Source organism: Pigmentiphaga sp. MLSB6-MA01 (genome assembly GCF_058793475.1).
This window is the reverse complement of record NZ_JBXAFV010000006.1, coordinates 1-55,596: the sequence shown is the minus strand read 5'-3', so window position 1 is coordinate 55,596 and position 55,596 is coordinate 1. Positions and strand designations below refer to the sequence as shown.

Annotated in this window: 51 protein-coding genes (1 of these 51 only partly in view); 17 read left to right on the top strand and 34 right to left on the bottom strand. The window is 67.4% G+C overall.

All coding sequences use genetic code 11. The features are described from left to right. On the bottom strand, positions 1 to 7 hold the 5' end (the start) of the coding sequence (locus tag AC1Q6E_RS11890; protein ID WP_492572795.1) for a hypothetical protein. 182 nt of this gene lie to the left of the window's left edge; 7 of the gene's 189 nt are visible here — the first part of the coding sequence; the start codon lies at positions 5 to 7; its stop codon lies off the left edge, out of view. Between the two features lie 75 nt (positions 8 to 82). On the opposite strand from AC1Q6E_RS11890, the gene AC1Q6E_RS11885 reads away from it, so the two are divergent. Both AC1Q6E_RS11885 and AC1Q6E_RS11880 read left to right on the top strand, forming a co-directional pair. After that, the gene (locus AC1Q6E_RS11885; RefSeq protein WP_492572794.1) at positions 83 to 337 is read left to right on the top strand and encodes a type II toxin-antitoxin system RelE family toxin; all 255 of its coding nucleotides are present in this window, start codon (positions 83 to 85) and stop codon (positions 335 to 337) included. Next, positions 321 to 647, top strand: a complete 327-nt coding sequence (locus tag AC1Q6E_RS11880; protein WP_152796068.1) for a helix-turn-helix domain-containing protein — start codon at positions 321 to 323, stop codon at positions 645 to 647. Before AC1Q6E_RS11885 ends, AC1Q6E_RS11880 begins: the two co-directional genes overlap by 17 nt. A gap of 6 nt (positions 648 to 653) precedes the next feature. On the opposite strand, the gene AC1Q6E_RS11875 is transcribed toward AC1Q6E_RS11880, so the two are convergent. Together AC1Q6E_RS11875 and AC1Q6E_RS11870 are read right to left on the bottom strand one after the other, a co-directional pair. Then, complete coding sequence (locus AC1Q6E_RS11875) at positions 654 to 1,055, bottom strand: ester cyclase (RefSeq protein ID WP_492572891.1); 402 nt, start codon at positions 1,053 to 1,055, stop codon at positions 654 to 656. Beyond that, positions 1,048 to 2,037, bottom strand: a complete 990-nt coding sequence (locus AC1Q6E_RS11870) for an alpha/beta fold hydrolase (protein ID WP_492572793.1) — start codon at positions 2,035 to 2,037, stop codon at positions 1,048 to 1,050. The genes AC1Q6E_RS11875 and AC1Q6E_RS11870 overlap by 8 nt, the downstream gene beginning before the upstream one ends. Positions 2,038 to 2,113: 76 nt before the next feature. On the opposite strand from AC1Q6E_RS11870, the gene AC1Q6E_RS11865 reads away from it, so the two are divergent. Further along, complete coding sequence (locus AC1Q6E_RS11865; RefSeq protein ID WP_152796072.1) at positions 2,114 to 2,563, top strand: RrF2 family transcriptional regulator; 450 nt, start codon at positions 2,114 to 2,116, stop codon at positions 2,561 to 2,563. Positions 2,564 to 2,695: 132 nt separating this feature from the next. Here AC1Q6E_RS11865 and AC1Q6E_RS11860 read toward each other — a convergent pair whose 3' ends face one another. After that, positions 2,696 to 3,556 carry a fumarylacetoacetate hydrolase family protein gene (locus AC1Q6E_RS11860; protein ID WP_492572792.1) on the bottom strand — a complete coding sequence of 287 codons (861 nt, stop codon included), beginning with the start codon at positions 3,554 to 3,556 and terminating at the stop codon, positions 2,696 to 2,698. 229 nt (positions 3,557 to 3,785) lie between these two features. On the opposite strand from AC1Q6E_RS11860, the gene AC1Q6E_RS11855 reads away from it, so the two are divergent. From AC1Q6E_RS11855 to mnmA, 3 genes are read left to right on the top strand one after another with little or no spacing between them, the layout of a single operon-like run. After that, positions 3,786 to 4,493 carry a GntR family transcriptional regulator gene (locus AC1Q6E_RS11855; RefSeq protein WP_296558126.1) on the top strand — a complete coding sequence of 236 codons (708 nt, stop codon included), beginning with the start codon at positions 3,786 to 3,788 and terminating at the stop codon, positions 4,491 to 4,493. Positions 4,494 to 4,553: 60 nt separating this feature from the next. Further along, entirely contained in the window at positions 4,554 to 5,048 is a 495-nt protein-coding gene (locus tag AC1Q6E_RS11850) for an NUDIX hydrolase (protein ID WP_152796047.1), read from the top strand. Then, positions 5,035 to 6,159, top strand: coding sequence for a tRNA 2-thiouridine(34) synthase MnmA (gene mnmA / locus AC1Q6E_RS11845; protein WP_492572791.1), 1,125 nt, complete (start codon positions 5,035 to 5,037; stop codon positions 6,157 to 6,159). The genes AC1Q6E_RS11850 and mnmA overlap by 14 nt, the downstream gene beginning before the upstream one ends. 188 nt (positions 6,160 to 6,347) lie before the next feature. Here the strand turns inward: mnmA and AC1Q6E_RS11840 are convergent, their stop codons facing one another. Beyond that, the gene (locus tag AC1Q6E_RS11840) at positions 6,348 to 7,271 is read right to left on the bottom strand and encodes a dihydrodipicolinate synthase family protein (RefSeq protein ID WP_152795985.1); all 924 of its coding nucleotides are present in this window, start codon (positions 7,269 to 7,271) and stop codon (positions 6,348 to 6,350) included. Positions 7,272 to 7,433: 162 nt separating this feature from the next. Beyond that, positions 7,434 to 8,138, bottom strand: a complete 705-nt coding sequence (locus tag AC1Q6E_RS11835; protein WP_492572790.1) for a FadR/GntR family transcriptional regulator — start codon at positions 8,136 to 8,138, stop codon at positions 7,434 to 7,436. Positions 8,139 to 8,359: 221 nt separating this feature from the next. Here AC1Q6E_RS11835 and AC1Q6E_RS11830 point away from each other — a divergent pair, with 221 nt between their 5' ends. Genes AC1Q6E_RS11830 through AC1Q6E_RS11820 form a run of 3 tightly spaced genes read left to right on the top strand, consistent with a single transcriptional unit; the run spans position 8,360 to position 11,246 of the window. Continuing rightward, positions 8,360 to 9,484, top strand: coding sequence for a Re/Si-specific NAD(P)(+) transhydrogenase subunit alpha (locus AC1Q6E_RS11830; protein ID WP_152795989.1), 1,125 nt, complete (start codon positions 8,360 to 8,362; stop codon positions 9,482 to 9,484). Beyond that, entirely contained in the window at positions 9,484 to 9,813 is a 330-nt protein-coding gene (locus AC1Q6E_RS11825; protein WP_152795991.1) for an NAD(P) transhydrogenase subunit alpha part 2, read from the top strand. Before AC1Q6E_RS11830 ends, AC1Q6E_RS11825 begins: the two co-directional genes overlap by 1 nt. Next, positions 9,813 to 11,246, top strand: coding sequence for an NAD(P)(+) transhydrogenase (Re/Si-specific) subunit beta (locus AC1Q6E_RS11820; protein ID WP_152795993.1), 1,434 nt, complete (start codon positions 9,813 to 9,815; stop codon positions 11,244 to 11,246). The genes AC1Q6E_RS11825 and AC1Q6E_RS11820 overlap by 1 nt, the downstream gene beginning before the upstream one ends. Before the next feature lie 42 nt (positions 11,247 to 11,288). On the opposite strand, the gene AC1Q6E_RS11815 is transcribed toward AC1Q6E_RS11820, so the two are convergent. From AC1Q6E_RS11815 to AC1Q6E_RS11805, 3 genes are read right to left on the bottom strand one after another with little or no spacing between them, the layout of a single operon-like run. Continuing rightward, on the bottom strand, positions 11,289 to 12,404 hold the full coding sequence (locus AC1Q6E_RS11815) for a mandelate racemase/muconate lactonizing enzyme family protein (RefSeq protein WP_152795995.1): 1,116 nt from the start codon (positions 12,402 to 12,404) through the stop codon (positions 11,289 to 11,291). Further along, on the bottom strand, positions 12,401 to 13,261 hold the full coding sequence (locus tag AC1Q6E_RS11810; RefSeq protein ID WP_296558114.1) for a TauD/TfdA dioxygenase family protein: 861 nt from the start codon (positions 13,259 to 13,261) through the stop codon (positions 12,401 to 12,403). Before AC1Q6E_RS11810 ends, AC1Q6E_RS11815 begins: the two co-directional genes overlap by 4 nt. A gap of 20 nt (positions 13,262 to 13,281) precedes the next feature. After that, entirely contained in the window at positions 13,282 to 14,238 is a 957-nt protein-coding gene (locus tag AC1Q6E_RS11805; RefSeq protein ID WP_492572789.1) for a Bug family tripartite tricarboxylate transporter substrate binding protein, read from the bottom strand. Between the two features lie 105 nt (positions 14,239 to 14,343). Here AC1Q6E_RS11805 and gcvA point away from each other — a divergent pair, with 105 nt between their 5' ends. Further along, complete coding sequence (gene gcvA, locus AC1Q6E_RS11800; protein ID WP_492572788.1) at positions 14,344 to 15,249, top strand: transcriptional regulator GcvA; 906 nt, start codon at positions 14,344 to 14,346, stop codon at positions 15,247 to 15,249. On the opposite strand, the gene AC1Q6E_RS11795 is transcribed toward gcvA, so the two are convergent. Then, the gene (locus AC1Q6E_RS11795; RefSeq protein ID WP_492572787.1) at positions 15,228 to 16,118 is read right to left on the bottom strand and encodes an alpha/beta fold hydrolase; all 891 of its coding nucleotides are present in this window, start codon (positions 16,116 to 16,118) and stop codon (positions 15,228 to 15,230) included. The two genes, gcvA and AC1Q6E_RS11795, sit on opposite strands and share 22 nt — an antisense overlap. A 2-nt stretch (positions 16,119 to 16,120) precedes the next feature. Further along, entirely contained in the window at positions 16,121 to 16,876 is a 756-nt protein-coding gene (locus tag AC1Q6E_RS11790) for an enoyl-CoA hydratase/isomerase family protein (protein ID WP_152796003.1), read from the bottom strand. Between the two features lie 112 nt (positions 16,877 to 16,988). Here AC1Q6E_RS11790 and AC1Q6E_RS11785 point away from each other — a divergent pair, with 112 nt between their 5' ends. Next, positions 16,989 to 18,518: a class I adenylate-forming enzyme family protein gene (locus tag AC1Q6E_RS11785; RefSeq protein ID WP_492572786.1), complete on the top strand. Its 1,530-nt coding sequence runs from the start codon at positions 16,989 to 16,991 to the stop codon at positions 18,516 to 18,518. 80 nt (positions 18,519 to 18,598) lie between these two features. Continuing rightward, the gene (locus AC1Q6E_RS11780) at positions 18,599 to 19,324 is read left to right on the top strand and encodes an IclR family transcriptional regulator (protein ID WP_296558097.1); all 726 of its coding nucleotides are present in this window, start codon (positions 18,599 to 18,601) and stop codon (positions 19,322 to 19,324) included. A 7-nt stretch (positions 19,325 to 19,331) separates the two neighbouring features. Here the strand turns inward: AC1Q6E_RS11780 and AC1Q6E_RS11775 are convergent, their stop codons facing one another. Continuing rightward, positions 19,332 to 20,051 (bottom strand): aspartate/glutamate racemase family protein, encoded by a 720-nt coding sequence (locus AC1Q6E_RS11775; protein ID WP_152796009.1) that lies wholly within the window; start codon positions 20,049 to 20,051, stop codon positions 19,332 to 19,334. 23 nt (positions 20,052 to 20,074) lie between these two features. After that, a complete protein-coding gene (locus AC1Q6E_RS11770) occupies positions 20,075 to 21,043 on the bottom strand; it encodes a Bug family tripartite tricarboxylate transporter substrate binding protein (protein ID WP_492572785.1) in 969 nt (322 codons plus the stop codon). Between the two features lie 290 nt (positions 21,044 to 21,333). On the opposite strand from AC1Q6E_RS11770, the gene ssuE reads away from it, so the two are divergent. Then, positions 21,334 to 21,912 carry an NADPH-dependent FMN reductase gene (ssuE, locus tag AC1Q6E_RS11765; protein WP_152796013.1) on the top strand — a complete coding sequence of 193 codons (579 nt, stop codon included), beginning with the start codon at positions 21,334 to 21,336 and terminating at the stop codon, positions 21,910 to 21,912. A 19-nt stretch (positions 21,913 to 21,931) separates the two neighbouring features. On the opposite strand, the gene AC1Q6E_RS11760 is transcribed toward ssuE, so the two are convergent. The 10 genes from AC1Q6E_RS11760 to mdlC all read right to left on the bottom strand — a co-directional run bounded on the left by AC1Q6E_RS11760 (position 21,932) and on the right by mdlC (position 36,739). Next, entirely contained in the window at positions 21,932 to 22,912 is a 981-nt protein-coding gene (locus AC1Q6E_RS11760; RefSeq protein ID WP_492572784.1) for a DUF6607 family protein, read from the bottom strand. A 34-nt stretch (positions 22,913 to 22,946) separates the two neighbouring features. Continuing rightward, positions 22,947 to 24,407 (bottom strand): surface lipoprotein assembly modifier, encoded by a 1,461-nt coding sequence (locus AC1Q6E_RS11755; RefSeq protein ID WP_492572783.1) that lies wholly within the window; start codon positions 24,405 to 24,407, stop codon positions 22,947 to 22,949. A gap of 120 nt (positions 24,408 to 24,527) precedes the next feature. Further along, positions 24,528 to 25,367 (bottom strand): HupA family protein, encoded by an 840-nt coding sequence (locus AC1Q6E_RS11750; protein WP_492572782.1) that lies wholly within the window; start codon positions 25,365 to 25,367, stop codon positions 24,528 to 24,530. A gap of 180 nt (positions 25,368 to 25,547) precedes the next feature. Then, positions 25,548 to 28,052 carry a PKD domain-containing protein gene (locus AC1Q6E_RS11745; RefSeq protein ID WP_492572781.1) on the bottom strand — a complete coding sequence of 835 codons (2,505 nt, stop codon included), beginning with the start codon at positions 28,050 to 28,052 and terminating at the stop codon, positions 25,548 to 25,550. Positions 28,053 to 28,094: 42 nt separating this feature from the next. Further along, positions 28,095 to 30,866 (bottom strand): TonB-dependent receptor, encoded by a 2,772-nt coding sequence (locus AC1Q6E_RS11740; RefSeq protein ID WP_492572780.1) that lies wholly within the window; start codon positions 30,864 to 30,866, stop codon positions 28,095 to 28,097. A 97-nt stretch (positions 30,867 to 30,963) separates the two neighbouring features. After that, a complete protein-coding gene (locus AC1Q6E_RS11735) occupies positions 30,964 to 31,935 on the bottom strand; it encodes a FecR domain-containing protein (RefSeq protein WP_492572779.1) in 972 nt (323 codons plus the stop codon). Continuing rightward, on the bottom strand, positions 31,932 to 32,471 hold the full coding sequence (locus AC1Q6E_RS11730; RefSeq protein ID WP_492572778.1) for a sigma-70 family RNA polymerase sigma factor: 540 nt from the start codon (positions 32,469 to 32,471) through the stop codon (positions 31,932 to 31,934). The genes AC1Q6E_RS11735 and AC1Q6E_RS11730 overlap by 4 nt, the downstream gene beginning before the upstream one ends. Before the next feature lie 134 nt (positions 32,472 to 32,605). After that, positions 32,606 to 33,592, bottom strand: coding sequence for a Bug family tripartite tricarboxylate transporter substrate binding protein (locus AC1Q6E_RS11725; protein WP_492572777.1), 987 nt, complete (start codon positions 33,590 to 33,592; stop codon positions 32,606 to 32,608). 84 nt (positions 33,593 to 33,676) lie between these two features. After that, positions 33,677 to 35,128, bottom strand: a complete 1,452-nt coding sequence (locus AC1Q6E_RS11720; protein WP_296558078.1) for an aldehyde dehydrogenase — start codon at positions 35,126 to 35,128, stop codon at positions 33,677 to 33,679. Between the two features lie 42 nt (positions 35,129 to 35,170). Continuing rightward, positions 35,171 to 36,739, bottom strand: a complete 1,569-nt coding sequence (gene mdlC, locus AC1Q6E_RS11715) for a benzoylformate decarboxylase (protein WP_492572776.1) — start codon at positions 36,737 to 36,739, stop codon at positions 35,171 to 35,173. Positions 36,740 to 36,852: 113 nt separating this feature from the next. On the opposite strand from mdlC, the gene AC1Q6E_RS11710 reads away from it, so the two are divergent. Further along, entirely contained in the window at positions 36,853 to 37,767 is a 915-nt protein-coding gene (locus AC1Q6E_RS11710; protein ID WP_296558074.1) for a LysR family transcriptional regulator, read from the top strand. Here the strand turns inward: AC1Q6E_RS11710 and glcF are convergent. The 6 genes from glcF to AC1Q6E_RS11680 are packed head-to-tail and all read right to left on the bottom strand — an operon-like array spanning position 37,757 to position 46,492. Further along, positions 37,757 to 39,022 carry a glycolate oxidase subunit GlcF gene (glcF, locus tag AC1Q6E_RS11705; RefSeq protein ID WP_492572775.1) on the bottom strand — a complete coding sequence of 422 codons (1,266 nt, stop codon included), beginning with the start codon at positions 39,020 to 39,022 and terminating at the stop codon, positions 37,757 to 37,759. The two genes, AC1Q6E_RS11710 and glcF, sit on opposite strands and share 11 nt — an antisense overlap. 18 nt (positions 39,023 to 39,040) lie before the next feature. Continuing rightward, positions 39,041 to 40,126 carry a glycolate oxidase subunit GlcE gene (gene glcE, locus AC1Q6E_RS11700; protein ID WP_152796033.1) on the bottom strand — a complete coding sequence of 362 codons (1,086 nt, stop codon included), beginning with the start codon at positions 40,124 to 40,126 and terminating at the stop codon, positions 39,041 to 39,043. An 8-nt stretch (positions 40,127 to 40,134) separates the two neighbouring features. Continuing rightward, the gene (locus tag AC1Q6E_RS11695) at positions 40,135 to 41,631 is read right to left on the bottom strand and encodes an FAD-linked oxidase C-terminal domain-containing protein (RefSeq protein ID WP_296558069.1); all 1,497 of its coding nucleotides are present in this window, start codon (positions 41,629 to 41,631) and stop codon (positions 40,135 to 40,137) included. Positions 41,632 to 41,687: 56 nt separating this feature from the next. After that, positions 41,688 to 43,115 carry an FAD-binding oxidoreductase gene (locus tag AC1Q6E_RS11690; RefSeq protein WP_492572774.1) on the bottom strand — a complete coding sequence of 476 codons (1,428 nt, stop codon included), beginning with the start codon at positions 43,113 to 43,115 and terminating at the stop codon, positions 41,688 to 41,690. Between the two features lie 54 nt (positions 43,116 to 43,169). After that, positions 43,170 to 45,473: a molybdopterin-dependent oxidoreductase gene (locus tag AC1Q6E_RS11685; RefSeq protein WP_492572773.1), complete on the bottom strand. Its 2,304-nt coding sequence runs from the start codon at positions 45,471 to 45,473 to the stop codon at positions 43,170 to 43,172. Between the two features lie 35 nt (positions 45,474 to 45,508). Beyond that, on the bottom strand, positions 45,509 to 46,492 hold the full coding sequence (locus AC1Q6E_RS11680; protein WP_492572772.1) for a Bug family tripartite tricarboxylate transporter substrate binding protein: 984 nt from the start codon (positions 46,490 to 46,492) through the stop codon (positions 45,509 to 45,511). Positions 46,493 to 46,582: 90 nt separating this feature from the next. Between AC1Q6E_RS11680 and AC1Q6E_RS11675 the strand changes: the two genes are divergently transcribed. Together AC1Q6E_RS11675 and AC1Q6E_RS11670 are read left to right on the top strand one after the other, a co-directional pair. Then, positions 46,583 to 47,359, top strand: coding sequence for an AraC family transcriptional regulator (locus tag AC1Q6E_RS11675; protein WP_152796043.1), 777 nt, complete (start codon positions 46,583 to 46,585; stop codon positions 47,357 to 47,359). A gap of 63 nt (positions 47,360 to 47,422) precedes the next feature. Then, positions 47,423 to 47,980 (top strand): cob(I)yrinic acid a,c-diamide adenosyltransferase, encoded by a 558-nt coding sequence (locus tag AC1Q6E_RS11670; RefSeq protein WP_492572771.1) that lies wholly within the window; start codon positions 47,423 to 47,425, stop codon positions 47,978 to 47,980. A 15-nt stretch (positions 47,981 to 47,995) separates the two neighbouring features. Here AC1Q6E_RS11670 and aroG read toward each other — a convergent pair whose 3' ends face one another. The 5 genes from aroG to aptA form a co-directional block, all read right to left on the bottom strand. Further along, the gene (gene aroG / locus AC1Q6E_RS11665; protein WP_296558058.1) at positions 47,996 to 49,069 is read right to left on the bottom strand and encodes a 3-deoxy-7-phosphoheptulonate synthase AroG; all 1,074 of its coding nucleotides are present in this window, start codon (positions 49,067 to 49,069) and stop codon (positions 47,996 to 47,998) included. Positions 49,070 to 49,326: 257 nt separating this feature from the next. Then, positions 49,327 to 50,307 (bottom strand): Bug family tripartite tricarboxylate transporter substrate binding protein, encoded by a 981-nt coding sequence (locus AC1Q6E_RS11660; RefSeq protein WP_296558056.1) that lies wholly within the window; start codon positions 50,305 to 50,307, stop codon positions 49,327 to 49,329. A gap of 43 nt (positions 50,308 to 50,350) precedes the next feature. Next, positions 50,351 to 51,310, bottom strand: coding sequence for a CobW family GTP-binding protein (locus tag AC1Q6E_RS11655; RefSeq protein ID WP_152794338.1), 960 nt, complete (start codon positions 51,308 to 51,310; stop codon positions 50,351 to 50,353). A gap of 18 nt (positions 51,311 to 51,328) precedes the next feature. Continuing rightward, positions 51,329 to 52,993, bottom strand: a complete 1,665-nt coding sequence (locus AC1Q6E_RS11650; RefSeq protein WP_492572770.1) for an amidohydrolase — start codon at positions 52,991 to 52,993, stop codon at positions 51,329 to 51,331. 76 nt (positions 52,994 to 53,069) lie between these two features. Further along, positions 53,070 to 54,476, bottom strand: coding sequence for an omega-aminotransferase AptA (gene aptA / locus AC1Q6E_RS11645; protein ID WP_492572769.1), 1,407 nt, complete (start codon positions 54,474 to 54,476; stop codon positions 53,070 to 53,072). A gap of 71 nt (positions 54,477 to 54,547) precedes the next feature. On the opposite strand from aptA, the gene AC1Q6E_RS11640 reads away from it, so the two are divergent. Further along, positions 54,548 to 55,495, top strand: a complete 948-nt coding sequence (locus AC1Q6E_RS11640; protein WP_152794344.1) for a LysR family transcriptional regulator — start codon at positions 54,548 to 54,550, stop codon at positions 55,493 to 55,495. Positions 55,496 to 55,596 lie beyond the last annotated feature (101 nt).

Sequence of the window (55,596 nt, the reverse complement as noted above, 5' to 3'; positions counted from 1 at the left end):
CGGACATACCAAAGCGGAAAAGCACCTCTCAGACAGACCATAATGGAGCAAGCCAAAAACTTATAATCAGCTTATAATTTTCATGAACTCGATTCTGTGGACACTGAAGGCAGCCAGGCAACTGCGCAAGCTTGATCGGCAGCATCAGATGGCCATACGAGATGGCGTTTCCTCCCTGGTCACAATGCCTGATTGCCTGCACGTCAAGGCTCTCGCCAATCATCAATACGAATACCGGCCACGGGTCGCCAACTACCGGGTTTTCTTCGATTGGAACGGAAAGATCAGAGTCGTCGAAATTCAAGAGGTGAAAAAGCGCGATGAACGCACGTACTAACATTCAGATCATCAACGGGCCGGATGGCGAGCCCGCCTTCGTGGTGATCCCGTATGGCGAGTACATGGCGCAACGCAATGTAGACAGCGAGCTGATCCCACACGGCGTGGTCGATCGGACCGTAGACGGGGCGACACCCGTTCGAGCCTGGCGCGAACATCTGGGCCTGACCCAGGCCGCCGTCGCCGGACGCCTGGGAGTCAGCCAGTCCGCCTATGCCCAGCAGGAGGGCAGCGGCCGGCTGCGCAAGGCTTCCAGGGAGAAGATTGCCGCGGCGTTGGGCATCAGCCCGGAACAACTCGATTTTTGATGGGAGTCATGCTCCGGCGTTCTGAAGCTGCGCCTCGATGCCTGCCTTGTCGATGACCGACCACACTTCGCGAATCCGCCCGCCACGACAATCATAGAAGACGTTCTCGCAGAACCTCACCCGCTGGCCGTTCACCGGCAGTCCGAGAAAACCGGCCTTCGGCGTCACGTCGAATTGAAGCCGGCTGGCGATACGCGGCGGATCCGCGATCAGCAACTGGATCTCGAAATGCAGGTCGGGAATCCGCATGTAATCGCTTTCAAGCATGGCGCGATAACCCGCGATGCCCAGCAGCCTGCCGTTGTGATGCACCTCGTCGTGGACGAACCGTTCAAGCTCATCCCAATTCTGTGCGTTGAGACAGGCGATGTAGTCGTGATAGAACGATTCAAGCCCGGCTTTATTCATCATCTTGGAGACTATGCAGGAACTGGATGAGCGCTGCGTTGACGGCTCCTGGCGCCTCCTGTTGCAGCCAGTGCCCCGCGCCGGGAATGACCGTGAAGGAACGCAGTTGAGGCACCAGTCCGGGCATCGCCTCGATGATCTGCTCCATACCCGGGATCGCAAGACCCGTATCCCGCTCTCCGACAAGAAACAGCGCCGGGACGTCGACTCGCTTGCCGGCAAAAGCGCCCTGCAACATCCAATTCCTATCCAGGTTCCGATAGTAGTTGAGCCCGCCTCGAAAGCCGCTTTTCCGGAAGCTCTCCACGAAGATATCCAGGTCGGCTTGTTCGAGCCAGGGTGGCAGTGCTTCAGGATCTGGAAGCGCGTCGAGCAGCCCCTGCCCGCGAGCCACCATCCCGAACGGATTGGGGGTGCTTGGATCGGCGCGCGACCCGGCGCTTCCGGAGGCGGCGAAGTAGATCTTCCGGAGGGTTGAAGCGACGTCCCGCTCGAACTCCTGTTCCGCCACGTCCGGCTGGTCGAAGTAGTGCGTGTAGAAGACGGCCTCCGCGGTTTGCGGAAACATCCGGCTGGGTGCAACCGGGGCACGTCCCATCATCGGCACGCCCAACGCCGCCACCGCACGGAATCGATCGGGCCTCGCCTGCGCGGCCTGCCAGGCTATTGTGGCGCCCCAATCGCCGCCCACGATCACCGCGTCACGCGCCCCTTCGGCATCGACCAGGGCAACCAGGTCGCCCACCACATCCAGGGTCGTAAAGTCCGCGGCGGCGGCCGGGCTGTCGCTGTTGCCGTAGCCTCGCAGATCGGGCGCCACCGCATGAAAACCCACTTCGGCAAGCGCGGACAACTGATGCCGCCAGGCGTGGGCCGTCTCGGGGAAACCGTGGCAAAGAAGCACCAGAGGGCCTTCGCCTTCCTCCGTAACGTGAAGCCTGAGCCCGTTGGCTTCCACATGGCGCTGGTTACGATTGCCCATCGATGCTTCTCGCCCATGGTTTTGGATAAAACATGCTACCGTAACTATGAATGTTACGCAAAACCTTGAGCTTCCCATGGCATACGACACCCGGCTTGCCCGTCTACTTCATGTGCTGATCCACATGCATTTGCGTGGAGGTACCACGACCTCCGAAAACCTCGCCAGGATGCTGCACACCAACGCTGTCGTCGTACGCCGGATCATGGCTGCCCTGCGCGATGCGGGTCTCGTCGCGTCGACGGGAGGACGCAACGGCGGGTGGTCGCTCACGCGGGACCTGAGTGCCACGACCGCCAAGGATGTGTATGACGCCATTCCTCACGGCGCGGTCTTTGCCATCGCCCCGGCCGATGACAACCCTCGATGCCCGGTGGAAGGCGCCGTCAATCGACTCATCGTCCAGGCCATGCACGAGTCGGAGCAAGTCCTGCTGGCCCGATTGGCAGGGCATACGCTTTCCGAGCTTGCGCAGGTGGTTACAGAGCCCGCGGGACGGTTTCATCTTGGGGCGGCCCGGCAATGAGAAAAAGCCCCCACGCTTGCCGCTACGCGGCGGCGCTGCCCCCCGAGGGGGCGCTTTTTCATCTTGGGACGGCCCGGCGATGAAAAAAGCCACCGAAACGGTGGCTTTCTTCATCGCGTTGCCGCTCGGATATCAGGCTTCGGCCTGGACCGGATTACGCAGCAGGCCGACCTTTTCGATCTCGATTTCCACCACGTCGCCCGGCTTCATCCAGACCTGCGGATTGCGCGCCTGGCCCACGCCGGCGGGCGTGCCCATGACGATCACGTCGCCCGGCTCCAGGGTCAGCACTTCGGTCAGCAGCTCGATGGTCTCGGGGATGTCGAAGATCATGTCGCTGGTGTTGGCGTCCTGCATGACCTGGCCGTTCAGGCGGCACTTGATCGACAGGCCCTTGGCGGCGGCCGGCAGTTCGTCGGCGGTGACCAGGTGCGGGCCGAAAGCGCCCGTGGCATCGAAGTTCTTGCCGATGGTCCACTGCGGCGTGCGCTTCTGGTAGTCGCGCACCGAAATGTCGTTGAAGCAGGCATAGCCGAACACGAGATCCATCGCCTGGTCGCGCTTGACATGGCGGCCGGTCTTGCCGATCACCACGGCCAGCTCGGCTTCGTAGTCGAACTTGTCGGACACGCGCGGACGCAGCGTGGGTTCGCCATGGGCCAGCAGCGAGGTGGCGCCGCGGAAGAAGAACCAGGGGTATTCCGGCTTGTCGCGGCCGCCTTCCTTGGCGTGGTCGAAATAGTTCAGGCCCAGGCAGATGATCTTGCCGGGGCGGGGCACCACGGGCGCATAGGCGATGGAGTCGGCTGCCAGGCGGGGAGCGGACGACGCGATGGCGGCCTTGGCGGCGGCCTGGAGGTCGATACCGGCCAGCAGCGCGGCGCCCAGGTCCGCCGGGACCTGCGGCTGGGCCTGGTTCAGGTCGATGATGCCGTCATCGGCCAGCACGCCCAGGCGCACGGCGCCATCTTTGCGGAAACTCACGAATTTCATCTCTAACTCCGGTTGTTGGTGAAAAGGCGCGTGCCTGCGCGCACGCGCAAAGACGCCGGCCCCGCGGGGCGCTTGTTCCTTTGGCCCCGCCATTTTATATACATTTTTTAATATTGCAATTTTTTATACATATTTTTTATGATGACGGTCTTTTATACACTTTCATATAAAATCCACCGGGCCGGCACCCTTTGCTCGGCCGGCCCGCAACGGGCCTCATGGAGTTTTCGTGGCTAAGACCCCCGCCCCCCCGGCCGACCCCGGCGCCCCCGCCGCCACCCAGGCCACCACGCTGTACGACCGCATGCGCGCCGACCTGCTGGCGGGCCGGTTGCTGCCCCCCGGGCGCAAGCTGCAGATCGAATTCCTGGGCCACCACTACGGCGCCGGCCAGACCCCCGTGCGCGAGGCCTTGAACCGGCTGACCGCCGACGGCCTGGTGGAGCAGCGCGACCAGCGCGGCTTTGCCGTGGCGGCGGTCAGCCCCGCGGACCTGGTCGAGATCACCAACACCCGCTGCTGGCTGGAGGAAATCGCCCTGCGCAAATCGATGGCGTCCGGCGACGCGCGCTGGGAAGAAGAACTGGTGCTCGCCTTCCATCGCCTGTCCAAGACCCCGCGTTCGCTGCAGGCCGACCGCTTCGAGGCCAATCCCGAGTGGGAACAGCGCCACCGGGCCTTCCACCGGGCGCTGATAGGCGGATGCGGGTCGCGCTGGCTGATCGGCTTCTGCGAACAACTGGCGGACCAGTTGTATCGCTATCGCCAATTGTCGGTGCAGAAGATTTTTCCGGACCGTCCGATCCAGGCGGAGCACGAAGCACTGATGGACGCGATCACGGCGGGAAATGCCGACCTGGCCGTCGCGCTGTTGACCGAGCACTACCAGAAGACCGCGCGGATCGTGCTGGATGACCCCGAGGCCTTCGAGGGATAGGCGGCCGCGCCGGCGTCCCCCTTTGATAAAATCCCCCATGGATCCGAACGAGCGCCCTCCATGGTCTGGACACCCCGAGTCACCGTCGCCGCCGTGATCGAGCGCGGCGGCAAGTTTCTGGTCATCGAGGAAGACACCGACGACGGTGTCAGGCTGAACCAGCCGGCCGGCCACCTCGAAGCCGGCGAATCGCTCGAATGCGCCGTCAGGCGCGAAACCCTGGAAGAGACCGCGCATCCCTTCATCCCGGCGGGGTGGCTGGGCACGTACCTGTGGCGTCCCGACGCCGCCGATGCGCCGACCTTCCTGCGCTTCGCCTTCGTGGGCGAGGCCGGGGAGCCGATTCCCGGCTACGCCCTGGACGAAGGCATACGCCGCGCGTTCTGGATCCCCGCCGACGAACTGCGTGCCCGGCAGGCCGAGCATCGCAGCCCGTTGGTCATGCGCTGCGTGGACGACTATCTGCGCGCGCGGGCGTCGGGCCGGCCTTGGCTGGCGCTGGACGCGCTCTACACTCATTCGGCAATCGTGGATACGCATCATGGCAAGCAGTAAGGGACGCATCGTAGTGGGCATGTCCGGCGGCGTGGATTCGTCGGTCAGCGCCTGGCTGCTGAAACAGCAGGGCTACGAGGTGGTCGGCCTCTTCATGAAGAACTGGGAGGACGACGACGATTCCGAGTACTGCTCGACCCGCCAGGACTGGCTGGACGCCGCCAGCGTGGCCGACGTCATCGGCATCGACATCGAGGCGGTCAACTTCGCCGCCGAATACAAGGACCGCGTGTTCGCGGAATTCCTGCGCGAGTATTCAGCGGGCCGCACGCCCAACCCCGACGTGCTGTGCAACGCCGAGATCAAGTTCAAGGCCTTCCTGGACCATGCGATGCGCATGGGCGCCGAGCACATCGCCACCGGCCACTACGCGCGCGCGCGCCGCGTGGAATCGGGGCCGCAGGCCGGTCGGCATCAATTGCTCAAGGCCCTGGACGGCACCAAGGACCAGAGCTATTTCCTGCATCGGCTGAACCAGGAGCAGTTGTCGCGCACGGTCTTCCCGCTGGGCGAGATCCGCAAGACCGAAGTGCGGCGCATCGCGCACGAACTGGGCCTGTCCAATGCCGCCAAGAAAGACTCCACCGGCATCTGCTTCATCGGCGAACGCCCCTTCCGCGAATTCCTGAACCGCTACCTGCCCACCCAGCCCGGCCCCATCCTCACGCCCGAAGGCCAGCGCGTGGGCCAGCACGTCGGACTGTCGTTCTACACGCTGGGCCAGCGCAAAGGCCTGGGCATAGGCGGCGTGAAAGGCCGCCAGCAGGAAGACGGCACGGCGGATGCCTGGTACGTGGCGAAGAAGGACCTCGCGTCCAATACGCTCTACGTGGTCCAAGGCCATGACCACCCCTGGCTGCTGAGCAACGCCTTGCAGGCGCAGCAGGCATCGTGGATCGCCGGCGAGCCCCCCGCCCCCGGCACCTACGGCGCCAAGACCCGCTACCGCCAACCCGACGCCGCCTGCACCCTGCAACGCGCCGAGGGCGAAGCGTTCGACCTGGGCTTCCCCGACGCCCAATGGGCCGTCACCCCCGGCCAGTCCGCGGTCCTCTACGACGGCGAGGTCTGCCTGGGCGGCGGCATCATTGCCCACCCCGCCACTCCCTGACACGATAGGGGACGCAAGAAAACAAGAACGGCTTCGCCCCGAAAAGGCGAAGCCGTTTTCATCGACCCGCGGCACACAGGAACACCCGTCCCCGCCAGCCCGGCCGTGTACCCCGGGATGCGGTGGATCCGGCTTTGCCGGCCCCCCGCATCGCCCCCTTGAGGGAGCCGCCCGAAGGGCGCTGGGGGCTACCTCACACCGGGCATGTCGAAGCCCAGTTCCTCCAGCTTGCCGATCAGCTCGGCTTCCTGCTCGCCGGGCATCTCGACCAGCGGCGGACGCACCGCGCGCCAGGCGGGGTCCTGCATGAAATACGAGATGACCGCCTTGAGCGCGGGGATCATCGGGTACTTCTGCACCAGTTCGCGGGTCTGGGTGACCTTCTGCTGCAGGGCCTCGGCGTCGGGGCCCTGCCAGTTGGCGTAGAGCTGGCTGATGGGGCCCGGGTTGATGTTGCCGGTGGCCGTGATGCAGCCCTTGCCGCCCGCGCGCAAGCCGCGCAGCAGCAGCGTTTCGCTGGCGGGGAAGACGTCGAAGCCGGTCGAGGCGAAGGCGTCGATGACGGACTTGGAGTAGTTCCAGTCGCCGGACGAATCCTTCAGGCCCACGACGGTGTCGGGGTAGGCCTTGATCAGGCGCTCGATCAGCGGCAGCGAGATCGGCACCTGCGACACCGGCGGGATGTGATACAGGTAGACGCGCAGCGCCGAGTCGCCGACGTTCTCGATGACCTGGCTGTAGTAGCGGAACAGGCCTTCGTCGGGCACGCCCTTGTAGAAGAACGGCGGCAGCATCAGGACGCCGGCCGCGCCGTGCTTGACGGCGGCGGCGGTCAGTTGCGAGGCCTCGGGCACCGAGCACGCGCCGGTGCCGGGCATCAGCCTGGCGCCGGGGATGCCGTCGGCGACGAGCTTGCCCATCAATTCGATCTTCTCGGTGGCCGACAACGAGTTGGCCTCGCTGTTGGTGCCGAAGATGGCCAGGCCGGCGCAGCCGCTGTCGAGCAGCCACTGGCAGTGGCGGGCGAAGCGGTCGGCATCGGGCAGCATGTCGGGCTGGAACGGCGTGACGACCGGGGCAAGCAGGCCTTGCAGGCGGGGAGGTGCGGACATGTCTCTCTTCCTTCTTACGGGGGGTTGATCATTCATGGGGCCGAGCGCCGCGTTGGCCGATGAAACGGCACCCCATCCAGGGCACAGCGGATCCGGCTCCGCCGGGCCGCCAGTGCCGCCCCTCGAGGGGCGCGCGCAAGCGCGTAGGGGTGGGCTCCATCCTCAGTGGGCCTGGATGCATTGCAGGCGGGCCATCGCATTGCTCATGTGCGCATGGGCCGCCTGCCGGGCGGCGGCCGGATCGTGCGCGGCGATGGCCTCGTAGATGGCCTCGTGTTCCATCGTGATGTCGGTCAGCCAGCCGGCCAGCTCGCAATTGCGGCGGCTGATGGAAAGCTGGTTGCGGGTGTAGCGCTCCAGGAACTCGAAGAAATCGTCGTAGACCGGGTTGTTGGCGGCACGCGCGATGGCCCGGTGGAACAGGATGTCTTCCTCGACGCCGTTGCCGCCGCGCGCGCTGGCCTGGTTCAGGACCTTGAGCGCCTGGCGGATGTCCTTGACCTGCGCCGGGGTGGCCCGAGCGGCCGCCAGGGCGGCGGCTTCGGTCTCCACGCCTATGCGCAGTTCGAACACCTGCTGCACGACGGCGTTCGCTTCCTGCCGCTCGCCATCGATGCGGAACGGCCGGCCCGCGGGGGTGGCCGTGACGAAGGCCCCCAGTCCCTGGCGGGTCGTGACCAGGCCATCGGACTTCAGGCGGGCGATGGCTTCGCGCACCACGGTGCGGCTGACGCCGAAATCGGCGGCCAGCCGTTCTTCGGTGGGCAGCCGGCTGCCGGCCTCGCGTTCGCCCGACACGATCTGCGTGGCGAGCACTTCGCTGAGCTGTTCGGCCAGGTTGCTGCTGCGCAAGGGAACGGATGACATGCGGAGGGGGAAAGGCGAGGGATTCAAAACGCGCATATTGCCCGGTCATCATACAACCTGTCAACCAGGGGATGGCCGCCTGCCGGACCGGCCTCGCCTCGCGCGGCCGATTGGACCGGGCATGCTAGGATTCTCCGGGCGACGCGAGGGGAATCGCCACTGGCCGCGCAAGACGGCCACGCCCTTGTATTCGATCGCCACAACGCAACGAGGAGAATTTCATGAAGATTGGGGTCCCGACTGAAATCCGGCCGGGGGAGACACGTGTTGCCGCAACGCCGGAAACCGTGAAAAAGCTGTCGGCGGGCGGCAATCAGGTACTGGTGCAGGCCGGCGCCGGGCGGCAGGCCAGCTTCCCCGACGACGCCTATGCCGCCGCGGGCGCCACGCTGATCCCCGACGCCGCCCAGATCTACGCGCAGGCCGAACTCATCCTGAAGGTCCAGGCCCCGCTGGCGTCCGAACTCGCGCACCTGCGCGCGGGCCAGATCGTGCTGGGCATGCTGAACCCCTTCGACGCGGAAGGCCTGGAAAAACTCGCCGCCACCGGCGTGACCGGCTTCTCGCTCGAGGCCGCGCCGCGCATCACGCGCGCGCAGAGCCTGGACGTGCTGTCCTCGCAGGCCAACATCGCGGGCTACAAGGCGGTCATCGTCGCGGCCGACCACTACGGCCGCTTCATGCCCATGCTGATGACCGCCGCCGGCACCGTCAAGGCCGCGCGCGTCGTCGTGCTGGGCGCGGGCGTGGCGGGGCTGCAGGCCATCGCCACCGCCAAGCGGCTGGGCGCGGTGGTCGAGGCCTCCGACGTGCGGCCCGCCGCCAAGGAGCAGATCGAATCTCTCGGCGCCAAGTTCATCGACGTGCCCTACGAAACCGACGAGGAACGCGAGATCGCCCAGGGCGTGGGCGGCTACGCGCGGCCCATGCCGGCGGCCTGGATGGCGCGCCAGGCGGCGCTGGTGGCCGAACGCTGCAAGCAGGCCGACATCGTCATCACGACGGCGCTCATCCCCGGCCGTCCCGCGCCCGTGCTCGTCAGCGAGGAAACCGTCGCCGGCATGAAGCCGGGCTCGGTCATCGTCGATCTGGCCGTGGAGCGCGGCGGCAACTGCCCGCTGTCCCGGCCCGAGCAGGTGGTCGAGGCGCACGGGGTGAAGATCGTCGGCTACACCAACCTCGCCGCCCAGGTGGCGACCGACGCGTCCGCCCTGTATGCCCGCAACCTGCTGGACTTCCTGAAGCTGGTGGTCGCCAAGGATGGCGCCCCGGCCATCCAGCGCGAAGACGAGATCGTCGCCGCCTGCATGGTGTGCGATGCCAACCGCGTGCTGAGGAACAAGTAATGGAACTCATCGACCACACCATCATCAACCTCATCATCTTCGTGCTGGCCATCTACGTGGGCTACCACGTGGTCTGGAACGTCACCCCGGCGCTGCACACCCCGCTGATGGCCGTCACCAACGCCATCTCCGCCATCATCATCGTCGGCGCCATGCTGGCGGCGGCGCTGACCGACACCGGCCTGGGCAAGACCATGGGCGTGCTGGCCGTCGCGCTGGCCGCGGTCAACGTATTCGGCGGCTTCCTGGTCACCCGGCGCATGCTCGAGATGTTCCGCAAGAAACCCAAGGCCGCCCCGGCCGACGGCGCCAAGCAGGAGGCCCGCTGATGCTCTCGCTCAACGTCGTCACCCTGCTCTACCTGGTCGCCTCGGTGTGCTTCATCCAGGCGCTCAAGGGCCTGTCGCACCCCACGACCTCGCGCATGGGCAATACCTTCGGCATGGTGGGCATGGCCATCGCCGTCCTGACCACCGCCGCGTTGATCGGCAAGCTCGCCGCCGAGCCCCTGGCCGGCCTGGGCTGGGTCGTACTGGGCCTGCTGGTCGGCGGCACCGCCGGCACCATCATGGCCAAGCGCGTGGAAATGACCAAGATGCCCGAGCTCGTGGCCTTCATGCACAGCATGATCGGCCTGGCCGCGGTGTTCATCGCCATCGCGGCGGTGGCCGAGCCGCACGCCTTCGGCATCGCCGATGCGGGCATTCCCATTCCCACCGGCAACCGCATCGAGCTGTTCATCGGCACCTTCGTCGGCGCGATCACCTTCTCCGGGTCGGTCATCGCCTTCGGCAAGCTGTCGGGGCGCTACAAGCTGCGCGTGTTCCGCGGCGCACCGGTGGTGTTCGCCGGCCAGCACATGCTGAACCTGCTGCTGGCCGTCATCATGGTCGGATGCGGCGTCTGGTTCGCGGCCACCCAGGAATGGACGCCGTTCGTCATCATGACGGCCATCGCCTTCGTGCTGGGCGTGCTCATCATCATCCCCATCGGCGGCGCCGACATGCCCGTCGTGGTGTCGATGCTGAACAGCTACTCCGGCTGGGCCGCGGCCGGCATCGGATTCTCGCTCAACAATCCCATGCTGATCATCGCCGGTTCGCTGGTGGGCTCGTCGGGCGCGATCCTGTCCTACATCATGTGCAAGGCGATGAACCGGTCGTTCTTCAACGTGATCCTGGGCGGCTTCGGCGGCGATACCTCGGCGGCCAGCGCGGCGGGCGACCAGCAGCAGCGCAGCGTCAAGTCGGGCAGCCCCGACGACGCGTCCTTCATGCTGACCAACGCCGAGACCGTGGTGATCGTGCCCGGCTACGGCCTGGCCGTGGCGCGCGCGCAGCATGCGCTCAAGGAACTCACCACCAAGCTGACCGAGAAGGGCGTGAACGTGAAGTACGCGATCCATCCGGTGGCCGGCCGCATGCCTGGGCACATGAACGTGCTGCTGGCGGAAGCCGAAGTGCCCTACGACCAGGTGTTCGAGATGGAGGACATCAACTCCGAGTTCGGCCAGGTCGATGTGGTGCTGGTGCTGGGCGCGAACGACGTGGTGAACCCGGCCGCGAAGAACGATCCCAAGTCGCCCATCGCGGGCATGCCCATCCTCGAGGCCTACAAGGCGCGCACCATCATCGTCAACAAGCGGTCGATGGCGGCGGGCTACGCGGGCCTGGACAACGAGCTGTTCTACCTGGACAAGACCATGATGGTGTTCGGCGACGCGAAGAAGGTCGTCGAGGACATGGTCAAGGCGGTGGAGTAAGCCGGTCCGCGCCCCGCGTGCAACGCGCGGGGCGCGCGCCGGTCAGGCGGGGCCGGTGGATACCGGTCCGGCCGCCACCGAAGCGGGCGCGAACGCCAGCGACTCCAGCGCGTACGACTCCAGGACCCTGGTGTCGACGACCGGCCAGTAGCCCGCGGGCAGGCACATCGCGCCCTGCTCGACGCGGACCGGATTCCTCAGCAGGCTTTCCGGCAGTTTCAACCAGCCGTTCATCTCGCCCGTCGTATCGATGGTGTGGCTGGCCACGGCCGCTTCCATCCAGCACGAGATGTCCGTCGCCACGCCATTGCCCAGCACCGGGCGCAGGCCGCTGCGCCCGATGTGGAGCAATCCGTCTCCCAGACGCTGGACGCCGCCCAGCTTGTTGATCTTCACCTTGACGAATGCCACCCCCGCCAGCCCGGCTGCCCGCTCCACGTCGGCCAGCGTGTAGATGGACTCGTCCAGCATGATGGGCACCGGGGCATCGGCCGCCACCCGGGCATTGGCCGCCCAGTCGTGCTTGTCGCAAGGCTGCTCCAGCAGTTCGATGTCCGTGGGGGCCAGTTCCGCCAGGAAGGCCCGCGCCTGCTCCACCGTATAGGCCTGGTTCGCGTCCAGCCGCAGGCGGGCGCGCCCGCGCACGGCCTGCTGGATCCAGCCTACCCGGCGCAGGTCGGCGCCGACGTCGAAGCCGATCTTGACCTTGAAGGTGGCATAGCCCTGCGCGAGCAGGCGCTCGACCTCCCGCCCGAGCCCATCCTCATCCTGCTGCTGCAACGGAACCAGCAGCGGCACGCGCGCCGGCTCCCGCCGTTGCAGGTAGCGATTGCCCTCGGCCATCTCGATGGCCGAGATCATGACCGAAGCCGCGTGCGAGTGCCGCTCCAGATGGCGAGCCAGGCATGCCTTGGCATGCTCCGTATCCTGTTGCAGCAGGCGCCCGGCCCATTCCCGGCAGAACGCCCAGGCCTCCTCGTCGGTCTCGTCGGTGTAGCCCGGCCCCACCACGGTTTCGGCCCAGCCCTGCGCGCCGTTCCGGTCCCGCACCGCGACCACGATGGGGTCGAAGCTGCGGAATACCAGATTGGACACCTTGTAGGGAACGGGCAGCGGCAGGCTCAGGCGATGAAGCTCGATGGCCGCGATCGTGCTCATGCCAGCGCGCTACCCAGGATCTGCGTGCGGTGCATGACCCGGCGGGTATCGCTCGGAAAGCTGTCGCGCCGGTGCATGGTCGCGACGTTGTCCCACATGATCACGTCCCCCACCTCCCAGGTCTGATGCCACGACGCGTCGTCCCGGGCCGTGTGTTCCCACAGGCGGTCGAGCAGTTCCTCGCTTTCGTCCAGGGGCAGGCCGACGATGCTGGCATTGCGGCGGCGCCCCAGGAGCAGGAGTTTCCGGCCGCTGCGCGGATGGGTCGCCACCAGCGGATGCACCCACCCCGGCGTATGACGCGGGTCGTCGCTCACCACCACGCCGCGCCGGACCTCGCCCGCGCTGTTGTACGTGGCGTCGTGCTTGAGCTGCAGGCGCGCCGCCCGCTCGCGCAGCGCCGGCGGCAGCGTATCGAAGGCGTGGTACAGGCTCAGGAATCCGGTGCGCCCGCCGCTGGGGGGCACCTCCAAGGCGTACAAGGCGCACATGGCGGGCGGCGACGCGATGTAGGTCATGTCGGCATGCCACACCGCCTCGCCATCGCCCAGGCCGCCGATGGGCTTGCCGTTCTCGACGACGTTGGAGATCACGGCGACGAACTTCGCCACCTCGTCGTCCTCGCCGCCGGCCGCCCCGCCCGACCCCGCGTAGCCGGGGCTGACGTCGAGCGCCCCGAACTGCCCGGACATGGCCATCAATTGCCGGTCCGTCAGTTGCTGGCCCCTGAGCCTGACGACACCGTAGCGGGATACCGCGTACCGCAGGAAATCCACCTCCTCTTCGCGCAGCGGGCGCGACAGATCGATGCCATCGATATCCGCACCGACGAATTCACCAAGGGGTTCGACACGCATGTTTGATCCTCCATTTAGCGTCATTGTGTTTTGGCCGTTTTCCGGTTCGCCGCCAGCAACCGCGTCCATTGCGCTTCCTGCGCATCGAGCGACGCCTTCAAGCCGGCGCCGATCCGGGCCTCCGGCACGAGCAGCAAGGTCTGGGCGAGAAAGGACCTGAACTCGGGCGTAGTGGCGACCTTGACGATCGCGTGGCTCAGCCTGGCCTTGATGTCGCCGGGCGTCCCCGCCGGCACGAGAAACAGCGCCACCGACTCCTCGCTGACGGGATAGCCCAGTTCCTTCAGCGTGCGCACCTGGGGAAAGGCCGGCAGGCGGTCGGGGGCCGTGGTGGCGAGGATCTTCAGCCTGCCGGCATCGACATCGGGCTTGTAGCCCGCCCCGACGTAGCCGAAATCGATCTGGCGCTGCATGGCGGCCAGCCGCACGTCGACGCCGCCCTTGTAGGGGATGAAGTTGAACTCGACGTGTTCGCTGTCCATCACGCCCCGGATGACCAGCTCGTCGACCAGCGCCTGCTTGCCGAACTGGGTGAAGCCTTTCTTCCGGGTGTAGGCGATCAGTCCCGGCATGTCGTCGTAGGGCTGCTCCGCGCCTGCCACGATGACACTCTGGAAGCGCGCCACCGAAGCCAGGGCTTCGACGCCCGCGGCATTGAACGGCACGACGCCGGCGTGGGCATCGAGCGTCAGGTTCAAGGAAGTGGTGAACCCGACCTGATAACCGTCGGGCCGCGCGCGCGCCAGCGCCTGGGTCATCACGATGCCCCCGGCCCCGGGCTTGGATGCGACGACGACCGGCTGGCCCAGCGACTCCTGCAGCCCCTCGGCGATCTTGCGCGCCATGGCGTCGTAGCTGCCGCCCGCCGAGAACCCCACGGTGATGGTGATCGGGCGGGCCGGCCACGGCTCGGCCCGGGCCAGGGCGGGTGCCAGCAGGCATCCGCACAAGAACAGCGTCGATATAGGAAATTTCATGACCCGCTTGCCTCAAAACGGAGGATACAAGCGCAGTTTATGGATCCTTGTGCAGGACGGACAAACGATATAATCCAATATGATGTTAGAAAAACTTATATCCCCATGTTCCGCCTGCCACCGCTGAAAGCCCTCCGCGCCTTCGAGGCCGCCGCTCGCCACGAAAGCCTCAGCAAGGCGGCGCGGGAACTGAACGTGACCCATGCGGCCGTCAGCACCCAGGTCAAGCTGCTCGAGGAATCCCTGGGCGTGCGCCTCTTTCGCCGCCTGAGTTCCGGCCTGGCGCCCACGCCGCAGGCCATGCGCTACTACAAGACCGTGCACCAGGCCTTCAACCAGATCCACCAGGCCACGACCGACCTCCTGGACAGCGGGGCCGGCGATCCGTTGACGGTCAGTTGCCTGCCCAACATGGCCATGCACTGGCTGCTGCCGCGCCTGTACGGCTTCAACCTGCGCCACCCGGACATCAAGGTGAATGTGCTGACCGCGCCCAGAAGCCTGGACTTCGACCAGGACGCCATCGACATGGCGATCTGGTGGGGAGAAGGCTGGCCCAACCAGATCAGCCGCTATCTGTTCTCGGCGGAGATGGTGCCGGTGTGCAGCCCCGGTTTCCTGGCGTCCACGCCGTTGGATTCCCCCGCCGATCTCGTGCGCGTGCCGCGGCTGCACGTGCAGGGCACCATGGAAGACTGGGCGCTCTGGTTCGAGCATGCCGGCGTCGCGGCCGGGGCGCCGGCCGAGGCCGGCACGCGCTTCGATTCGCTGGCCTTCGCCCTGCGCGCGGCGGCCGAAGGCATGGGCGTGGCGATGGGGCGCCTGCCGCTGATGGAAGACGATGTGCGGCTGGGGCGGCTGGTCTTTCCCTTCGACATCCGCTATCGGCCGCGCAAGGCCTGGCATCTGGTCTACCCGCCGGTCATCGCCAAGGCGCCCAAGATCAAGGCCTTCGAAGCGTGGGTCCTGGAAGAGGCCGCGAAATCGCCCTACCGGCTCGATCGGCCCTGAAGGCCACGGTCCAGCAGCGCCCGCAGCGCCGCCACCAGCGCCAGCGGCTGGTCCAGCATCAGATAGTGATAGGCCTGCGGGATCACGATAGGGCCCCGCCCATGCCGCAGGCAGTCCACGATGCGTTCCGCGTCCTGCTGGCGGATCACGGTGCTGAACTCGCCCCGCACATAGTCCACCGGAATCCCCAGGCCGCGCAGCAGGCCGGCCATGTCCGGCTCGTGCGGGCCGGGCGGCAGGTGGGGATCGAACTTCCATAGCCAGCCCTGCCCTTGCGGACGCAGCGAGAAACGGGCCACGTGATCCACCAGGAAATCGTTGCCGCAAGGTTGCTCGGGCGTGAGCCGGTAACGTGCCCTGGCGCTGGCGAAGTCGGGATACGGATCGGTGCGCGGACGTCGGGCCGGCCCGGCCGAACTCGGCGGACTGTCGGCGAACCGGCAGATGCTGTCGACCGCCACCACGTGCCCGATCAGGTCCGGAAAGTCCGCGGCGGCCCGCAGGGCGCGAGCGCCGCCGAAGCTGTGTCCGACCACAGTGGCGGGCGCCAGCGCGGCATCGGCGATGACCGCCGCGATGTCCTCGGCGAAACCCCGCGCGCTGTACGACGGACGATGGCCGCTGTCGCCCATGCCGGCAAGGTCCATGGCGACCACGCGGTAGCGGTCGGCGAAGTACGGGGCGATGAAATCCCAGTAGCGCGCATGCGCCCGGTAGCCGTGGACGAACAACAGCCCCGGCCGCCCGCCATGCTCCAACCCCCACCCCAGGTAGTGCAGGCGCGCGCCGCCGGCCATGACGAAACGCGATTCGGCGCGATGGGCCAGCGCCTGCTCGAACCAGCCGGGCGCTTCCATGTTCCCGGCCACGCTCAATCCATCCTGGCCCGGGGCTGGGCGCCGCCGCCATCCACCACCGATGCGTGGCGGCCGGACTGAGCGATATCCACCCTTGCCTGGGCAACGAGTTGCAGATGGCGCGCGATGGCCGCGCGCCGCTCCGCCAGCACCAGCTTCTTGGTCAGCCGGGTGGCGCTCATCGAGTTGCCCGCCAGCGCATGCGCCAGTTGCAGCGCCTCGCCATGGGGATCCGGCGCGATCCGGTTGACCAGGCGGATCTCGCGCGCTTCGTCGGCCGAATAGGCGCGCCCCGTCAGCATGATCTCCAGCGCGGCGGCCTCGCCGACGATGCCCGGCAAGGTGATGTCGCTGATGCCGGACAGCATGCCGTGCTCGACCTCGGGAAAGGCCAGGCGCGCGTCCGGCGCGGCCACGCGCATGTCGCAATGGATGGCCAGCGTCAGCCCGAAGCCGATCACATAGCCGTGCAGCGCCGCCACGACCGGCTTGGTCAGTTCCACCCCCACGGAAGGAATGGCGTTGGCCAGGGTATCGGTATCCACCGTCCGGCCGGTGGCTTTCATTTCCTTGAAATCCGACCCTGCCGAGAATGCCTTCGGCCCCGCGCCGCGCAGCACGATCGCGCGGACGTCGTCGCGTGCCTCGGCCTCGCGCCAGATGTCTCCCAACGCCGCCTTGTGTCCGGCGTCCAGGGCATTCAGGCGCTCCGGGCGGTTCAGGGTGACGACGAATACGCCATCGCCGGCGGCTTCGAATTCGATGCTCATCGATGCTCCTTTCCATGCCCGCGTCGGGGCGGGTCCAGACGGAATTCTAGGAATAGTTTGTATAGAGCACAACTTGTGTTTATTATGAACATATCATTCTCCAGCCATCGCCATGAGCATCCCCGCGCTTCTTGAACGAGCCCGCCGGACCTGGCCCGACCGCTGCGCGCTGATCGACGCGGACAGCGGGCGGCGCTACGGCTTTCCGGAACTGGTGGACGAAGTATTCGCCTTCTCGACCCGCCTGCTCGCGGCTTGCGGCACGCAGCCGGGCGACCGTGTCGCGTTGCTGGGAGACGCCACGCCCGCCTTCCTGTTCGCCGACTATGGCGTCATGAGCGCGGGCCGCGTCCGGGTATCGCTGGACCCCGCCCTCGATCCGGCCGAACAGCTCGCCCAGTTGCGCGATTCCGGCGCGAAGGTGCTGCTGTACTGCCCTTCCCACGCCGACCGGGTACAAGCGCTGCGCCCGGCCCTGGCGGACTGCGGCATCGACGCCCGTCCGCTCGACAGCCTGGACACCGCCGTCGGCACGGTCCCGTCCGATGCACCCCCGCCCGTCCCCTGCGAGCCGGGCTGGATCGCGGCGCTGAACTACACGGGCGGCACGACGGGTACGCCGAAGGCCGTCGTGCATACGCATGGCAGCTATTGCGCGGCCCTCCACAACATCGTGGCGGCACGCCGGCCGTGGACGGGCGACCGGATGCTGAACGTTCGGCCGTTGTGGCCGATCGCCGCGATTTCACTGCTGGCCCATCTGCTGCAAGGCGGCACGCTCATTCTCGGCGCCCATTTCGAGCCCCGGCGTTTTCTCGACCTGGTGGCGCGCTACCGGCCGACCTGCACCTCGCTGGTCCCGACGCACCTGGTCCGCATCCTGCGGGCCCTGCCCGAGGGGCACGCCGGCCTCGACTCGCTGGCGTGCATCGAAATCGGCGCCGCCGCCATGCCGCGGGAGCTGTTCGAACAGGCGGTGGCCGTCTTCGGCCCCGTCTTCTCCGTCATCTATGGCCTGACCGAGGCGCCGTGGACCTGCTACCGGCCGCCGGCCGCCACCGCCGAGCTGCTGGCCGATCCGGCCGGCACGCTCGGACTGGTCGGCCCCACGACCGATCGCGCCGACATCGCCATCGGCGACGGCCAGGCGCCCCTGCCCCCGGGCACGGTCGGCGAAGTACTGATACGCGGCGCCCACGTCATGCAAGGCTATTGGAACCAGCCCGGGCTGACGGCAGCGGTCCTGGACGGCGGATGGTTCCATAGCGGCGACCTGGGCTGTCTCGACACCCAGGGGCGATTGCGCATACAAGGACGGGCCAAGGCCATCATCCGCACGGGCGGCAAATCCGTGCAGCCGGCCGAGGTGGAACAAGTGCTGTGCAGCCATCCTTCGGTCCTCGAGGCCGCCGTCGTCGGCATCGCGGACCCCGAGTGGGGAGAGATCGTCGCCGCCGCCATCGTCGCGCGGCCCGGCACCCGCCCCGGCGGCGACGACCTGGCGGCTTTCTGCCGCGAACGCCTGTCCACGCACAAACGCCCCAGGCGCCTGGTGTTCATGGACGCCCTGCCTCGCTCCCATTACGGTAAAGTGTTGACCCGGAAGATCCAGGACGTGATCGCCGCCGCCCGCCAAGACTGACCCTTCTTTAGCGTGAACAGGCCCTAGCCTTGCAGACAACGCCAGAACACCGCCCGCCAGATGCCGATGGCACCGGACGGGTGCAATCCATAGACCGCGCCTTCATCGTGTTGCGCGAACTGGCCAGCACGCCGCAAGGCGCCACGGCGCTGGACCTGTCGCGCCGCACGGGCATAGAACGGACCACCGTCCATCGCCTGCTCAAGACCCTCGTGCACTGGGACATGGTCACGGCCGACGACGGCGTCTATGCGCTGGGACCCGAGTGCCTGCTGTTCGCCACGGCGCACGCCAGCCGGCTCAATGTGCGGCGCGCGGCGCTGCCCTACGCGGTCGAACTGCAGGAGAAAGTCCTGCACGGACGTTCCGCGCTGGTTTCCATCTCGGTACCCGCGCGCGATCGCGCCATCATCGTCGAACGCATCTGGACCCCGCGCACGCCGATGAACGTCATCATCGACATCGGCAACCAGTTTCCGCTGGACGACTGCGCCAGCGGCAAGTCCATCCTGTCCACCTACCCGGACGAACTCTGCCAGGCCACGCTGGGCAAGGCCCGCTTCGACAAAGTCCGCCCCGCGCTGAAAAAAGTCCGCCAGGCAGGCGGCTTCTGCGCCACGGCTGGCCGCTACAAGCGCGGACTGGCCTCGCTCGCCTATCCTTTCCACGGCCGCAACGCCGCCGCGCTGGGCGCCATCGTGGTCTCGGGGCTGGAGCTGGACGACGAGCTCGACGTCGATTCGTCGCTGGCCCAGCACCTGCAACGCGCCTGCGACAACGTTTCGTCCGCGCTGCAGCTCGGCTGAGATCCGTTCAGGACCGCGGGTAGCGGCGCGGCCGCAAGCCCGCATGGAACCAGTTGATCAACGACACGCCGTCGTAGACGGGAACGCCGAAGCGCTCGACGATGTCCGCGCTGAACGGGGTCATGTTGCTGCATTCGGAAACGATGGCCCCCACGTCCGGATGGCGGCGCAGCAGCTCATCGGCCGCGGCCAGCACTTCGGCGCGCATCTCCTCGAACCGGGGCACGACGTCCCCCGACTTGATCGAGGTGACGAACACCGAACCGGCCGGCATGCCCACCACCGGCGTATCGGCCGCCACGCCGACCGCTTCGAGATGCGCCGCATGCAGGTTCTCGCTGCTGAAGGTCAGGATGCCCACCCGCTTGCCGGCCGGCAACAGGCGCTCGGCCAGGGGCACCTGCAGCAGGCTGCTGGTCGCCACCGGCACGCGGCAGGCCTCGGCCAGCTCGCGCTGGAACAGCGCCAGGAAACCGCAGGTGGTGGCAATGCCGTCGACCCCGCCGGCAATCAGGTCGAGCGCCGCCGCCTTGAAATCATCCAGCAGCCCCGATTCCTGCAACGCCATCATCTTGTCCGGCGTGGCGGATTCGACGACGCGATACTGCACCGGGAAATCCCAGGTGCCGGCATGGCCGACGTCGCCCGGCAGCCGTCGAAAACCGGTTTTCACCATCAAGATACCCACGCTGACCCCGTGAAAGGTCTTCCGGCGCGCCACGACCATGCTGTGCTCCCGATCAGTCCGTCTTATTTCTTTTCAATTTTCGCCTGCTCGACGGCCTGCGCATACTTGCGGCTCTCGCTGGCGACATAGTCGCCGAATTGCCTGCCCGTGACGGATCCCGCCACCATGCCCTGCTTGTCGAGCCAGGCCTTGAACTGCGCCGACCCCAGCACCTTGGTCAACGCCGCCTGGATCCGCCCGGATACCGGCTCGGGCAATCCCTTGGGCGCCCACATGCCATACCAGGAAACGAAGTCCATATCGCGCACCCCCGCTTCCTGCAAGGTCGGGACCGAGGGCAACAGGCTGCTGCGCTGCTGCCCCGTCACCGCGATGGCTTTCAGGCGCCCCGTGCTGACGAAGGGCAAGGTGGTCAATACCGGATCCATGATGGCGCTGAGCTGGCCGCCCACGATATCGGCCAGCGCCGGCGCCGACCCCTTGTAGATCACCATCGGGATCTGGGTACCGGCCCGCACGTTGAAAGTCTCCATCGCCAGGTGGCCGCCAGAGCCGAACCCGCCGACGCCGAAGTTGACCTTTTCCGGATGCGTCTTGGCCTGCTTGATGAAATCGTCGACCGTATTGATACCGCTCTGCGGCGACACCACGAAGACCAGCGGCGTGCTGGCGACCATGCCAATGGGAGTGAAATCCTTGCGCAGGTCGAAACGCTGGGCTTCCTTCATGACCAGCGGATTGACGATGATGGTGCTGGCGGTGAGCAGCAGCACGTGGCCGTCGGGGTCGGATCCCGCCACGTAGTCGGCGCCGATGTTGCCCGATGCGCCGGCACGGTTTTCCACCACCACCTGCTGCCCGAACTCTTCGGACAGTTGCACCGCCAGGGCGCGCGACAACGCGTCCACGGTGCCGCCCGCCACGTAGGGCGCCACGATGCGCACGGGCTTGCTGGGAAACGGCTGCGCCATGAGAGGAGAAGCAAAAACCGCGCATGCCGCCAAGGCTACCAATGAACTCATCGCTTTCATGAAGACTTCCTGTCGAATGGGACACCGCATGCCGGGTCGCCGCCTTGGCGGCCCGGTATGTTCGCAATATGGACTTGTTGTGCGAAACGTAAGTAGATTAGGCCTCGCCCTTCATGGGGTCAACGATTTTTTGGGCGGCTGCTTATAACTTCGGTCCAGGCCGGCCGGAATGACGTGCGGCAAGCGCCTCCAGGCCCCGGCACAAAGCGTTTGAGCAAATGCGAATTGGTTGTTTGGATTCCCGCGGCGGACGTCTTAAGGTGGGCGTCTCTGTTCCGGACATTCCCGCCATGTATTCCGTCCTCACGATCACCGGCAGCCCTGCTGCCACGTCCCGCTCGGCGCTGCTGGCGCAGACGGTGGCCCAACAGCTTGCGCGCGATGGCTACGCCGTGCGTTCCCTGCACGTGCGGGACTTGCCCGCCGAGGCGTTGCTGCAAGCGGATTTCTCGCATCCGGGCATCGTCGGTGCCGTCAGGCAGCTTGCCTCGGCGGATGCCGTCGTCATCGCCACGCCCATCTACAAGGCGGCGTACAGCGGCGTGCTCAAGGCCTTCCTGGATCTTTTGCCGCAGACTTCGCTGCAAGGCAAGATCGTCCTGCCGCTGGCCACGGGCGGTTCGCCCGCGCACCTGCTGGCGGTCGACTACGCCCTCCGGCCGGTGCTGCATGCGTTGGGTGCCCGCCACATCCTGGGCGCGGTGTACGCCTCCGACGCGCAGGTCTCGGGCGATGCCATCACCGGCTACAGGATCTCGCCCGAAATCGCCGACCGCCTGCAAGCCGGCGTGCGTGAATTGAACGCTGGCCTGGCGGCCAGCCGCCCGCGAACGATACCGGTCGACGTGCGCGAGCGCCTTTATGCCTGAGGGTGGCGGATAGCCTGCGCTACGGTGCCGACACCCACGGATCAAACAGCGCGCGGATGTCGGCGTCGCGGATCGCCACGCCGTTGTTCGCCTGCTGGGACTGGATGTACATGTTCATGATCATCTTCATGCCATCCACCGGATAGTTCAGCCTCACCCCCTGTCCCTCGGCAATGCGCCGGCTCCATTCCGCACGGATGCGGCGCCAGTAGTCCGACGTGTTGTCCCAATAGGCATGGCCGCTGCGGAAGTTGAAGCCGGTAATGCGGCGATAGTCGTTGACGCCCGTCTCGTTCACCAGCGTCGCGCGCTCCCGCTCGCCTTCCCGCACCACCTTGCGATTGGCCTGTTCGTGCAGCCAGCCCTCGGCCGTGATGCGGTGCGTGTTGACGATGCCCAGCGCGTTGTAGTCGCTGCGCTGGGTGTATTCGCGCCGCGGCAACGGCCGCCACCCGGCATCCGAGGTCCACGTCGGCACATCGTTCTCGTAGGTCCATTTGCCGGTGCCGCAATAGCGCGGCGCATCGCTGACCTCGTAGACGCACTGCGTCCAGGCCCCCTTGGTGACGGCCGGATCGATGGGCCGCAGGCGCCAGGTCTGGTTCTCCGTGAACTCCAGCCGCGCCGGCGCCTGGTAGCGCCAGTCCTGGCGCCAATGCTTGACCACGAATCCGGCGGTACGATGCACCAGCAGATGCTGGAGCACGATGCGGTCGCCCTGGTCCTCGGCCACCAGCACCATCTCGTAGGCACCGCTGCGGTAGCGCCGCTTGGGCTCATAGCCCGGCGCGGGATCGCTTTCCTCGAAATTGAAGCTGACCCGGTACTCGCCCACCATCGCCAGGATGGCCTGCCGGTCGCGCTCCAGGCCTTCGGCATGGCTGATGACCTGCGGACGTTTTTTGTCCGGGACGGCGCGGATGTGGGAGGTGGAAAGGCAGCCGCCCAGCAGCACGGGCAGCAGACACGGGACGAGCAGGTGTCGGAGTTGGATCTTCATGATGGGGGTTCCGTCAAAGGGTGTTCAAGCATCGTCAAAAAACCTTGGTGAAGCCCAGCGTGAGGCGGTTCTTCTCGTAGGTATGAAGGTGCGGGATGCTGCTGCGATTCTTGCGGTACTCGTAGCTCATGGTGGGCGTCATCCCGTGCCAGGCGTAGCCGGGTAGCGATACGTTCACGTACAGGCTGCCCTCGTGGTCGCGCTGGCGCTTCTCGAACAGCGCAACGGCCTCGTCCGCCTGCCGCTGGCGGTAGCCATAGGCCATGCTGACGGCCACCTTGCCGCCGAACGATTTGTAGATTCCCAGACGCGCGCTCTTTTCGCGGTAGGCGAAGATCCCCAGGCGCGCACCGCTCTCGCGCCAGGCCAGGCTGCCGTACACCAGCAGATCGGGGCGGATCACGTACTGTCCGAACAGCCCCATGCTGCGAAAGTCGCCTTCCAGGCTTTCCAGCCGCTGCGCGAAATGGCGATACTTGGTTTCGTAGCTGGCTTCCAGCATCGCGCGCGGGCTCAACTGCCGGCTGATGCTGGTTCGAAAACCGAAGGCGTGGTAGGCCTTATGTCCGCCTTCGCGGTCGTATTCGAACAGCGGCAGGAACTGGAACTGATTGCGCGCCGACCCATACTGGTAACCGAGGTAAGTGGTCGATGCGAGGTTGCCGTAGTCGTCTTCGTGCCGGTAGCGGTTGCCATAGTTGAGGCTGCGCAGCATGAAGGCGTGGTTGCCCGCCAGCGGCCATAGCTTGTTGAGGGTGCCTTCGAAATAGGCGCCGGTGTCGGCGGCCTTGCGGCCCGGCACGTTCTCGAAGCAGGCGTCCAGGAACCGCAGTGCGCACGGGTCCACGATCGTCGAGGCATTGTTCAGATTGTCCTCGCGTACCGCCGACAGGGACAGCGTGATCCGCATGCGCGTGCGCTGCTCGATGGCTGTCAGATAGTCGGCAACGTGCCGCTCGATTTCCGGCGGCAGCGGCCGGGCCTGCAGCCGTTGGAAGATCTCCCGCGCATCGCGCAGGCGATTGTCGATGAACAGCACGCGCGCCAGGTCCAGGTCGCCTCGGGTGAACAAGGGATTGGCCCGCAGCACCTGGCGGTAGCGGTCGATGGCGTCGGCATGATCGCCCAGTGCCGCCAGGCGGCTGGCCTCGACGAACGTGAACAGCGCCGGATCGTGCCTGGGAACCTGTCGGTACTGGCGCAGCAGCCGGTCCGCGCCGAACCAGTCGTGCTGGTTGACGGCGTTCAGGATGGCGAGCGTGAGCTGCCCTACCCGGGCCTCGGGAACCTGCCAGGCCGACAGCATGGACTCGTGGACCCAGCTTCCCTGGCCTTCGGGTCGGGACGGGAGGGTCTGGCGGCGGATTTGCCGGGATTGCTGCTCGGCACCCTGCCAGAGCCGGTCAGCCGTGTCCTGCTGGGCCCAGGCGCAGCCCAGGCCCAGGCACCACAGCCATGCGATCCAGCAGAGAGAGCGGGGAAATGAAACGGTCATGGCGCCTGCGCGAGACAAGTCGACCAGGCCCCATCCGAAAACGGGGCCTGGAGAAACCGCGCATCACCGTGTCAGGCGGCGGTTTCTTTTTTGGTGGACATCAGGGAAGACGGGTACCGCTTATTTCTGGCGCGCGCCGAAAGAGGCGACATAGCCCGTGCCGAGATACGTGCCGCTGGCAACCCCGGCCAGCGCGCTGGCGTTCGCGCCGGCATCACCGAAGAACTGGCCCTGGCTGGTGCCGTTCGTCGCGCCCGGTGCGGTCGTCCCCACGTAGTACTTGGCGGTTCCGCTGAAAACCGCGCCGCCGGTGGCCGCGATTTCCAGCGTTTTCTTGCCCGTGCCGCTCCCCGCGGTGAACTGCCCCGAAATGGATGTGGCGCCCGACGACACCGTCAACTGGCCAGGCAGCACGCTCGGTGCGTTGACGGCGGTGCTCGGGGTGGCCACCAGGGCCACGCCCACGTAGTCGGTCGACGACGACGGCAGGACGCGATCCTTCTTGTCGCCCACGTACCACGCCTGGTGGTCGACCAGGCCGGGCGTGGCGGAATCCGCGCTGGCGATGCCGAAGTAGACGCTCTTGGCCAGGCCGGGAATCTTGATGCCGTCCAGGCCGACCGCCAGCGGTTCCTCGCCCTCGTGTTCCGGTTCGGTATGGATGAAGCCGGGCGCCAACTGATGGTAGGTGAAGACCCAGTTGGTGCTGGTGCCGGCCAGGGTCTGGTCCAGCGCGGAGACATGGGTGAACGACTCGATGCTTTGCAGGCTGATGTAGTCGCTGGTGCCGGCGGCCGCGATGCCCGGTGCGCCGATCGGACCATGGAACCCACCCACGGTGGTGGGGCCGAGGTTGACGAGGTTCACCACGCCCGCCTTGTCGCTCACGACCTCGTAGGTCTGCGCCTGCGCCGCGCCGGCGACGGCGAGAATGGCCAGTGCAATCAGTGCTTGCTTCATGATCATCACTCCTTGGGTGTGTGCCAGGCACACGGGACGCCCGTGGCGGAATGCCGCGGACAGGCGGCCCGGCGCCCGCCGGGCCGCGACGGCCGCAGCCGGGACGATGCCGCCGCGGGCATCCCCGGCGGCATCCATGGAAGTCGAATGGGCCTCACTGCGAACCCCGGGCGCGAACGTTCAATTGAGCGGCCCCCGATGCAAGGTGTAGCCTTCCTTTTCCGCAACCCGGAAGGACCACGTGAACTGATAGGCATCCACGATCTTTTGCAGGCGCGCTCCCTCCGCATTGCCCTCGGCCGTATTGCCCAACGCCGTCCATTCGGCATAGAGCCGCGCTTCGTTGACGATGGACGGACGCTCCAGGGAAAACTCCACCGAGTCGCCCTGCCGAATCACCTGATTGTTCCGAAGACCGTTGAAGACGGGCTGGTAGCCCTCGACCACCGAGGACGTCCGCAGGTCCACGATGGTGTAGTCGCGGTCGAAGGCCGTCAGGCGAAAACGTTCGACGGCCAATGACGTGGCGCCGCTTTCCACCGGCTGGACATTGCTGAAGCGCGCATTCGCGGCAGCCGTGAAGGGGAAGAACAACTGGATGTTGCCGTCCACGTCCGAGTCGCGGCTATTGGCCGGGAGCCGCTCCAGCAATAGCGTTGAGTAGTTCTCACGCCCATTGATGACTGTGAAAGCCACGCGCTTGGGTTCGGAAACGGCAACCCCGTCGCTGATCCTGGCCTCCACCACGTAATCACCCGGCACGGCGAGGTCGAAGCCGTTTCCATTGGGATGGCACTTTTCCCCGGCGGCCGTCGAGCACGAATAGGAGGGGAAGTTGGCGCCTTCGGGCTGCTTGACGACAGAAATGTCGTAGTACAGCGGCGAGTCCTGATCCGGATCGAACATGTATTGGACGTTCGACGTGATAAACATCGGGGCGGACTCGGCGATCACCGGCTGGCCCGGCGTGGTCCCGCTATCCAGGCCGCCATTGCCGTTCGGATACCAGATGTAGTGATTCTGAAGCGAAAGGCGCGTCAGTACCGGCGGGTTGTTGCCCACCTTGGCGAAGGCGCTGGCGCTGGTGGTTGCCCCCACCCGGTTGCTGATCGCTCCCTTGGAATCCTTGACCTGCAGAAAGACGATGTACGGGCCCGGTTTGTCGGCCACCACGCTGGCCGTCGGATCGCTCTGGCTTTGCGTCAGCACGGCGCTGCTGCCGGCCGGGCGCTCCAGGGTCCAGGTGTAGAAAAGCTGGTCGCCGTTCTTGTCGGAACTGGCACTGCCGTCGAACGTGATGGTCTGGCCGACCAGTACCTTGGCCACGTCCACCTTGGCGCTGGCCACCGGTGCGACATTGGCGCCCGTCTTGATGCTGAGCGCATAGTCCGCGACCGCGCTGTCCAGCTTGCCGTCGCTGACGATCAGCTCGAACCGCCAGTTGCCCGTCTTGCTGCCATCCAGCACCACGGAGCTGGCCGTCGACGTCAGCCGCTCGCCCGGGCTGGCCTGGTTCCAGTAGGTCCACTGGTAGGTCAGCGGATCGCCTTCGGGATCGTAGGAGGCATAGGCGGCGATCGTGCAATAGGGATAGTGGATGGAGGTGCCGCCGAGCTCGCATTCGCCCGTGCCCGAGATGCCGGCCACCGGCGCGGTATTGACGGTATCGTCCGCGGCTTTCGCGACGTTCACGATCACGCGCTGCGTGGTGGCGGCGTGTCCGTCGTAGGCCATGAAGTCGAAGGTGTACTTGCCAACGACGTCGGGGACGAACTCGGTCTTGGCGCTATCGGCGTTGGCGATCGTGGCCTTGCTGCCGACCGGAATCGCGGCGGTGGTCGGAAAACGCCAGCGGTAGCCCAGCGCGTCGCCGTCGGGATCCCTGCTGCCGCTGCCGTCGAGCACCACGGGCCGGCGCAGCGTGCCGGCGAAGACCAGGTAACCGTTCCGGTCGTACGCGGCATCCGCCGGCGCGGTGATGGAGACGACCGGCAGGCTGTTGCCGGTATTGACGGTGATCCTGACGTCGGCAGGTTCGCTGGTCTTGTCTCCATGCCGCACGACGAGACTGGCGCGATAGATGCCGACCCGGTCGGCCAGAAAACTGGCCTTCGCGCTGGTCGCGTCTCTCAGGGCGGTGATCAGCTCATTGTCGGGTTGCTCGATCAGAGTCCATTGGTACCGTAGCTCGCCCACGGCTGCGCCGGTGGGCGCAAGGCTGTGGCTACCGTCCAGCACGACGGTGGCGCCCCGCAATACCGTCTGCTCCGCGGGAATGGCCACCGCCAGCGGATTGACGCTGGTCGCCGTGATCGTGACGCGCGCGCTGCCGCTGGACGTGCCATCGCTGACGATCAGGTCGGCCGCGTAGTCGCCCGGAAGATCGGGGGTCAAGGTCGGCCTGGCGCTGGCGTTGCCGGACAACACCGCGCCGCTGCCCTCGGGTTTGGCCGACAAGGTCCACGCATAGCGCAGCGTGCCGCCGTTGGGCGTGGTGCTGGCGCTGCCGTCGAGCGTGACGGCCGTGCCGATGGGCACGCTGGTCCGGTCGGCGGTGGCCACCGCGGTGGGCCGGGCGGCGCCGGTGCCGGCATCGCCGCCGCCATCGCCGCCGCCGCATGCGGCAAGCAGCATGACGGCGATGCCCGCCAGCCCTGCCCTGAGGTTGCGCAAGGAAAGAATCATGGCTGTGGAACCCTCTGGTGGTTGAATGGAATATCCAAGGTCTCAGTACCTCAAGGTCACGCTCACTCGCGCCGTGCGGCCCGGCGCGGGAATCAGTCCCAGGCTCAGGGCGTCGAGGTAGTAGCGGTCGGTGATGTTGTCGAGGTTGAAATCGATGCTGACGCGATCGTTGACCCGATAGCTGGCGAACAGGTCGAACACCCGGTACGCGTGCCAGGGCACGATGGACAGGAAGCTGCGCCGGGTGTCGTCGTTGTATTGGGGAGCATTGGTGCGCTGGCCCATGAACGTGCCGCGCACGCCCAGCACGAGCCGGTAGTCCAGCAGTCGCGCGCCCAGGGTGATGTTGCCGTGCCACTTGGGCGGCACCATGTTGTTGATGTAGCTGCCGGCGATGCCGTAGTCGTTGCAGCGCTCGGCGCGATAGCTGCCGGTATGGCAGATCTCGATCTTGTTGTACTGGGTGACGCCGAATTGGGTGAACACCACGCCCAGGTCGTAGGAACCCGACAACTCCAGCCCGTTGAAGGTCGCGCTGTCGATGTTGCGCATGGTGAAGTTGGAGGCCTGGCTCAGCTCGCCGCCCGCGCCGCCCTCTTCCCACAGGTTGGGCGTCGTACGCGTCAGGTAGTCCTTGGTATGGTTGCGGAAGTAGGCCAGCTTCAGGCGCAATCTGTCGCGGCCGGCCAGGATGCCGTCCTTGAGATAGTTGACGCCGACTTCCTTGTTCCTGGTGTGTTCGGGCTTGAGGATGACGTCGGGCGCGGCATCGAACGAAAAGCCGGAGGTGCTCTCGAACAGGCTGGGCATGCGGTAGGCCTCGGCATAGCGGCCGTAGAACTGCAGGCCGTGCTTGCCCGGCTCCCAGCTCAGGCTGATGACCGGCGCGGTGCCGCTTTGCTTGTTGCGGTTGGGCAGCGGATCGCAAACGCCATCGCCATCGGCATCCACGCAGCTCGGGCTTTGCGGATCGTGGACCGTGATGGGCTTGTCGTCATGCGACTTGAAACGGGTATGACGCACGCCCACGTCCAGCGCCACGGTTTCCACGGGCTTGTACAGCCAGGCCACGAACGCGCTGTATTCGTCGCGGCTGCCCTGCCGCCCCGCCAGCCCTCGGAAGTCCGGCGTCAGGGGCGTGGTGCCGACATCCTCCCATTGCCCGGCCAGGCCATAGCGCAGCTGGCTTTCGCCCCAGGCGCGATGATCCAGGCTGGAGGTGTTCTCCAGGGTCAGCCCCCAGCGCCGGTATTTCTCGCGCTCGTTGTTGTAGAGATCCGGCTGGGTCGCGCTGGGACTGTTGTTGGTGGCGCGGGTCCGGGTATGCCAAAGGTTCGCGCGCAGGTCCAGCCACGGCGTGCCGGCTGGATTCCAATGGTAGCGGCTGGCGTAGGTATCGACGGTGACGTCGCTGTTGCGCGGCTGCGTGATCGGTGCAAAGTTTGCGAAGCGGACGATCTGCGAAGGCATGATTTCGCTGTACACGCTGCGGTAGCGCAGGTAGCTCAATTCGAGTTCCTGGTCTGCCGGCAGGTAGAACGTGCCTTTGAGCAGCGCCGACCTGCTTTCGTAGTTGGTGCCGGGAATGCGCTCGCCGGCCTGGAAATACGAGGCCCCGCGGACCTCGGGGCGAACCTCGGTATAGAACGGCAACTTGCGCCGGTTCGAGACATCGACCCAAGCCGAGGGACCGTGCGCGCCGGCGTAGTAATTGCCTTGCTCGCGTTGCGCATAGGCCGCCACCAGATCGAATTTCTCCCAGCGCTTGGCGATGGCCAGGCTCCCGGCATAGCTCTTGGGCCGGAAGGTGCCGGGCCGGTCCCGCCCCTCGGGGTTGCCCCATTCCTCGGGCAGGGCGTATCGCCCGGAGCAGGCGGCGGCCGTCACGCAATCGGTGCGGTAGACCGGCGCAACGCCCAGCGTGCCGCCGGTGTAGAGCCCGGCCGGCGTACCGGCTGCCGCGGGCGAGCCGCTGTTGTTGCCGATGGCCTGCCCGCGCACGCGCAGGCCGAAATCCTGGCCGGGCCGGACGATGTCTTCGGCCTTGATGGTGCGCATGCTGACCAGGCCGCCGGTGGCGCCGGTGCCTTCGGCCGACAGGGTCGGTCCCTTGTCGATCTGGATGCCGCCGATCAGATCCGGGTCGATGTAGCTGCGCGACACCGCGCCGGAATACCCCCGATACACCGTGGTTTCCTGGCGCGCGCCGTCCACCAGGACCGGCACCCGGCCCTGGCCCTGCATGCCGCGGATGTTGATGTCCAGTCCGCCGCTGTTGCGAAGCTCGCCCACCAGCACGCCGGGCGTGCCGCGGAAGATATCGCCCACCGACGTGCCGCGGTTGCGCTCGATGTCTTCGCGGGTCAGCACGCTGCGCGAGCCGGCGGTGCGGTAGACCTCGTCCTTGGGATCCTGGTCGCGCACGCCCTCGACCGTGATCATCGGCAGCATCGATTGGCCGATCGGACTGCGCCGCAGGGAATAGATGCCCGCGTCGTAGGCGGTCTCGAAGCCGCTGGCTTCCAGCAAAGCGCTGAAGCCCTGCTGCACCGTGAACGTCCCGCGCAGCCCGGAACTGCGCATGCCGGCCAGCCACGAGGCATCGAAAGACAACACCACGCCCGCCATGCCCGCGAACTGGCTGAGCGCCGCCCCCAGCGGCCCGGCCGGCACCTCGTAGTAGCGCGCCTCGGCCGCCGCGGCGGTGCCCGCCGGCAACATCGCCGGCAGGCTGGCCGCCAGCATCAGGCCCCACAACAATCGACGCGCGACAGTGCGCCGGAAAGCGCACACGCAGCCCTGCAACATGGTCATCCTTTCGCCAAGACGTTCGTGAGATCCGTGCTCCTGATAGGGAGTCGAACGAACGCGCCCAAAAGGACAATCACCGCGAAAAAAATGTCGCGATCCGCTAGCGGCGGACGATGCGCGTCCAATAGCGGGTCCGGCGCTGGATCTCCACCGGAAAGGTGCGCCGCAAGGCGGCCAGCGCGGCATCGCTGTCGTTCAGGGGAAACGAGCCCGAGACCCGATGGCCGGCGGCGGCGGGATCACAGCCCAGCCAGCCGGGCCGATAGCGGGCCAGCTCCGCCACCACGTCTCCCAGCGCCCAGTCGGAAACGACCAGCACGCCCTTGGCCCACAGCGCGCGCGTGGGATCAGCCTGTGCCACCGCCTCGACCTCCCACGCGGACATGACGGCCTCCTGCCCCGCCTGGATCAGGCGCGGCGGCGCGGAAGCCCGGGCGGGATGCAGCAGGACCGCATGTTCCAGCACGGCGACACGGGTGGCGCGCGCCTCCAGGCGGACGGTGTAGCGTGTCCCGACCGAGGTTGCCAGGCCATGGACGGTCCCGACCCGGAACGGGCGCCGCGCCGGGTCGGCGGCCGTTTCGACCAGCACGTTGCCGGCCCGCAGCCAGACCAGGCGCTGGGTGGCGTCGAAACGGACGTCGACGGCGGCCTGGCTGTCGAGGACCAGGCGCGTGCCGTCCTCGAGCACGAGCGGACGGATCTCGCCCTTGGCGGCCTGATAATCGGCGCCGGAAAATACCGGCCGCCGGGCCATCAACAGCCCCCCGCCCAGCATGGCCAGCCCGCCCAGGCCCCGCAGCATGGCGCGGCGGCGGCTTGCCCGCGATCCGGCCAGGTCCAGCGCCGCCGCCGACATCTTGCCCGGCACGCTGCCCAACCGGCGTTGCAGCCGTTCGAGCTGGCCCCAGGCCCACTTGTTGTCGGCATTGCCATCGCGCCACTGGGCCCATCGTTCGCGCTGCGCGGCGTCCTGCGGTCCGGCGCACAGCTGCGCGTGCCATTGCGCGGCTTCGCGCAGCGCCAGGAGACGAGAGGCGGAAACGGCGCCCGCCGGGCCGGCGGCCGTCACGCGGCGAACTCTCCGGTCCGCACCAGGAAAAGCAGGCACTGCTCCGTCGCGCGAGCCATGTATTTCTTGACGGAACTGACCGTGACCTCCAGGCGCTGGGCGATCTCGGCATAGCCCAGCCCCTCGAGCTGCGACATCAGAAAGGCTTGCCGCGGCTTCGCGCCCAACCCCTGCAGCATCGCATCGATTTCGCAGAGCGTTTCGATCGCGGCCAGTTGCATCTCGGGCGAGAACTGGACGGGCTCGGGAGCGAGCGCCAGCGCGTCCAGCCACGCCCGCTCCAGCGCCTGGCGGCGGAAATGGTCGACCATGACGCGGTTGGCGATGGTGACGAGGTAGTGGCGCGGTTCATGCAGCACCGGCAACTGCCCTTTCGCGACGCCCGCCAGTATCCGCAGGAAGGTATCCTGGGCGAAATCGGCGGCCATGTGCGTATCGCCCAGCTTGCGCCGCAGCCAGTCCTGCAGCCACCGCTGGTGCTCGCTGTACAGCGTCGACATGGACTGAGGCGACGGCGAAGTATTGACGGCATCCATGGAGAATTGCCCGCCTCGTTTTTATGGATCTTAATGATAATGATACTTGTTCTTATTTAATAATCAAGAAGATCCATCTCCGCCGGGGTGCCAGTCACCGCCGCGCCCGGCCGGACCGGGCGCGGAAGCGACGATCAATCCCCGACGATCTTCCGTTCGCGGATGATGGCGCCGAAGCGCTTGGCGTCATACTCCGCCCGTTCGTGGAACTGCTCGGGCGTCATGGGCGCGGGATCTCCGCCCAGGGCCACGAGGCGCTCGCGGAAGGCGGGCGTGCCCACGATCTTGTTGATCTCGGTATTGAGCCTGGCGACGATGTCCTTGGGCGTGCCGGCGGGCGCGTAGAACCCGAACACGGTGTCGGCATCGAAGCCCTTCAGGCCGGCCTCGTCCAGCGTGGGCACGTTGGGGAACACGGGTGAGCGCGTCAGGCTGCCCACGGCCAGCATGTTGAGCTTGCCCGATTGCACGTGCTGCATGGCGATGCCCGGGTCGAAGGCGAAGTCGATCTGCCCGGCCAGCAGATCCACCAGCGCGGGGGCGGCGCCGCGATACGGAACATGGACGGCGCTCACGCCGGCCTGGCTCTGGAACATCTCCGCCGCCAGGTGAGGCGAACTGCCGTTGCCCGGGGTACCGTAGGTCAGCTTGCCGGGGTTGGCCTTCAGGTAGCCGATGAACGACTTGACGTCGGCGGGCAGCTTGCCCGGCTTGACCACCAGGAACACCTTGACCTTGGCGGCCGCGGCGACCGGCGCAAGATCCTTGATGGGGTCGAAGGACATCTTGGGATAGATGAACGGGTTGACCGACACCATGCCGCCGGAACTCATCAAGAGGGTATAGCCGTCAGGCGCCGAGCGGGCCACCGATTCGCCGCCGATGTTGCCGCCCGCCCCGCCCTTGTTCTCGACCACCACGGGCTGGCCCAGCGCCTCCTGCAGGGGGCCGGTGATGGCTCGCGCGATCTGGTCGGCGGCACCGCCTGGCGGGAAATTCACCACGACTTTCACGGGCTTGGCCGGGTAGGACTGCGCCATGGCGCCGAAGGCCACGGCGCATCCCAGCGCGAGCGCGCTCCATCTGGCCGCGAAGGCCGCTTTGCCTGCTTGACGGTTCATGTCTGTCTCCTGTTTTGTCATGAACGAACCACGGGTCGCCCGCTGCGTCGCCCGACCGCAGCGGGCGACCGGCAGGCGGGGCGATCAGAACGGATAGTGGCGCGGCGTGGTCTGCACGGTGATCCAGCGCAGTTCGGTGAATTCATGGATGCCGGCGTTGCCGCCGAAACGCCCGATGCCGCTGGCCTTGACACCGCCGAACGGCATCTGCGCCTCGTCGTGCACGGTCGGGCCGTTGACGTGGCAGATGCCCGACTCGATGCGCCGAGCCACCTGCATGGCGCGCGCCACGTCGCGCCCGAACACGGCCGAGGACAAGCCGTACTCGGTGTCGTTCGCGCTGGCGATGGCGGCTTCGACGCCATCGACCCGCACCACGGCCTTGACCGGGCCAAAGGATTCCTCGCCATAGATACGCATGTCGGGCGTGACGCGGTCCAGGACGGTGGCGGGCATGAGCGTGTTCTCCGCCTTGCCGCCGCATACCAGCACCGCGCCCTTGGCCAGCGCGTCGTCGATCATGGCATTGCAGCGTTCGACCGTGCCCATGTCGACCACGGACCCCAGTACCGCGGGCCCCTTGCGCGGGTCCTGCAACGGCAGCGACCTGGCCTTGGCACCGAAGCGCGCAACGAAATCGTCGGCGATCTTGTCGTCGACGATGATGCGCTCGGTGGACATGCAGATCTGGCCCGAATTGGCGAAGGCGCCGAAGGCGGCGGCATTGACCGCGGCGTCCAGGTCGGCGTCGTCCAGGATCACCAGCGGCGCCTTGCCGCCCAGTTCCAGCACGACCGGCTTGAGATACCTGGCGCAGGTCTGCGCGATGATCCTGCCCACGCGGGTCGAACCGGTGAAATTCACCCGACGCACGGCGGGATGCGCGATGGCGGCCTCGACCACCGCGCCCGCGTCCGCCGGGGCATTGGTGACGAAGTTGACCACGCCCGCCGGGAAACCCGCCTCGTTCAAGGCATCGACGATCAGGCCATGCGTGGCGGGGCACAGCTCGGACCCCTTGAACACGACCGTGTTGCCGCAGGCCAGCGGCACGGCCAGCGAACGCACGCCCAGGATCACCGGCGCGTTCCACGGCGCGATGCCCAGCACCACGCCGGCGCCCTGGCGCACGGCCATGGCCAGGCTCCCCGGCACGTCGGACGGGATGACCTCGCCGCTGATCTGCGTGGTCAGCGCGGCGGCTTCCTGCAGCATGCCGGCGGCCAGATGGACATTGAAACCGGCCCACATGGCCGATGCGCCGGTCTCGGCCGCCATGGCCTCGGCGAAGGCCGGGCCCTTGGCTTCCAGCGCCTGGGCGGCCTTGAGCAGCAGGGCCCGGCGCTCGCCCGGCCCGGTCTCGCGCCAGCTCGTGAACGCACGCGCGGCGGCGTCGACGGCGCGGGTCATGTCCTCGGGCGTCGCCGCCGGTGCCCGCGTCGCGACCGAACCGTCCAGCGGGTTGCGCCGCTCGAAGGTCGCCTTGCCGGAAGCCTCGGCGGATTGGCCGTCGATCAGCATGGATAGGGTTTTCATGTCAGTCTCCTGCTTGGGAAGAATGGGGTCGGGACCATGGAATCACGCGATTTCCACGTCCACCAGGATGGGCACCGGCGACGCCAGCGCCTCGCGCAGCACATCGGCCAGCTTGGCGGGATCCGACACCCGGACGCCCTGGCAGCCATGCCCGCGCGCCAGCGACACGAAGTCGAGATCGGGCAGGTCGGTGCCGGCGAGCGGATCCCCGGGCTTGAAGCCGAAGGTGGGCGCGAATTCCGTCAGCGCAGCATAGCGCCGGTTGTTCAGGATCACGAAGGTGATGGGCAGCTTGAGCTGGGCCGCGGTCCACAGCGCCTGGATGGAGTACATGCTGGAACCGTCGCCGATCAGGCCGATGACCTTGCTTTGCGGCTTGGCCAGCGCGACCCCCACGGCGGCCGGCATGCTGTAGCCCAGGCCGCCGCTGCACATGGTGTAGAAGGTCTCGCTTTGCAGCATGGGCAGGTACTTGTGCATGACCGGCCGCGCGCTGGGCGATTCCTCAACCACGATGGAAGCCGGATCGCGCGCCTCGGCCAGCGTCTGCAGCACATAGGCGACCGACATGGGCGAGGACGGCTCGGCGCGCGGCAGCGGCGCCCGCGGCGCCGGCAGTTCGCGGGCCGGCGGCGACGTGCGCGCCAGCAGTTCGCGCACCCCCAGGCTGATGCTGCCCACCGCCGCGGTGCCCACCGGCGCCCAGGCCGCGACCTGCGGATCGTCGGTAAGCTGGACCAGCTTCGCGCCGGACGGCAGGTGCGGCCCGAAGCCCTCGACGTGGTAGGTGAAGGCCGGCGCGCCGATCACGAAGATGCAGTCGTAGCCGCCCAGCATCGAGACGATCTTCTCGCGGATGGCGGGCAGGAAACCCATGAACTGGCGATGATCCTCGGGAAAACCGCAGCGGCCCGACATGGGCGCGACCCACACGCCGGCCTGGTGGCGCTCGGCCAGTTGCACCACGTCGTCCCAGGCGCCATCGCGGTCGACGGCGGCGCCGATGACGAAGGCCGGCCGGCGCGCCGTATCCAGCGCGCCGGCGATCTCGGTCATGATCTCGGGATCGGGCCGCAGCAGCTTGCCGACGCGGCGCGCCTCGACCGGCTCGCACTCGCGCGCCCAGTCGTCCGCCGGCACCGAGATCAGCACCGGACCGCAGGGAGGCTGCATGGCGATGTAGTAGCCGCGCGCGATGGCCAGCGGAACATCCTCGGCCCGCGCCGGTTCGCAGCTCCACTTCACGTAGGGTTTGGGCAGCTCGGTGGCCTGCGCCGAATGCAGGAAGGGATCGAAAGGCAGGATGGAGCGCGACTGCTGGCCGGCGGTGATGACCAGCGGCGTGCGGTTCTTGTAGGCGGTGAAGATGGTGCCCATGGCGTTGCCCACGCCCGCCGCCGAATGCAGGTTGATGAACGAGGCGTTGCGGCGGGCCTGCGCGTAGCCGTCGGCCATGGCGACCACCACGCCTTCGTGCAACCCCAGCACATAGTCGAAGTCGCCGGGAAAATCGAGGAAGAGCGGCAGCTCGGTGGATCCCGGGTTGCCGAAGATGGTGGTCATGTCGAAGGCGCGCAGCAGGTCGAGCACGGCTTCGCGGACGGTGGTCATGAATCGTCTCCGCGGTTTGATGTTTCCGGACGAGGCCGGCGGATCCCGAGAGTATGGCGAGCACACCCTTGCCTGAACATTGCTTTTTAGGGAAAAAGTCATTACCTTTTGGCATGACTTTCGATATACGCCAGCTCAACGCTTTCCTGTCCGTGGTCCAGCACGGGACGCTGGGCCGGGCAGCACAGACGCTGAACATCACCCAGCCTGCCCTCAGCCGCACCATCCGCCGGCTGGAAGACCAGGTCGGCGCCCCGCTGTTCGAGCGCTACGCCACCGGCATGATGCTGACCAGCTTCGGGCAGGCGCTGCTGCCCCACGCCACGCTGCTGCAGCGCCAGGCCGAACAGGCCACCGAGGAAATCAACGCGCTGCGCGGCCTCTCGCGCGGCACCATACGCGTCGGGGCGGTCGCCAGCGCCGTCAGCCTCGTGCTGCCCATGGCCATCGGACGCGTCCTGGCCCAGTGGCCCAACCTGCAGGTACACATCGTCGAAGGCGTGGGCGACCTGCTGACCGACGCGCTGCTGAACCATGACATCGACCTGGCCATCGGCGTGTCGATGCCGGACACGACGGACATCTGCGTCATTCCCGACTGCGAATGGCACGACATCAGCCAGATCATCGCCGCGGCCACGCATCCGCTGCGCAAGCGCGCGCGGCTGCGGCTGGAAGATACGCAGGGCCACAAATGGGTGCTGCCGCCGCGCGGCACGGCACCGTTCGACGAACTCATGCACCAGTTCGCCTCGCGCGGCCTGCCTTCGCCCGACATCGTGGTCGAGACGCGCTCCATCATCGCCATCAAGAGCATGGTGGCCCACGCCGGCTTCCTGAGCTGGATGCCCCACCCGATGTTCGAGGCCGAGCGCGGCGCCGGACTGGTCGATGCCCTGTCCATCCCCGGCGCGGCCCTGCAGCGCCGGCTGATGGTGTTCCGCCGCACCAAGGGCATTCTTCCCCAGCCGGCCATCAAGCTGTTGGACGAACTGCGGCTGATGTGGGGGTCGCCCCCTACCCGCTGACCCGCTTGCCCGGCAGTCCGGCTCCATCGGGCATGCGCAGCGCGGCGTCGACAGCCTCGATCCAGTGCATGACGGGCGTAGGGGTGCCGGCCTGCAGGTGGGCCAGGCAGCCGACGTTCGCGGACAGGATGAGATCGGGGCTCGCCTTGTCCAGTTCGGCGAGCTTGCGCTCGCGCAGCTCGCCGGCGATCTCCGGTTGCAGCACCGAATACGTTCCCGCCGATCCGCAGCACAGGTGGCTGTCGGCGAACGGCTGGAGCGCGAAGCCCAGGTCCGACAACAGGCATTCGACCAGCGGTCTCAGGCCCTGCCAGTGCTGCAGCGTGCACGGCGGATGGAACACCGGCCGCGCGGCCAGCCGGCCGGCCAGGCGCGGGGCGAGCTCGGCCGCCTGCGGCGCCAGGATTTCCGCGATGTCGCGGACCATGCCCGACACGCGCGCCGCCCGGCCCGCGTAGGCGGGATCGTCGCGCAGGTGGTGCGCATACTCGCGCACGGTGGCGCCGCAGCCCGATGCGTTCATCACGATCGCCTCGATGCGGCCGGACTCTATGCCGGGCCACCAGGCATCGATGTTGGCGCGCATCTGCTCGCGCGCCGCCGCCTGCTGGTTCAGGTGAAAACGCGCCGCCCCGCAGCAGCCCGAGCCGGGCGCGACCGAGGCCGAGATTCCCACGGCGTCGAGGACCCGCAAGGTGGCGGCATCGATGGCCGGCATCATGGCGGGCTGCACGCAGCCAGCCAGTATCACCACTTGCCGGGCATGGCGGCGCCGCGGAACCGGGCCCGCCGGCCGCCTCGGCGGCACCTTGGCCGCCAGCGAAGGCGGCAGCAGGGGACGCAGCGCCTGCCCCAGCCTCATCGCCAGCCCGAACGCCGGCGACGCCATCGCCCGGCCCAGCACCGCGCGCTTGAGCTGGTCGCCGGGCGTCCTTTCCACTCGTGTCTCGACCATGCGGCGGCCGATGTCGATCAACTGCCCGTACTCCACGCCGGACGGACAGGTCGTCTCGCAATTGCGGCAGGTCAGGCAACGGTCTAGATGCCGCTGGGTGCTGGCCGTGACCTCGCCGCCTTCCAGCATCTGCTTGATCAGGTAGATGCGGCCGCGCGGACTGTCCAGTTCGTCGCCCAGCACCTGATACGTGGGGCAGGTGGCGGTGCAGAATCCACAATGCACGCATTTGCGCAGGATGGCCTCGGCCTGCCTGCCGTCGGGGGTGTCCTTGATCGACTCCGTAAGCCGTGTCTGCATGAGGTGTGTGATTCTTGTCTAAAGGTCGGGATACATGCGGCCAGGGTTCAGCACCCCTTCCGGATCGAATTCGTTCTTCAGGCGCCGGTGGATGGCCGCCACCGGGATCGACAGCGGATGGAACACCCCCGCCATCCGGGCCTCGTCGACCGACACGGCACGAAACAGCGTGGCATGGCCACCCGCCATTGCAACCGCCTGGCGCACGCGCTGGGCCGACTGGGGCCCGCCCAGCCACCGCTGGGCTCCCCCCCATTCGATCAACGTGGGCCCCAGGCCCAGGGGCCGCGTCACGGCGGGCACCGACAGCCGCCACAGGGGACGCCGGGTCAGGAAAGGATGCGTGTGGTCGCGCAGCGCGCGCCACCATGCCCCGGCTTCCTCATCGGCCAGCACTTCGCCGCCCAGCGTCGCGCGTGCCGCGGCCACCGCGGCCTCGGCTCCCGACAGGCGGACGGTCAGGCGTCCGCCGCTCGCGCCGCCCTCCCAGGCCGACGCGCTGACGGGCAGCGCCTGGCCGCCCCAGGCATTCATCCTGCGCAGCGCCGTCCCTTCATCCATCTCGAAGCGCAGCGTCGCCTCGCAGACGGGCCGGGGCAGCACCTTCAGCGACACCTCCAGGATCGCGCCCAGCGTGCCCAGCGACCCGGCCAGGAGACGGGAAACGTCATAACCCGCCACGTTCTTCATGACCTCGCCGCCGAAGCGCAGCACGCGCCCCTGCGCGTCCAGCAATCGCGTCCCCAGCACGAAATCGCCGACCGAACCGGCGCTGGCCCGCCGCGGCCCCGCCAAGGCCGTCGCGACACAGCCGCCCAGCGTCGCGCCTTCCGAGAAATGCGGCGGCTCGAAGGCCAGCATCTGGCCCTGCTCCGCCAGCATTTCCTCCACTTGCGCGAGGGGTGTCCCCGCCCTGGCGCTCACCACCAGTTCGCTGGGCTGGTAATCGATGACACCGGCATAGGGCGACATGTCGAGCACGGCATCGTGCTCCACCGGCAGCCCGTAGAAGCATTTGGTGCCGCCGCCACGGATGTACAGGGACCGGCGGCCGACATGGGCCATCAGTACGCGGGCGCGAAGATCGGAGAGCAGGACGTCCATGGATGGAATCAGAAACGGGGGATTTCGGGAAAACGGATGGCGTCGCGGTGCACATGCCGCTGCCCGTATTCATTGCATCGGGCCAGCGTCGGAATGGCCTTGCCGGGGTTGAGCAGGCCGGTCGCGTCGAAGGCATGCTTGATGCCGAAGAAGACATCCAGTTCCTCGCGCGCGAACTGCACGCACATCTGGTCGATCTTCTCGGCCCCGACGCCGTGCTCGCCGGTGATCGTGCCGCCGACCTCGACGCACAGCTCCAGGATCTCGGCGCCGAAGCGCTCGGCGCGCTCGACCTCGTCGATGTCATTGGCATCGAACAGGATCAGCGGATGCAGGTTGCCGTCGCCGGCATGGAAGACGTTGGCGCAGCGCAGGCCGTACTTGCGCTCCATCTCGGCAATGGCCGACAGCACCCGTCCCAGGTAGCGGCGCGGAATGGTTCCGTCCATGCAGTAATAGTCGGGCGAGATCCGGCCCGCCGCCGGAAAGGCGTTCTTGCGGCCGGCCCAGAACAACAGCCGTTCGGCTTCGGAACAGGAGACCTGCAGGCGCGTCGCGCCGCACTGGGCGAACAGCGACTCGACCCGGCGGATTTCGTCGCCCACTTCCTCCTCGGTGCCGTCCGACTCGCACAGCAGGATCGCCTCGGCGTCCAGGTCATAGCCCGCGCATACGAACGGCTCCACCATGTGCACGGCCCGCCGGTCCATCATCTCGAGCCCGGCGGGAATGATGCCGGCGGCGATGACCCGGGCCACGGCATCGCCGGCCGCCTCGACCGAACCGAAACTGGCCATGACCACCTTCGCCACGGCCGGGCGGGGAATGAGCTTGACGGTGACCTCGGTCACGATGCCCAGCATGCCCTCGGAGCCGACGATGATGGACAGCAGGTCCAGGCCGGGCTCGTCCAGGGCCTGCGAACCGAGTTCGAGCACCTCGCCGTCCATCATGACCACGCGCGCCGCCAGTACGTTGTGCACCGTCAGGCCGTACTTCAGGCAATGCACGCCGCCCGAATTCTCGGCCACGTTGCCGCCTATGGTGCAGGCGATCTGGCTGGAAGGATCGGGCGCGTAGTACAGCCCGTGTGGCGCGGCGGCTTCCGAAATGGCCAGGTTGCGCACGCCCGGCTGCACCACCGCCTGGCGCGCCTCGGGGTCGACCTGGATGATGCGGTTGAATTTCGCCAATCCCAGCAGCACACCCTCGGCATGCGGCGTCGCCCCGCCCGACAGCCCCGTCCCCGCGCCGCGCGCCACCACCGGCACGCCCATCCGCTTGCACAGCCGCAGGACCTGCCGCACCTGCTCCTCGGTCTCCGGCAATACCACGACCATGGGAACCTGTCGGAACAGCGACAGGCCATCGCATTCATAAGGGCGCGTTTCCTCTTCCCTGAACAGCACGCAATAATTGGGAAGCACATCGCGCAATGCCTGCACCACCTCTACCTGGCGCTCGGCCGCGATCGGGTCCAGCCCGATTTCTGTTGGGGCGTTCATGCACATCTCCAGTAACTTCTGAAGATAGCCTGCCCCCGCCTTCCCCAACAGTGGTATTACCCCCCCCTCAGGCCGCGGGGGGGGGGCAATACCTTGCCGGGATTGAGGATATTCAAGGGATCGAAGGCCTGCTTCACCTGCCGCATCAGCGCCAGCGCGTCCTCGCCGTGTTCCTCGGCCAGGAACTGCATCTTGTGCAGGCCCACGCCATGTTCGCCGGTGCAGGTACCGTCCATGTCCAGGGCGCGCCGGACCATGCGGCGATTGATGGTCTCGGCTTCGGCCCATTCGGCCTCGCTGTCCGGGTCCAGCAGCATCTGCACGTGGAAGTTGCCGTCGCCCACGTGCCCGACCACGCAGGTCGGGAAGCTGGCCCGGGCCAGGTCGGCGTTGGTTTCCCGGATGCAATCTGCCAGCCGGGAGATCGGCACGCACACGTCGGTGCTGGAGGCGCGCGCGCCGGGGCGCAGTTGCAGGGTCGCGAAGTACGCGTTGTGGCGCGCGGCCCACAGGCGGTTGCGATCTTCGGGATGCACGGCCCATTCGAAGTCCATGCCGCCGTGCTCGCGCGTGATTTCCTGCACCGTCGTGGCCTGCTCCTCGACTCCCGCCGGGCTGCCGTGGAACTCGAACAGCAGCAGGGGCGTCTCGCGCAGGGTCAGCTTGCTGTAGAGGTTGAGCGCGTGCACGGTGGCCGTGTCCAGCAGTTCGACCCGGGCGACCGGGATGCCCATCTGGATGGTCTGGATGACCGCGGCCACGGCCGCGTCCACGCTGGGGAAGTTGCAGACCGCCGCCGATACCGCCTCGGGCTGGGGATACAGCCGCACCGTGACCTCGGTGATGATGCCCAGCGTGCCTTCGCTGCCGATGAACAGGCGGGTCAGGTCGTAGCCGGCCGAGGACTTCTTGGCGCGCCGCGCCGTGCGGATGACCTTGCCCTGGGCCGTGACCACCGTCAGGGACACGATGTTGTCGCGCATGGTGCCGTAGCGCACCGCGTTGGTCCCGGATGCCCGCGTGGCGGCCATGCCGCCCAGCGAGGCGTCCGCGCCGGGGTCGATGGGGAAGAACAACCCCGTATCGCGGATTTCGTTGTTGAGCTGCTTGCGCGTGACGCCGGCCTGCACGGTGACGGTCAGGTCGTCGGGATTGACCGACAGGACGCGATTCATGCGGGACACATCCAGCGTGATGCCGCCTTCGATCGCCAGTACATGCCCTTCCAGCGACGACCCCGATCCGTAGGCGATCAGCGGCACGCCGTGCGCGGCGCAGGCCTCGACCGCCGCCACCACATCCCCGGTGCTCTCGGCGAACACCACGGCGTCGGGCGGCACCGCCGGATAGGGCGACTCGTCGCGGCCGTGGTGTTCCCGCACCGACGGGTTCAACGACAGGCGATCGCCGAAATGGGCGGCCAGCGCATCGAAACAGGCCTGGGGCACCGGACGGCGCGGAGAGGGAAAAGCGGGGGCATTCATGTATCGACAGCCTGAGGGTGGATCCCCCGATTCTACGCCCTGCCCCGCCCTTGATCAGGCCTGCCGCACCGCCGGCGGCACGAAGGCCGTGACCGGCGGCGCATCGTCGAAGCGCTCGATCTCGACCAGCGCGGTCTGCGCCATCGAGCCCTGCGTCAGGCTCGACGTGCCCTTGTCCAGGGTCACCATGTTGGGATTGCCGTGCTTGTCCAGCGAACCGGACTCGCCGCCCCGCAGCGGGTCGTACCAGGCCCCGGTGGCGATCTGCGCGACACCTGGCACCAGGTGCCCGGCCAGCACGGCCCCCGCCAGGAAGGCCCCGCGATCGTTGAACACGCGGACCACGTCGCCTTCCCGGATGCCCCGCGCCGCCGCGTCGTCGGGATGCAGGGCGATGGGCTCGCGCCCGGCAACCTTGCTCGCGCGGCTGGCCTGCGCCGGATCGAGCTGGCTGTGCAGCCGGGTGGCCGGCTGGTTGGACAAGAGATGCAGCGGATAGCGCGCCGCCTGCGCGCCGCCCAGCCACTCCGCCGGCTCCAGCCACGCGGGATGGGGCGGGCAGTCCGCGTAGCCATAGCCTTCGATCGTCCGCGAGTGGATCTCTATCCTGCCCGAGGGCGTGGCAAGCGGATGGCCCTCCGGATCGCGCCGGAAATCGTCCAGCAGGACGCAGCCGGCCTCGGGCTGGGGAAAGGCGAATTGCCCCGCCTGCCAGAACGCGTCGAACGCCGGCGGCGGGTAGCCCGACTCCCGGGCCTTGGCGGCCGCGACCCCGTACATGTGGCGCAGCCAGCCCATCTCGTCGCGCCCTTCCGCATAGGCCGCCTCGAATCCCAGGCGCCCCGCGACCTCGGCCAGGATGTCGAAGTCGTTGCGCGCCTGCCCCACGGGCGGGATGACCTGCTTCATGGCCAGCCAATAGGGGGCATTCTCGTGCGCCAGGATGTCGTTGCGCTCCATCGTGGTGGTCGCCGGCAGCACGATGTCGGCATGCCGGGCGGCGGGATTCCACCAGGGTTCGTGGACAATGACCGTCTCCGGCGCCTGCCAGGCGCGCAGGAAGCGGTTCAGGTTGGTGTTGTGGTGGAAGGGGTTGCCGCCTATGGAATAGACCAGGCGGATGTCCGGGAACGTGATGGCCCGGCCGAAACATTCGATCTGCTTGCCGGGATGCAGCAGCATGTCGGCGATGCGGCCGACCGGCACATAGGTCTTGATCGCGTTGGGCCCCAGCGGCAGCGTCGGGCGCGGCATGCCCTCGACACGCGGCGCCATCATGCCGTTGACCGCGCCGAAACCGATGCTGAAGCCACCGCCGGGCAGGCCGATCTGCCCCAGCATCGCGGCCAGGGTGACCAGCATCCACACCGGCTGCTCGCCATGATCGGCGCGCTGCACCGACCAGCTCAGGTTCACCATCGTGCGGCTGGCCGCCATCCTGCGGGCCAGCGCGCGGATCTCGCCGGCCGGCACGCCGGTAATGGGCGCGGCCCAGTCGGCGCTGCGGGGCGGTCCGCCCTCGCGGCCCAGCAGGTAGGCCTCGAAGCGTTCGTAGCCCTCGCAGTGGCGCGCCAGGAATTCCCCGTCGCGCAGGCCTTCCGAGGCCAGCGTGTGGGCGATGCCCAGCATCATCGCGGTATCGGTATGCGGGCGGATGGGCATCCACTCGGAGCGGGACGCGGGCGGCTGGTCCGCGCGCGAGGGGCTGATGGTGACGAACACCGGCCCACCGCCCCCGGTATTCCGGTACCAGTCGGGATTGTCGTGCACCACCGCGCCGCCGGGGTCGAGCTGGGTGTTCTTCAGGGCGGCGCCGCCGAACATCACCATCAGCTCGGTCGAGGCCATGACCTCCGGCCAGGAGGCAACGAGATTGGTGATGTCCGACCGGCCCAGGACATAGGGCATGATGCCCAGGGCGGCACCGAAGCTGTGGTTGCCGCGCTTGTCGACATAGCCGCCGTGCAGGCCCAGGAAGCGCTTGAGCACGCTGGGTCCGTGGTGCAGCCGGCCGGCGCTGGCCCAGCCGTAGGACCCGCCGTAGATTGCCTCGTTGCCGTGTTCGGCCTTGACCCGGGCCAGTTCGTCGGCGACCAGGTCCAGGGCCTGGTCCCAGCCGACCGGCACGAACTCGCCGCCGCCGCGCCCCTGGCCGTTGCGGTGGCGCAGGTAGCCCGCCCTGACATACGGCTGGTCGATCCGCAGCGGCCCGCGCACGATCTCGGGCAAGCCCCTCACGAAGCTGGCCGGATGCGGGTCCGCGTGGAACGGCACGGTATCGAGAATGGCGCCCCGCTCGTCGGTCACGACGTCGTACACCCCCCAGTGCGAAGCGGTCTGCGTGGATCGGGTCGTCACAATGTCTCCTTGGGCGCCGGATGGTCCGCCGGCCCTCAATCGGCCTGGATTTTCAGTTCATCGATCAACGTCCCCAACTGCCGGTAGTCGGCGGCGACCTGCGCGCCGAGCCGGTCGGGCGAGCCCCCCGCCGGCACCGCCGACAATGCGCCCAGCGCCTCGACGACGTCGGGCAGCGCCAGGACCTGGCGCAGCTTGTCGTTGAGCAGGGCCACCACCGATGGCGGCGTGCCGGCCGGCGCGAAGAATGCGTTCCAGGCGCGCAGGCGGACGTCGGGATACCCCGACTCGGCAATGGAGGGCACCGCGGGCAGGAACGGCGTGCGGTCGGGATCGGCCACCGCGATGGCCGTCAGCTTGCCGGCCTTGAGATACTGCCTGACCGGTCCGATCGTCACCAGCGCGATCGGAATGTGGCCCGCCACGACATCGGTCACGGACGGCGCGACGCCTTTGTAGGGAATGTGCTGCAAGGCGGTCCCCGCCGACCGGTTCAGCCATTCGCCCACGATATGCATGGGCGACCCGGATCCCGAAGTACCATAGGAAATCCGCTGGCCGCGGCGGGAAGCCTCGACGATGTCGCCCAGCGTCCCGAAGCCCGAACCAGGATGGGCGACCAGCAGCAGCGACGACGTCGTCATCTGGATGACGGGCTTGAAATCGGCCACGGGATCGTAGCCGGCGACCCCGGCCTGCCTGAGTACCAGCGGCGCCGTCGCGAATGTCGATGGCGCGAACAACAGGGTATAGCCGTCGGGCGCCGCATGCGCCACATGACTGCTGCCCACCATGCCCGATGCCCCGGCGCGATTGACGACCAGCACGGGCTGTCCGACCCGGGGAGCGAGCTTTTCGGCATAGAGACGCGCCATGACGTCGGTATCGCTGCCCGGTGGATAGGCGACCACGATGGTGATAGGCTTTTCCGGATAGCGCTGCGCGTAGCCGGACGCGCACCAGGCGACCCCCGCGGCGGCCAAGGCCGCGCCCAACCGCCGGCGAGTGATTTTCGACATGACGTCCCTCCGTGTAGACCTCGGAACTATAGGAATCGCCCGCCGGCTCCACTGGCGAGAAACCGTCAGTTTTCGGCGAAGAACCGACATATGACCCCCATGCCCGTACCCCTGCCCGTCGACCTGGCGGGCGAGCCGCTGTGCGTCGTCGTGCGTGAAGGCAAGGCGGGCGAAACCTCGCTCCACACGCATGCCTGCGGACAATTGCTGTATCCCGAGCGCGGCGCCACGCTGCTCCAGACCGAGCATCACCTGGTCCGGCTCGGCCCCAGCCGCGCCGCATGGATCCCCCCCGACCTTCCCCACGCGGTGCTGATGGAGCGCCCCTACCGGTATCACAGCGTGTATGTCGACGCGGCCGTGTATGCCGAGACGGTCTTTTCCGTGACGGGCATCAGCCCTCTGCTCAGGGAGCTGATCTTCGACGCGGCGCGCTGGGACACCCCGAGCGCCGACGTGCCCTCGCGCCACTGGAAAACCCAGGGAATCCTGGACGAGATCCGCCGGGCGCCGCGCGTTGCCGCCGGACTTCCCATTCCCGACGACACGCGCATCGCCATGGTCTGCCGGGCCCTGGAGGCAGACCCATCGGACGGCCGGACCCTGGCAGAATGGGCCGCGCAGGCGGGCGCCAGTGAAAAGACGATGCAGCGCATCTTCGTGAAGCTGACCGGATTGTCGTTCCAGCAATGGCGCAACCATGCCCGCATGACGCGCGCGATCGAACTGCACAGCCTGGGGCGCCGGATGCTGGATATCGCCGTCGAGCTCGGCTATTCCAGCGAGGGCGCCTATTCCCATGCGTTCAGGCAGTTCTACGGGTACTCGCCGGGCCAGTTGAAAAGAAGGCAGGCGCAAACGTCCTGACTACAATCCACGGGAACGGCGATGCCCACGGGGCATCGGGCCCATCCTGATCATGGAGTATTCATGGGACATCGATTGAGCGTGATCGCCACGCGTACCGGCGACGACGGCACCACGGGACTGGCGACCGGCCCGCGGGTTACCAAGGACTCGCCACGCATCGCGGCCATCGGCGACGTCGACGAACTGAACAGCGCGCTGGGACTGCTGGCCACGGAAGCCTTGCCGCAGGACATCGCGCACGACCTGCTGGACATCCAGCACGACCTGTTCGATCTGGGCGGAGAACTCAGCATGCCCGGACAGGCCTTGCTGGCGGAGGCGCGCGTGGCGCACCTGGACGTCCTCCTGGACGGCTACAACTCCCGGCTGCCGCCGCTGCGCGAATTCGTGCTGCCCGGCGGAAGCCGGCCGGCGGCCCTGGCCCACATGGCGCGCACGGTCTGCCGCCGGGCCGAGCGCGGCGTGGTGGCCCTGGCCCGCGTCGAGACCGTCCATCCGCCGGTGCGGCAATACCTGAACCGCCTGTCGGACCTGCTGTTCGTGCTGGCCCGCGCCATCAACCAGGACGCCGGCACGCCGGAAGTCCTGTGGCGCTCGGGCCGCACCCGGGGCGGCTAGCCCCGGGGCCAAGGGCTACTTGCCGCTGCTGGTCGCCACCAGCCGGCGCGCCTGCACCGCCTGGGCCAGGCGTTCGAGCACCTGCACCGAGGCATCCCAGTCGATGCAACCATCGGTGATGCTCTGGCCATAGACCAGAGGCTTGCCCGGAACCAGGTCCTGCCGGCCGGCCACCAGGTGGCTTTCCACCATCACGCCGATGATGCGGTTGTCGCCCGCTTCCATCTGGCGCGCCACGTCGTCCAGCACCTGCGGCTGGTTCTCGGGCTTCTTGCTGCTGTTGGCGTGGCTGGCATCGATCATCACGCGCTGGGCCAGGCCGGCCTTGGCCATGTCCTGGGCCGCGGCTTCCACGCTGGCCGCGTCATAGTTGGGCGCCTTGCCGCCGCGCAGGATGACGTGGCAGTCCTCGTTGCCGTTGGTGGACACGATGGCCGAGACGCCGCCCTTGGTCACCGACAGGAAATGGTGAGGCTGGGACGCCGCCTTGATCGCGTCGACGGCGATGCGGATGTTGCCGTCGGTCCCGTTCTTGAAACCCACGGGACACGACAGGCCGGAGGCGAGTTCGCGGTGGACCTGGCTTTCCGTGGTGCGCGCGCCGATGGCCCCCCAGGAGACGAGGTCGGCGATGTACTGGGGCGTGATCATGTCCAGATATTCACACCCCGCAGGCAGGCCGAGGGCGTTGATCTCCAGCAATAATTGGCGGGCGGTGCGCAGGCCCTTGTTGATGTTGAAGCTGCCGTCCAGGTCGGGATCATTGATCAGGCCCTTCCAGCCCACCGTGGTGCGGGGCTTCTCGAAGTACACCCGCATCACGATCTCGAGTTCGCCGGCGAAGCGGTCGCGCTCGGCTTTCAGGCGCGAGGCGTACTCCAGGGCGGCCTTGGTATCGTGGATGGAACACGGCCCGATCACCACCACGAGGCGGTCGTCCATGCCGTGCAGGATGCGGTGCAGCCCCTGCCGGGTGGAATAGACCGTCTCCGAGACGGAGGTGGTGCAGGGAAACTCGCGCATCAGGTGCGAAGGCGGAGCCAGCTCCTTGATTTCTCGAATGCGCAAGTCGTCGGTGTTGTGGGACACGATCCTCTCCTGGATTTCAATGATGTCTGGTGTAGATGTCTTGGGGGGTTGCCCCACCGTTTCGTCCAGGCACAAAAAAAGCCGCCAGGACGCTGGCGGCTTTTTTGGGGCAGGAATCCGTTAGATACGACGCTTCCTTTCCTCCGCCAGCGGCTTTGGAAATCCAAAAAAGTAAAAGTAAAAGTACGTGGAAGCGTAGTTCATAAAATATATCGTAGCAGGGGCCGGGCGCTTCGGCAAGTGGCGGGCGGGCGCCCCTACTGTCCGACGATCCCGGCCTCCCGCGCCACCTTCGCCCACTTGCGGGTGTCCCGGTCGATCAGGGCACGCAGTTCCTCGGGCGTGCTGGGAGCGGCCTGCATGGCCTGCTCGGCAAGAATATTCCGCACCTCCGCCGTCCCCAGGATCGCGTGCAGCTCCCGCGTCAGCTTCGCCGCGATGTCGGGTGGGATGCGGGCGGGCGCCACGATGGCGTACCAGAGGTCGGCCTCGAAATCCGGCCTGCCTATGGCTTCCGCCACGGTCGGCACATCCTTCAGCACGGGTTGGCGGCTGGCCGTGGTGACGGCCAGGGCCCGGATGCGGCCGCTTTTCAGGTGAGGCAGCGCGGACTGGATGGCGATGAGCTCGAAGTCGACGCTGCCGTTGTTCAGGCCGTTGATCGCCTCGACCGCCCCCTTGTGCGGGACGTGCAGGACGTCCATGCCCGTCTCGTGCTTGAGCAGCTCGGTTGCCAGGTGATGCGGCGTGGCGATCCCCGGCGTGCCGTAGTTGAGTTGCCCGGGCCGCGCCTTCGCCAGCGCGACCAGTTCGGGCAGCGTCTGCGCCGGCAGGTCCTTTCTGACCGCCAGCACCATGGCGCCACGTGCCAGCAGGGTGATGTAGGCGAAGTCCTCCTTCAGGTCGAACGGCAGATCCGTTCTCATTCCCTGGTGGATCGTGGCGGTGTTCGCGATCAGGCCGATCGTGTAGCCGTCCGGCATGGCCTTGGCCATCGCGCCGATGCCGATGATGCCGCCCGCCCCGCCCTTGTTCTCGACATAGGTGCTTCCCCCCAGCCTGTCCGCCAGTTTCTGCGCGACCAGCCGGCCGAAGGTATCGACGCCCGACCCGGCGCTGAACGACATCAACAGCCTGACGGGCCGATCCGGATAGGCCTGCGCCCACGCCGGCTGGACACCCGCCAGGCCCAGCCACAGCGCGGCCAGCGCGCAACGAAACAAGATACGGATCTTCATGGACATCTCCTGATCGAGGGGATCGAAGGCTGCTATCGGTACGTCAATCGGCCAGTCTTGCGCCGCGGAAAAAAGCGTCGAGCTCGGCGATGGGCAGTTGGCCCCGCAGGCCGATGGCGACGATGGCCGACCGCGCGGAGATCGGCGGCGCGGCGCAAGCCAGGGTGCCGCGCCGCCCCACGCCATGCATGACGGCCCACGGCCACTCGTCCGTCGCCACGAGGCCTTTCGTCCGCAGCACGCCCGCCGGCAGGGCCCGCAGCCAGGCGCGCAGCGCATCGGCCCGGAACCGGCCCGCCAGCTCGATGGACCAGGACTCGAACAGCTCGCCATGAGCCTGCTCGTGCCGGCACGGACGGCCCGCGGGACAACCGCAGGCATGCATGGCCCCCGCGGGCCACGCGGACAGGCCCGCATCCGCCAGGAACACGAACGGCACGTCGGCATCGCTGGCGATGAATATCGGGGTGTCCGGACACGTCGCCGCGAGCCAGCCGCGCGTGGCGGCGAGGGACTCGGCGGTGACAAGATCGGCCTTGTTGAGGATCAGGTAGTCGCCGGCCCGCAGTTGCCCGCGTATGGTGTCGGCCAGATAGCGGTCCGCCGCGTGGGCGCGCACGGTTTCCGCATCCGCCAGGACCACGACGCTGTCGAGCCTCAGGGCCGGATCGCTCAGGCCGACCTGCGCGATCCGCCAGGGATCCGCCACGCCGCTGGCTTCGATGACGATCCTGTCCGGGGCGGGCTGTCGCTCCATCGCCCGGATCAGCGCGTCGACCAGGTCGTCGCCGATGGAACAGCACACACAGCCATTGGCCAGGCTGATGGTCTCGCCGTCCCGGGATTCGATCAAGGCGGCGTCGATGTTGATCGCGCCGAAGTCGTTCACCAGCACCGTCACCCGTGAATCGCCCGCCTGCGCCAGCAGGCGGTTCACGAGCGTGCTCTTGCCGGCGCCCAGGAAGCCGCCTATCACCGTGAGTGGAATGGGGGAAACATTCATGGCCGAACGCGGCTCCGGTCACTGTGCCGCATCGAAGGCCCGGCCGCCCAGCATCGTTCCCAGCACCGGGACATCCTTGAGATCCTCCACCGGCACCGCCAGCGGATCATCGGCCAGCACACAGAAGTCCGCCCGCTTGCCGACCTCGATCGAGCCGATTTCGCCGTCCATCGCCAGCGTATAGGCCGCCCCCAGTGTCACGGCGTGCAAGGCGTCCGCTACCGTGATCCGTTCCCCTTCCCCCAGCACGCGGCCGCCCGCCGTGCGCCGGACCGCCGCGCACCATGCGGTGAACAGCGGCCCGATGGGCGTGACCGGCGCATCGGAATGAATGGCCAGCGGGACGCCATGGAGGCGGGCGGTTCCGCACGCATTCATGCGGTTGGCGCGGCTGGGTCCCAGGGTCTGCGCATAGTGCACGTCGCCCCAATAGTAGATATGGTTCACGAACAGGTTCGCGCAGACGCCCAGCCTGGCCATGCGCCGGAACTGGGCGGCATCGGCCGTCTGGCAGTGATGCAGGGTATGCCGGTGGTCCGGGCGGGGATGCTTTTCCAGCGCGGCCTCGATGGCGTCCAGCGCGAGCCCGGTCGCCTCGTCTCCGTTCGTATGGATGTGCAGTTGCACGCCCGCCCCGTGGATGCGCGCCACGACGCCGTGGACCTCGGTGGGAGACATGATCCAGATGCCGTTGGGCTTGCCGTTGTGGTAGCCGGGCCAGCGCAGCCGGGCCGTATATCCCGTTATGGAACCGTCCAGCGTCAGCTTCATCGCGCCGAAACGAAGCTTGTCCGTGCTGCGCGCCGCCGCCAGGGCGGCCAGGCCGAGATCCTGCTCGATGGTGGCCAGGGCCTGCGGTCCCCGATAGATGGGAACGATGCGCAGCGGATAGTCCTCGCGCGAGGTCACGTCTTCGAGCAGCCTCACACCGGGCTCGGCCAGATTGTTCACGAGGTCCGTGGCCGTCGTCACCCCGGTCCGCTGGGCTACCCGCGCGAACCGCCACACGCCCTCTTCCGTGACGCCCACCGTCCGCATGACGTTGCCGATGGCCCGGTTGACCGGAAACATGGCCGCGAACCCCTGCAATTCGCCATTCGGTTCGCCGTCGGCATGGCGGGCGATGCCCTCGATGTCCGTCTGCCGCGTGATGCCGGCCTTGCGCAGCATGGCCGAATTCACATTCATCAGGTGGAAGCTGGCATGCAGCAGCACGATCGGCCGCCGCTCCGATACCGCGTCCAGCTCGCGCACCGTCATCCGCTGCTCGCCGAAATAGACCGGGTCGAAGCCCCAGGCCAGCAGCGGCGCGTCCGGGTCGGCCAGCGTGCGCTCCATCTCCGCCAGCCGCTCCACGATGCCGTCGACGCTCTTGAGGCCCGTCCACAACCGGCCCTCGGGATCGCGCCGATCGTAGTAGCCGGCATAGACGAACTTCCAGAGCGCCCCCTCCATCAGGTGGGAATGCGCCTCGACCAACCCGGGCATCAGCACCGCATCCGCGTAGCGATCGTCGGCCCTGGCCGCGCCCAGCCCCTGCCATATCTCGTCCCCGCCGACCGCGAGGATGCGGCCGTCCCGCACCGCGACGTGCGTGGCGGCGGGCCGTACCGGATCCATGGTGATGAACTTGCGCGCGCGAAAGACGGTGATGTCCCGCATGGGCTGCTCCCTGGTCTTCATTATTTAATTAGATTGCAATCTAAAATAAAGGACGATGCTTTTCCACTGTTTCCCATCCCGGGCCCCGCGGCACCGCTCAAGACGTTGCCCGGATGGCCCGCTCCAGGGTCTCGACCAGGCGATCGATCTCGCCCTGCCCGACGATGAACGGCGGCGCGAGCTGGATCGTGTCGGCGCCGAACCGGACATAGACACCTTGCTTCCAGCAGTGCATCGCGATCTCGTAGGGCCTGCGGGCGGGTTCGCCCGCCTTGGGAGCGATCGTCAGGCCGGCCGCCAGGCCGATGTTGCGGATGTCGGTCACGTGCGGACAGCCCCGCAATCCGTGCACGGCCGACTCGAAGCCGGGCGCGAGCGCCCTCACCCGCCCGAGCGCGTCTTCCTGTTCCAGGACGTCCAGCGTGGCGAGCGCGGCGGCGCAGGCGATGGGATGGGCCGAGTAGGTGTGGCCGTGGGGGAACTCCACCCCATAGGCCGGCCCGCCCGCCTGCATGAAGACCTGGTGGATCTCCGGGCTGGCCACCACGCCGCCCATCGGGATCACGCCGTTGGTGACCTGCTTGGCGAAATTCAGGATATCGGGCGTCGTTCCGAAACAATCGGCGCCCGTCCAGGCCCCCAGCCGGCCGAAGGCGGTAATGACCTCGTCGAAGATCAACAAGATGTCATGCCGGGTACAGATTTCCCGCAGGCGGGCCAGATAGCCCACAGGCGGCACGATGACCCCGGCCGACCCCGCGAAAGGCTCGACGATGACGGCGGCGATGTTCGAGGCATCGTGCAGCGCGATCAGCTCGAGCAACTCATCGGCGAGCTCCGCGCCCTGCGCCGGCTGCCCCCTGCTGAATGCATTGCCGGCAAGCAGCGTATGGGGCAGGTGGTCGGCGCGCAGGCCCTCGCCGTAGAGCTTGCGATTGCCCCCGATGCCTCCCACGCTGATGCCGCCGAAGTTGACGCCGTGGTAGCCCCTGGCGCGGCCGATCAGCAGCGTCTTCGAGGGCTGCCCCTTCAATCTCCAATAGGCGCGCGCCATCTTGAGCGAGGTATCGACCGCCTCGGACCCCGAGCCCACGAAAAAGACATGGTCGAGCCCGGCCGGCATCCGGCCGGCGATGCGCCCGGCCAGCTCGAACGCGAGCGGGTGGCCGAACTGGAACGCCGGCGCATAGTCGAGCGTGGCGGCCTGGCGCGCCACGGCCTCGACGATCTTCGGATGGCCGTGGCCCAGGCCGCAGGTCCACAAGCCGGACAGGCCATCCAGGATCTGGCGGCCGTCCGCATCGGTGTAGTAGGCTCCGCTTGCCGCCACGATCATGCGCGGATGGGCCTTGAAATCGCGGTTGCCGGTGAACGGCATCCAGTATGCGTCGAGGCCCGTTTCGCGCGTATCGGCGGAACGCTCGGGGCTGAAGGCAGTATCGGGCGGGAACACGATGGTCGGTCCTTGGAGCGGCGAAAAAACGATGCCCGGATCTTGGGGCATTTTTCGCTTTTCTCATATGACGGCCTATCACTCTTCACTTTCCAGTTCACGCAACCATCAGAGTGTCCAGCATGACGACGTCCCGGCCCCGCCCCATCCCCATCCTGGGCTCGCTCAGCGACATGGACCTGCGCCTGCTGCAAGTCTTCAAGTGCGTGGTCGAATGTGGCGGCATGGCGGCCGCCGAACTGGAATTGAACGTGGGCCTGTCGACCATCAGCCGGCACGTCAAGGACCTGGAAACGCGGCTGGGGCTGACCCTGTGCCGGCGGGGACGCACCGGCTTCGCGCTGACCGCGGAAGGCGAGCGCGTCTACGAGGAAACCCTGAGGCTGCTCGCTTCGGCCGATGCCTTTCGCGCCGGTATCGACGGCATCCACCAGCGCATGGGCGGGCGCCTGGACATCGCCATTTTCGACAAGACCGCCACCAATCCGGCGGCCCGCCTGGCCGAGGCCATCGCCCTGTTCTCGGAACAGGCTCCGGAGGTCGGCCTGAACCTGCACGTCAAGACGATAGGCGAGATCGAGCGGGGCATCATCAACGGCACCTTCCAGGTCGGCATCATTCCCGCCCACCGCCACTCCAGCACGCTGCGGTACGCCGCGCTGTTCGACGAAAGCATGCATTTGTATTGCGGCGCCCGCCATCCGCTGTTCGGCGCCGACCACGAAGGCCTGACCTGGGACGACCTGCGCGAGCACGCGTTCGCGGGACTGGGCTACCACTCCCCCAACATGGAACTCGCCCACCGCGCGCGGCTGGTGAGGAAGGCGACGGGCCACGACCAGGAGGCCATCGCCACGCTGATCCTGTCGGGCGGCTACCTTGGCTTCCTGCCCGACCACTACGCCAGCGGATTCGAACGCAACGGGCAGATGCAGGCGATCCGCCCGGAAGTATTTCGCTACACCTGCGAATTCATCAGCCTGCTGCGGCGGTCGCCCTCCCCGCCGCGCGCCGCCCTGGCCTTCGAGGCATGCCTGCTGGCCAGCCACCGCGCCGGCCAGCAGCGCTAAGCTGAATCGACCTTCATGTTCTTGACCCGGTCTTGTCCGGGGCACCGGGGCCGGGGGGCGGGCGTGTCGCAAGCGAAGCCGGTCCCGCTGCGCGGGACTAC

What these genes read in the sequence shown, in the direction of transcription:
- AC1Q6E_RS11655 (WP_152794338.1), bottom strand. Translation starts at nt 51,310, where the DNA reads ATGAATGTTTCCCCCATTCCACTCACGGTGATAGGCGGCTTCCTGGGC.
- AC1Q6E_RS11850 (WP_152796047.1), top strand. Translation starts at nt 4,554, where the DNA reads ATGGTCTGGACACCCCGAGTCACCGTCGCCGCCGTGATCGAGCGCGGC.
- AC1Q6E_RS11740 (WP_492572780.1), bottom strand. Translation starts at nt 30,866, where the DNA reads ATGACCATGTTGCAGGGCTGCGTGTGCGCTTTCCGGCGCACTGTCGCG.
- AC1Q6E_RS11815 (WP_152795995.1), bottom strand. Translation starts at nt 12,404, where the DNA reads ATGAGCACGATCGCGGCCATCGAGCTTCATCGCCTGAGCCTGCCGCTG.
- AC1Q6E_RS11670 (WP_492572771.1), top strand. Translation starts at nt 47,423, where the DNA reads ATGGGACATCGATTGAGCGTGATCGCCACGCGTACCGGCGACGACGGC.
- AC1Q6E_RS11805 (WP_492572789.1), bottom strand. Translation starts at nt 14,238, where the DNA reads ATGAAATTTCCTATATCGACGCTGTTCTTGTGCGGATGCCTGCTGGCA.
- AC1Q6E_RS11725 (WP_492572777.1), bottom strand. Translation starts at nt 33,592, where the DNA reads ATGAACCGTCAAGCAGGCAAAGCGGCCTTCGCGGCCAGATGGAGCGCG.
- glcF (WP_492572775.1), bottom strand. Translation starts at nt 39,022, where the DNA reads ATGCAGACACGGCTTACGGAGTCGATCAAGGACACCCCCGACGGCAGG.
- AC1Q6E_RS11870 (WP_492572793.1), bottom strand. Translation starts at nt 2,037, where the DNA reads ATGGGCAATCGTAACCAGCGCCATGTGGAAGCCAACGGGCTCAGGCTT.
- AC1Q6E_RS11835 (WP_492572790.1), bottom strand. Translation starts at nt 8,138, where the DNA reads ATGTCATCCGTTCCCTTGCGCAGCAGCAACCTGGCCGAACAGCTCAGC.
- AC1Q6E_RS11750 (WP_492572782.1), bottom strand. Translation starts at nt 25,367, where the DNA reads ATGAAGCAAGCACTGATTGCACTGGCCATTCTCGCCGTCGCCGGCGCG.
- AC1Q6E_RS11825 (WP_152795991.1), top strand. Translation starts at nt 9,484, where the DNA reads ATGGAACTCATCGACCACACCATCATCAACCTCATCATCTTCGTGCTG.
- AC1Q6E_RS11860 (WP_492572792.1), bottom strand. Translation starts at nt 3,556, where the DNA reads ATGAAATTCGTGAGTTTCCGCAAAGATGGCGCCGTGCGCCTGGGCGTG.
- AC1Q6E_RS11885 (WP_492572794.1), top strand. Translation starts at nt 83, where the DNA reads ATGAACTCGATTCTGTGGACACTGAAGGCAGCCAGGCAACTGCGCAAG.
- glcE (WP_152796033.1), bottom strand. Translation starts at nt 40,126, where the DNA reads ATGGACGTCCTGCTCTCCGATCTTCGCGCCCGCGTACTGATGGCCCAT.
- AC1Q6E_RS11790 (WP_152796003.1), bottom strand. Translation starts at nt 16,876, where the DNA reads ATGAGCATCGAATTCGAAGCCGCCGGCGATGGCGTATTCGTCGTCACC.
- AC1Q6E_RS11690 (WP_492572774.1), bottom strand. Translation starts at nt 43,115, where the DNA reads ATGAATGCCCCCGCTTTTCCCTCTCCGCGCCGTCCGGTGCCCCAGGCC.
- AC1Q6E_RS11680 (WP_492572772.1), bottom strand. Translation starts at nt 46,492, where the DNA reads ATGTCGAAAATCACTCGCCGGCGGTTGGGCGCGGCCTTGGCCGCCGCG.
- AC1Q6E_RS11810 (WP_296558114.1), bottom strand. Translation starts at nt 13,261, where the DNA reads ATGCGTGTCGAACCCCTTGGTGAATTCGTCGGTGCGGATATCGATGGC.
- AC1Q6E_RS11865 (WP_152796072.1), top strand. Translation starts at nt 2,114, where the DNA reads ATGGCATACGACACCCGGCTTGCCCGTCTACTTCATGTGCTGATCCAC.
- AC1Q6E_RS11650 (WP_492572770.1), bottom strand. Translation starts at nt 52,993, where the DNA reads ATGAAGACCAGGGAGCAGCCCATGCGGGACATCACCGTCTTTCGCGCG.
- AC1Q6E_RS11760 (WP_492572784.1), bottom strand. Translation starts at nt 22,912, where the DNA reads ATGAAGATCCAACTCCGACACCTGCTCGTCCCGTGTCTGCTGCCCGTG.
- AC1Q6E_RS11770 (WP_492572785.1), bottom strand. Translation starts at nt 21,043, where the DNA reads ATGAAAGCGATGAGTTCATTGGTAGCCTTGGCGGCATGCGCGGTTTTT.
- AC1Q6E_RS11880 (WP_152796068.1), top strand. Translation starts at nt 321, where the DNA reads ATGAACGCACGTACTAACATTCAGATCATCAACGGGCCGGATGGCGAG.
- AC1Q6E_RS11755 (WP_492572783.1), bottom strand. Translation starts at nt 24,407, where the DNA reads ATGACCGTTTCATTTCCCCGCTCTCTCTGCTGGATCGCATGGCTGTGG.
- AC1Q6E_RS11640 (WP_152794344.1), top strand. Translation starts at nt 54,548, where the DNA reads ATGACGACGTCCCGGCCCCGCCCCATCCCCATCCTGGGCTCGCTCAGC.
- AC1Q6E_RS11710 (WP_296558074.1), top strand. Translation starts at nt 36,853, where the DNA reads ATGACTTTCGATATACGCCAGCTCAACGCTTTCCTGTCCGTGGTCCAG.
- AC1Q6E_RS11660 (WP_296558056.1), bottom strand. Translation starts at nt 50,307, where the DNA reads ATGAAGATCCGTATCTTGTTTCGTTGCGCGCTGGCCGCGCTGTGGCTG.
- ssuE (WP_152796013.1), top strand. Translation starts at nt 21,334, where the DNA reads ATGTATTCCGTCCTCACGATCACCGGCAGCCCTGCTGCCACGTCCCGC.
- AC1Q6E_RS11820 (WP_152795993.1), top strand. Translation starts at nt 9,813, where the DNA reads ATGCTCTCGCTCAACGTCGTCACCCTGCTCTACCTGGTCGCCTCGGTG.
- AC1Q6E_RS11745 (WP_492572781.1), bottom strand. Translation starts at nt 28,052, where the DNA reads ATGATTCTTTCCTTGCGCAACCTCAGGGCAGGGCTGGCGGGCATCGCC.
- AC1Q6E_RS11875 (WP_492572891.1), bottom strand. Translation starts at nt 1,055, where the DNA reads ATGAATAAAGCCGGGCTTGAATCGTTCTATCACGACTACATCGCCTGT.
- gcvA (WP_492572788.1), top strand. Translation starts at nt 14,344, where the DNA reads ATGTTCCGCCTGCCACCGCTGAAAGCCCTCCGCGCCTTCGAGGCCGCC.
- aptA (WP_492572769.1), bottom strand. Translation starts at nt 54,476, where the DNA reads ATGCCCCAAGATCCGGGCATCGTTTTTTCGCCGCTCCAAGGACCGACC.
- AC1Q6E_RS11785 (WP_492572786.1), top strand. Translation starts at nt 16,989, where the DNA reads ATGAGCATCCCCGCGCTTCTTGAACGAGCCCGCCGGACCTGGCCCGAC.
- mdlC (WP_492572776.1), bottom strand. Translation starts at nt 36,739, where the DNA reads ATGACCACCGTCCGCGAAGCCGTGCTCGACCTGCTGCGCGCCTTCGAC.
- AC1Q6E_RS11830 (WP_152795989.1), top strand. Translation starts at nt 8,360, where the DNA reads ATGAAGATTGGGGTCCCGACTGAAATCCGGCCGGGGGAGACACGTGTT.
- AC1Q6E_RS11840 (WP_152795985.1), bottom strand. Translation starts at nt 7,271, where the DNA reads ATGTCCGCACCTCCCCGCCTGCAAGGCCTGCTTGCCCCGGTCGTCACG.
- AC1Q6E_RS11675 (WP_152796043.1), top strand. Translation starts at nt 46,583, where the DNA reads ATGACCCCCATGCCCGTACCCCTGCCCGTCGACCTGGCGGGCGAGCCG.
- AC1Q6E_RS11775 (WP_152796009.1), bottom strand. Translation starts at nt 20,051, where the DNA reads ATGGTCGTGGCGCGCCGGAAGACCTTTCACGGGGTCAGCGTGGGTATC.
- AC1Q6E_RS11695 (WP_296558069.1), bottom strand. Translation starts at nt 41,631, where the DNA reads ATGAACGCCCCAACAGAAATCGGGCTGGACCCGATCGCGGCCGAGCGC.
- mnmA (WP_492572791.1), top strand. Translation starts at nt 5,035, where the DNA reads ATGGCAAGCAGTAAGGGACGCATCGTAGTGGGCATGTCCGGCGGCGTG.
- AC1Q6E_RS11730 (WP_492572778.1), bottom strand. Translation starts at nt 32,471, where the DNA reads ATGGATGCCGTCAATACTTCGCCGTCGCCTCAGTCCATGTCGACGCTG.
- AC1Q6E_RS11720 (WP_296558078.1), bottom strand. Translation starts at nt 35,128, where the DNA reads ATGAAAACCCTATCCATGCTGATCGACGGCCAATCCGCCGAGGCTTCC.